Source organism: Oceaniglobus roseus, from assembly GCF_002869745.1.
Taxonomy (GTDB): Bacteria; Pseudomonadota; Alphaproteobacteria; order Rhodobacterales; family Rhodobacteraceae; genus Oceaniglobus; species Oceaniglobus roseus.
Window position 1 is genome coordinate 1 of record NZ_PNOS01000024.1, and the last position, 57,671, is coordinate 57,671.

General features: G+C 68.9%; 53 protein-coding genes (1 of these 53 running past the window's edge). 39 read left to right on the top strand and 14 right to left on the bottom strand.

What is annotated here, in order from left to right:
• From A7B20_RS12640 to A7B20_RS12650, 3 genes are all read right to left on the bottom strand, one after another.
• On the bottom strand, positions 1–898 hold an 898-nt coding region (locus A7B20_RS12640; protein WP_172961012.1), incomplete at its 3' end, for a FecR family protein.
• Position 899: 1 nt separating this feature from the next.
• Entirely contained in the window at positions 900–1,331 is a 432-nt protein-coding gene (locus A7B20_RS12645; protein ID WP_102108948.1) for a Pycsar system effector family protein, read from the bottom strand.
• A gap of 70 nt (positions 1,332–1,401) precedes the next feature.
• Positions 1,402–1,890: a c-type cytochrome gene (locus A7B20_RS12650; protein ID WP_102108949.1), complete on the bottom strand. Its 489-nt coding sequence runs from the start codon at positions 1,888–1,890 to the stop codon at positions 1,402–1,404.
• Positions 1,891–2,459: 569 nt separating this feature from the next.
• Here A7B20_RS12650 and A7B20_RS12660 point away from each other — a divergent pair.
• The 11 genes from A7B20_RS12660 (at position 2,460) to A7B20_RS12710 (ending at position 15,036) form a co-directional block, all read left to right on the top strand.
• Positions 2,460–3,416: a TAXI family TRAP transporter solute-binding subunit gene (locus A7B20_RS12660; RefSeq protein ID WP_102108951.1), complete on the top strand. Its 957-nt coding sequence runs from the start codon at positions 2,460–2,462 to the stop codon at positions 3,414–3,416.
• Positions 3,417–3,488: 72 nt separating this feature from the next.
• Positions 3,489–5,564 (top strand): TRAP transporter permease, encoded by a 2,076-nt coding sequence (locus A7B20_RS12665; RefSeq protein WP_102108952.1) that lies wholly within the window; start codon positions 3,489–3,491, stop codon positions 5,562–5,564.
• A gap of 35 nt (positions 5,565–5,599) precedes the next feature.
• Positions 5,600–5,956: a DUF1850 domain-containing protein gene (locus tag A7B20_RS12670; RefSeq protein ID WP_102109008.1), complete on the top strand. Its 357-nt coding sequence runs from the start codon at positions 5,600–5,602 to the stop codon at positions 5,954–5,956.
• Positions 5,957–6,142: 186 nt separating this feature from the next.
• On the top strand, positions 6,143–7,588 hold the full coding sequence (locus A7B20_RS12675; protein WP_102108953.1) for a glycosyltransferase family 2 protein: 1,446 nt from the start codon (positions 6,143–6,145) through the stop codon (positions 7,586–7,588).
• 9 nt (positions 7,589–7,597) lie between these two features.
• Positions 7,598–8,512 carry a glycosyltransferase family 2 protein gene (locus A7B20_RS12680; protein ID WP_102108954.1) on the top strand — a complete coding sequence of 305 codons (915 nt, stop codon included), beginning with the start codon at positions 7,598–7,600 and terminating at the stop codon, positions 8,510–8,512.
• Entirely contained in the window at positions 8,509–9,549 is a 1,041-nt protein-coding gene (locus A7B20_RS12685) for a glycosyltransferase family 4 protein (RefSeq protein ID WP_157937677.1), read from the top strand. The genes A7B20_RS12680 and A7B20_RS12685 overlap by 4 nt, the downstream gene beginning before the upstream one ends.
• A 19-nt stretch (positions 9,550–9,568) precedes the next feature.
• A complete protein-coding gene (locus A7B20_RS12690; protein ID WP_102108956.1) occupies positions 9,569–11,620 on the top strand; it encodes a catalase in 2,052 nt (683 codons plus the stop codon).
• Entirely contained in the window at positions 11,617–12,654 is a 1,038-nt protein-coding gene (locus tag A7B20_RS12695; RefSeq protein WP_102108957.1) for a glycosyltransferase family 2 protein, read from the top strand. Before A7B20_RS12690 ends, A7B20_RS12695 begins: the two co-directional genes overlap by 4 nt.
• Positions 12,651–13,730, top strand: coding sequence for an acyl-CoA dehydrogenase family protein (locus tag A7B20_RS12700; RefSeq protein WP_102108958.1), 1,080 nt, complete (start codon positions 12,651–12,653; stop codon positions 13,728–13,730). The genes A7B20_RS12695 and A7B20_RS12700 overlap by 4 nt, the downstream gene beginning before the upstream one ends.
• Entirely contained in the window at positions 13,727–14,449 is a 723-nt protein-coding gene (locus tag A7B20_RS12705) for a PIG-L deacetylase family protein (protein ID WP_102108959.1), read from the top strand. The genes A7B20_RS12700 and A7B20_RS12705 overlap by 4 nt, the downstream gene beginning before the upstream one ends.
• Positions 14,446–15,036, top strand: coding sequence for a class I SAM-dependent DNA methyltransferase (locus A7B20_RS12710; protein WP_102108960.1), 591 nt, complete (start codon positions 14,446–14,448; stop codon positions 15,034–15,036). The genes A7B20_RS12705 and A7B20_RS12710 overlap by 4 nt, the downstream gene beginning before the upstream one ends.
• On the opposite strand, the gene A7B20_RS12715 is transcribed toward A7B20_RS12710, so the two are convergent.
• Positions 15,009–15,812, bottom strand: coding sequence for a Crp/Fnr family transcriptional regulator (locus tag A7B20_RS12715; RefSeq protein ID WP_102108961.1), 804 nt, complete (start codon positions 15,810–15,812; stop codon positions 15,009–15,011). The two genes, A7B20_RS12710 and A7B20_RS12715, sit on opposite strands and share 28 nt — an antisense overlap.
• Positions 15,813–16,151: 339 nt before the next feature.
• On the opposite strand from A7B20_RS12715, the gene A7B20_RS12720 reads away from it, so the two are divergent.
• From A7B20_RS12720 to A7B20_RS12760, 9 genes are all read left to right on the top strand, one after another.
• Entirely contained in the window at positions 16,152–16,799 is a 648-nt protein-coding gene (locus tag A7B20_RS12720; RefSeq protein ID WP_102109009.1) for a GntR family transcriptional regulator, read from the top strand.
• A 102-nt stretch (positions 16,800–16,901) separates the two neighbouring features.
• Entirely contained in the window at positions 16,902–17,303 is a 402-nt protein-coding gene (locus A7B20_RS12725; protein WP_102108962.1) for a VOC family protein, read from the top strand.
• A 98-nt stretch (positions 17,304–17,401) separates the two neighbouring features.
• A complete protein-coding gene (locus A7B20_RS12730) occupies positions 17,402–18,955 on the top strand; it encodes an ABC transporter substrate-binding protein (RefSeq protein WP_102108963.1) in 1,554 nt (517 codons plus the stop codon).
• A 76-nt stretch (positions 18,956–19,031) separates the two neighbouring features.
• Positions 19,032–19,997, top strand: coding sequence for an ABC transporter permease (locus A7B20_RS12735; protein ID WP_102108964.1), 966 nt, complete (start codon positions 19,032–19,034; stop codon positions 19,995–19,997).
• Positions 19,998–20,004: 7 nt separating this feature from the next.
• Positions 20,005–20,883: an ABC transporter permease gene (locus A7B20_RS12740; protein WP_172961013.1), complete on the top strand. Its 879-nt coding sequence runs from the start codon at positions 20,005–20,007 to the stop codon at positions 20,881–20,883.
• A complete protein-coding gene (locus A7B20_RS12745; RefSeq protein WP_102108965.1) occupies positions 20,883–21,878 on the top strand; it encodes an ABC transporter ATP-binding protein in 996 nt (331 codons plus the stop codon). The genes A7B20_RS12740 and A7B20_RS12745 overlap by 1 nt, the downstream gene beginning before the upstream one ends.
• Entirely contained in the window at positions 21,875–22,906 is a 1,032-nt protein-coding gene (locus A7B20_RS12750; protein ID WP_102108966.1) for an ABC transporter ATP-binding protein, read from the top strand. Before A7B20_RS12745 ends, A7B20_RS12750 begins: the two co-directional genes overlap by 4 nt.
• Positions 22,903–24,339: an ABC transporter substrate-binding protein gene (locus tag A7B20_RS12755; protein ID WP_102108967.1), complete on the top strand. Its 1,437-nt coding sequence runs from the start codon at positions 22,903–22,905 to the stop codon at positions 24,337–24,339. The genes A7B20_RS12750 and A7B20_RS12755 overlap by 4 nt, the downstream gene beginning before the upstream one ends.
• Positions 24,336–25,778 (top strand): amidohydrolase family protein, encoded by a 1,443-nt coding sequence (locus A7B20_RS12760; protein ID WP_102108968.1) that lies wholly within the window; start codon positions 24,336–24,338, stop codon positions 25,776–25,778. Before A7B20_RS12755 ends, A7B20_RS12760 begins: the two co-directional genes overlap by 4 nt.
• Before the next feature lie 131 nt (positions 25,779–25,909).
• Here A7B20_RS12760 and A7B20_RS12765 read toward each other — a convergent pair whose 3' ends face one another.
• Complete coding sequence (locus tag A7B20_RS12765; protein WP_102108969.1) at positions 25,910–27,148, bottom strand: aminotransferase class V-fold PLP-dependent enzyme; 1,239 nt, start codon at positions 27,146–27,148, stop codon at positions 25,910–25,912.
• A 33-nt stretch (positions 27,149–27,181) separates the two neighbouring features.
• Between A7B20_RS12765 and A7B20_RS12770 the strand changes: the two genes are divergently transcribed.
• Complete coding sequence (locus tag A7B20_RS12770; protein WP_245866877.1) at positions 27,182–27,955, top strand: IclR family transcriptional regulator; 774 nt, start codon at positions 27,182–27,184, stop codon at positions 27,953–27,955.
• On the opposite strand, the gene A7B20_RS12775 is transcribed toward A7B20_RS12770, so the two are convergent.
• From A7B20_RS12775 to A7B20_RS12810, 8 genes are all read right to left on the bottom strand, one after another.
• Entirely contained in the window at positions 27,946–28,452 is a 507-nt protein-coding gene (locus A7B20_RS12775; protein ID WP_102108971.1) for a RidA family protein, read from the bottom strand. The genes A7B20_RS12770 and A7B20_RS12775 overlap by 10 nt on opposite strands.
• Positions 28,442–29,404, bottom strand: coding sequence for an ABC transporter ATP-binding protein (locus A7B20_RS12780; protein ID WP_102108972.1), 963 nt, complete (start codon positions 29,402–29,404; stop codon positions 28,442–28,444). The genes A7B20_RS12775 and A7B20_RS12780 overlap by 11 nt, the downstream gene beginning before the upstream one ends.
• Complete coding sequence (locus tag A7B20_RS12785) at positions 29,401–30,390, bottom strand: ABC transporter ATP-binding protein (RefSeq protein WP_102108973.1); 990 nt, start codon at positions 30,388–30,390, stop codon at positions 29,401–29,403. Before A7B20_RS12785 ends, A7B20_RS12780 begins: the two co-directional genes overlap by 4 nt.
• Entirely contained in the window at positions 30,387–31,499 is a 1,113-nt protein-coding gene (locus tag A7B20_RS12790; protein WP_216641206.1) for an amidohydrolase/deacetylase family metallohydrolase, read from the bottom strand. The genes A7B20_RS12785 and A7B20_RS12790 overlap by 4 nt, the downstream gene beginning before the upstream one ends.
• A 4-nt stretch (positions 31,500–31,503) precedes the next feature.
• Complete coding sequence (locus A7B20_RS12795) at positions 31,504–32,361, bottom strand: ABC transporter permease (protein ID WP_102108975.1); 858 nt, start codon at positions 32,359–32,361, stop codon at positions 31,504–31,506.
• Positions 32,361–33,302: an ABC transporter permease gene (locus tag A7B20_RS12800; RefSeq protein WP_102108976.1), complete on the bottom strand. Its 942-nt coding sequence runs from the start codon at positions 33,300–33,302 to the stop codon at positions 32,361–32,363. The genes A7B20_RS12795 and A7B20_RS12800 overlap by 1 nt, the downstream gene beginning before the upstream one ends.
• 51 nt (positions 33,303–33,353) lie before the next feature.
• Positions 33,354–34,853, bottom strand: a complete 1,500-nt coding sequence (locus A7B20_RS12805; RefSeq protein ID WP_102108977.1) for an ABC transporter substrate-binding protein — start codon at positions 34,851–34,853, stop codon at positions 33,354–33,356.
• A 222-nt stretch (positions 34,854–35,075) separates the two neighbouring features.
• Positions 35,076–36,059 (bottom strand): sugar-binding transcriptional regulator, encoded by a 984-nt coding sequence (locus tag A7B20_RS12810; protein ID WP_102108978.1) that lies wholly within the window; start codon positions 36,057–36,059, stop codon positions 35,076–35,078.
• Between the two features lie 144 nt (positions 36,060–36,203).
• Here A7B20_RS12810 and A7B20_RS12815 point away from each other — a divergent pair, with 144 nt between their 5' ends.
• The 10 genes from A7B20_RS12815 to A7B20_RS12860 all read left to right on the top strand — a co-directional run bounded on the left by A7B20_RS12815 (position 36,204) and on the right by A7B20_RS12860 (position 47,359).
• Complete coding sequence (locus tag A7B20_RS12815; protein ID WP_102108979.1) at positions 36,204–37,709, top strand: FGGY-family carbohydrate kinase; 1,506 nt, start codon at positions 36,204–36,206, stop codon at positions 37,707–37,709.
• A complete protein-coding gene (locus A7B20_RS12820) occupies positions 37,706–38,725 on the top strand; it encodes a thiamine pyrophosphate-dependent dehydrogenase E1 component subunit alpha (RefSeq protein ID WP_102108980.1) in 1,020 nt (339 codons plus the stop codon). The genes A7B20_RS12815 and A7B20_RS12820 overlap by 4 nt, the downstream gene beginning before the upstream one ends.
• Positions 38,722–39,723, top strand: coding sequence for an alpha-ketoacid dehydrogenase subunit beta (locus tag A7B20_RS12825; protein WP_102108981.1), 1,002 nt, complete (start codon positions 38,722–38,724; stop codon positions 39,721–39,723). Before A7B20_RS12820 ends, A7B20_RS12825 begins: the two co-directional genes overlap by 4 nt.
• Complete coding sequence (locus A7B20_RS12830; RefSeq protein ID WP_102108982.1) at positions 39,714–41,024, top strand: alpha/beta fold hydrolase; 1,311 nt, start codon at positions 39,714–39,716, stop codon at positions 41,022–41,024. Before A7B20_RS12825 ends, A7B20_RS12830 begins: the two co-directional genes overlap by 10 nt.
• A 135-nt stretch (positions 41,025–41,159) precedes the next feature.
• Positions 41,160–42,143, top strand: coding sequence for an autoinducer 2 ABC transporter substrate-binding protein (locus tag A7B20_RS12835; RefSeq protein ID WP_102108983.1), 984 nt, complete (start codon positions 41,160–41,162; stop codon positions 42,141–42,143).
• Positions 42,144–42,212: 69 nt separating this feature from the next.
• Positions 42,213–43,706 (top strand): sugar ABC transporter ATP-binding protein, encoded by a 1,494-nt coding sequence (locus A7B20_RS12840; RefSeq protein ID WP_245866890.1) that lies wholly within the window; start codon positions 42,213–42,215, stop codon positions 43,704–43,706.
• On the top strand, positions 43,703–44,689 hold the full coding sequence (locus A7B20_RS12845; RefSeq protein WP_102108985.1) for an ABC transporter permease: 987 nt from the start codon (positions 43,703–43,705) through the stop codon (positions 44,687–44,689). The genes A7B20_RS12840 and A7B20_RS12845 overlap by 4 nt, the downstream gene beginning before the upstream one ends.
• A gap of 37 nt (positions 44,690–44,726) precedes the next feature.
• Positions 44,727–45,725, top strand: coding sequence for an ABC transporter permease (locus A7B20_RS12850; protein WP_102108986.1), 999 nt, complete (start codon positions 44,727–44,729; stop codon positions 45,723–45,725).
• Positions 45,726–45,752: 27 nt separating this feature from the next.
• Positions 45,753–46,754, top strand: coding sequence for a dihydroxyacetone kinase subunit DhaK (locus A7B20_RS12855; RefSeq protein ID WP_102108987.1), 1,002 nt, complete (start codon positions 45,753–45,755; stop codon positions 46,752–46,754).
• The gene (locus A7B20_RS12860; RefSeq protein ID WP_102108988.1) at positions 46,751–47,359 is read left to right on the top strand and encodes a dihydroxyacetone kinase subunit L; all 609 of its coding nucleotides are present in this window, start codon (positions 46,751–46,753) and stop codon (positions 47,357–47,359) included. The genes A7B20_RS12855 and A7B20_RS12860 overlap by 4 nt, the downstream gene beginning before the upstream one ends.
• A gap of 283 nt (positions 47,360–47,642) precedes the next feature.
• Here A7B20_RS12860 and rraA read toward each other — a convergent pair whose 3' ends face one another.
• Positions 47,643–48,137, bottom strand: a complete 495-nt coding sequence (gene rraA / locus A7B20_RS12865; RefSeq protein WP_216641207.1) for a ribonuclease E activity regulator RraA — start codon at positions 48,135–48,137, stop codon at positions 47,643–47,645.
• A gap of 86 nt (positions 48,138–48,223) precedes the next feature.
• Between rraA and A7B20_RS12870 the strand changes: the two genes are divergently transcribed.
• From A7B20_RS12870 to A7B20_RS12905, 8 genes are all read left to right on the top strand, one after another.
• On the top strand, positions 48,224–48,988 hold the full coding sequence (locus tag A7B20_RS12870; RefSeq protein WP_245866892.1) for a TSUP family transporter: 765 nt from the start codon (positions 48,224–48,226) through the stop codon (positions 48,986–48,988).
• 299 nt (positions 48,989–49,287) lie between these two features.
• Positions 49,288–50,490: a plasmid partitioning protein RepA gene (repA, locus tag A7B20_RS12875; RefSeq protein ID WP_102108990.1), complete on the top strand. Its 1,203-nt coding sequence runs from the start codon at positions 49,288–49,290 to the stop codon at positions 50,488–50,490.
• Positions 50,490–51,455 (top strand): plasmid partitioning protein RepB, encoded by a 966-nt coding sequence (gene repB, locus A7B20_RS12880; RefSeq protein WP_102108991.1) that lies wholly within the window; start codon positions 50,490–50,492, stop codon positions 51,453–51,455. Before repA ends, repB begins: the two co-directional genes overlap by 1 nt.
• Before the next feature lie 206 nt (positions 51,456–51,661).
• Positions 51,662–52,765: a plasmid replication protein RepC gene (gene repC, locus A7B20_RS12885; protein WP_102108992.1), complete on the top strand. Its 1,104-nt coding sequence runs from the start codon at positions 51,662–51,664 to the stop codon at positions 52,763–52,765.
• An 88-nt stretch (positions 52,766–52,853) separates the two neighbouring features.
• On the top strand, positions 52,854–53,765 hold the full coding sequence (locus tag A7B20_RS12890; protein ID WP_102108993.1) for a Gfo/Idh/MocA family protein: 912 nt from the start codon (positions 52,854–52,856) through the stop codon (positions 53,763–53,765).
• A gap of 55 nt (positions 53,766–53,820) precedes the next feature.
• Positions 53,821–55,908 (top strand): hydantoinase/oxoprolinase family protein, encoded by a 2,088-nt coding sequence (locus A7B20_RS12895; protein WP_102108994.1) that lies wholly within the window; start codon positions 53,821–53,823, stop codon positions 55,906–55,908.
• On the top strand, positions 55,905–57,602 hold the full coding sequence (locus A7B20_RS12900) for a hydantoinase B/oxoprolinase family protein (RefSeq protein ID WP_102108995.1): 1,698 nt from the start codon (positions 55,905–55,907) through the stop codon (positions 57,600–57,602). Before A7B20_RS12895 ends, A7B20_RS12900 begins: the two co-directional genes overlap by 4 nt.
• On the top strand, positions 57,599–57,671 hold the beginning of the coding sequence (locus tag A7B20_RS12905; RefSeq protein WP_102108996.1) for an NAD(P)/FAD-dependent oxidoreductase. Its footprint extends 1,139 nt past the window's final position; the window shows 73 of its 1,212 coding nt (coding positions 1–73); its start codon is at positions 57,599–57,601; its stop codon lies beyond the right edge, outside the window. The genes A7B20_RS12900 and A7B20_RS12905 overlap by 4 nt, the downstream gene beginning before the upstream one ends.

A 57,671-nucleotide genomic window follows, 5' to 3' on the forward strand; every position in this document is an offset into this window, starting at 1 on the left:
GCATCGCCGCGGCCACGGCCGCCCCGAGTGCATCGGCGTCGGCGTTGGACGGCGGCGGCGGCCTCAGCGCGCCGCCCTGGTCCATCCGCGCGAAGGCCGCCAGCCAGCGCGCGGTGGCGGCACGTTCCCGGTCCAGCCCGGCGGCGGCACGGTCGAGCGCCCGCGCGGCACCGGGATCGCCCCGGCGCAGCAGGTCCAGCGCCGCCCGGTAGCGCGCCAGCGCGTCGGGGTTCCCGGCCGTGCTTGCGGTCAGATCCTCGGCCGCCCCGGTCAGCAGGTCCGCCGCCTCGGACGTGCCGACGGTATAGAGCATCTGCTCGGCCTCCCGGCGGTTCGCCACGCCCACCTTCACCGGCGCGCGGCCCGGGCTGGCGACGGCGGCCTCCCCGGCGGCTGCCAGGACCGAACCCTGCGGGTTCGACAGCTCGACCGCGCCGTCGTAGACGGTCAGCCGCGTCAGCCCGCCGCCCTCCACCGCGAGCACCCAGTCGGTGCCGCGGATGCCCGCCGCCGCCGCGGGGGTGGTGACGGTGACATCCGAACGCCCCCGTGCCGCGCGGGCCCAGATCGTGCCGCGCCGCAGTTCCAGCTGTGCCGCCGTCCCGACCGACTTAACCAGCAGTTCCGTCCGGGGGTGAAGCCGCATAACCGTGCCGTCCACGAACAGGATGCCGACCACGCCGTTCTCGCCGGTCACGACAAGGTCGCCCCCCAGGAGATCCTGCGCCAGGACCAGCGGGCGAAACTGCGGTTCGGCCACGAAGCGCACGCTTTCGCCGGAGACGCGCGAGACAACGGCGCCGCTTTCGGGGCCGTTCCGCGGCACCGGCGCGTCCTCGGCGCGAAGGGCGGGCGCCAGGACCAGCGTCAGCGCCAGGGTGAGGGGGAACAGTCGCATCTCAGACCAGCGCGAAGCCGGCCGCGACCGACAGGATGTAGGCGGCAACCAGCCAGATCCCCAGCCTCACGGATCGGGCCTTCAGCCGGTAGATGTCGTGCAACGCCGCGATCGGTTCGATGGCGTCGAAGGTATAGTCCTCCTGCTGCAACCGCGTGGCGACCTCGCGGCCGGACAGGCCGGTGTCGAAGAGCCCGCGCGTGGTGCGCCGCCCTCGCCGCGGCATCAGGCAATAGACGAAGGCGAGAGTCGCCCCGGCCACGCAGATCCCGTCGACGATCCGGAACCACTGCGCCATGCCGCCGGCATCGAACCGGCTGAGGACGGGCGGCATGGTGATGGCGAGGAAGGCGAGGAAGATCTGGGATTTCGTGTCCAGCGCCCGCAGCGCGCCTTCGTAGAGTTTCAGGACGGAGTCGTGTTGCGATGACATGGGAGAACCGATCGGGCGTCTTCGAGAGGAGGAGCGGCCGCGGGGCCGATGCGCCCCGCGGCCAGGGCCATCAGGCCGGCGGGAAGGCAAGGGTCAGGTACGGGGCCGGGGCCTTCTCGCCCGGGGCGACCGGGGCCGGCACGGCGTTCTCGATGGCGGGCAGGGTCTTGATGTACTGCGCGATGGCGTCCGCGTCCTCGTCGGTCAGCGCGGCATAGAACCGCCAGGGCATCATCGGCGCCAGTTCCCGTCCGTCTGGCCGGGTGCCGGTCCTGAGCGCGGTCACGATGTCCGACACGCTCCAGTCGCGCAGCCCGGTTTCGGCGCCGGTCAGGTTGGGCGCCCAGAAGATGCCGAGGCCCGGGATCTCGAACCCCATGCCGCCGGACATGGCCTTGCTCATGTCGAGGGCCCCGTCGGCAGTGCGCGGCGAATGGCAGTCGGCGCAGCCGATGACACCGACAAGATATTCCCCCCGCGCGACCGAATCCTCGGCCAGCACCGACGATGCGGAAAGCGCGATGGCGGCGGCGAGCGCCGCACGGATCAACGAAGTCATGAAATTCTCCCTCAATGCAATCGGTCGCGGCATGATGCCGCGAGGCAGAGGAAGTAGCCTCGATACGGCCACGGTCGCGCAGAAAATCGACAGCGGCTTGTCGCTATCCGGACAGCGCAAGCGTCGCTCCGTCGGAAATTTCCGGTTCCCGGCGGTTCGGGGCCGGGGCGCCGTGCAGCGGTCCGCGGACTTTCCGGACATCCGGAGAAAACTGGTGTCCCGGGTCGCACGGATCCAGATGCAGATGTCGATCACATAACTCTCACTATGCGAGTGTTCGGCGCCGCGATGTCGGGTCGATGAGGTCAACCTGTTCTCCGACCCGATGCGCGCGCCGGCGCGCCCTTGCCGTCGCAAGCAGCGCAGATGAACCGGTGGCCGCTTGGGCGGGCCTTGCGGAATCGGCAAGAGGCTGACCCGATTGACTATAATCCCGTTCCGGCAATACAGTGCGACGGCTGTGGCAACACATTGCCCGCCACTTCCGGGCCTCCGGCCGAGATCGCTTGAAGTTTCGGCAGCGTGCGGGCGGAATATCCATGGCGTCATCGCCATCAAGGGAGGAATTCATGAGCTATTTCACCGCCGCACTGCGCGGCGCACTCGTCGTGTCCGTCATCGGCCTCGCCGCTCCGGCTGCCCACGCGCAGAACTTCATCAACGTCCTGACCGGGGGCACCTCCGGCGTCTACTATCCGCTGGGTGTCGGCCTTTCGAACATCTACGGCGAGAACATCGAGGGCGTCCGCACCCAGGTGCAGTCGACCAAGGCGTCGGTCGAGAACCTGAACCTGCTCCAGCAGGGGCGCGGCGAGATCGCCTTCGCGCTCGGCGACAGCGTCGCGGCTGCCTGGAAGGGCGACAAGGAAGCCGGCTTCCCCGAGAAGCTGGACAAGCTGCGCGGCATCGCCGGGATCTATCCGAACTTCATCCAGCTCGTCGCGCTCAAGGACAGCGGCGCGACCACGCTGGCAGACCTGCCCGGCATGGCCGTGTCGGTGGGCGCCCCGGCATCGGGTACCGAGCTGAACGCGCGCGCCATCCTCGGCGCGGCGGGCATGTCCTATGACGACCTCGGCAAGACCGAATACCTTCCCTTCGCGGAGTCGGTCGAGCTGATGAAGAACCGCCAGCTGGACGCGACGCTGCAGTCGGCCGGCCTTGGCGTGGCCTCGATCCGCGACCTGTCGACCTCGGTGCCGATCACGGTGCTCTCGATCCCGGCGGAGATCGCGGAGAAGCTCGGCGCGCCCTACCAGGCCGCGACCATCCCCGGCGGCACCTACGACGGCCAGGATGCGGACGTTCCGACCATCGCGATCTCGAACTACCTGATCACCCATGCCGACGTGTCGGACGAGGTGGCCTACCAGATGACCAAGCTGCTGTTCGAGAACATCGAGACGCTGACCTCGTCGCACCAGGCGGCGGCGCAGATCTCGCTGGAGAAGGCGCTGGACGGTATGCCCGTGCCGCTGCACCCGGGAGCGGAACGCTTCTATCGGGAAAAGGGCATGATCAAGTGATCTGACCCGTACCGAAGCCGCGCGCCACGTCCGGCGCGCGGCAAGGCGTTCACGACCATCCCGGAGATCGACATGACCCACGAAGCCGAGCCGCCGGTCCCGGCGGAAAGCCATGGCGTGAGCTTCCCCGCCGGTCCCGCCGGACAGGCCCTGTTCTGGCTCGCCGTCGCGTTTTCCCTGTTCCAGATCGCCACCGCCGCGCATCTGATCGACATGCCGAGCCAGATCGTCCGCGCGATCCATGTCGGCTTCCTGCTGGCGCTGACCTTCCCGCTCATCGCCTATGCCAAGGGGGGCGGCACCGTCCTTCGCTCGATCGGCTGGGGCCTGGCCGCGCTCGGCGTCCTCGTCGCCGCCTATCAGTGGGTCGAGTACCGCGACCTGATCCTGCGGGCCGGGCGGCCGACGTCGCTCGACATCGCCGTGGGCGTGGTGGCGCTGGCCACGGTCTTCGCGGCGGGCTACGCGATGATGGGCATCGCGCTGCCGATCATCTCCGGCTTCTTCCTGCTCTACTGCCTGTTCGGCGAACACCTGCCTTTCCCGCTGAACCATCGCGGCTATGCCTTCGAGCAGGTGATCGACCACATGGCCTACGGGACCGAGGGCATCTACGGCATCCCGATCTATGTCTCCTCGACCTACATCTTCCTGTTCATCCTCTTCGGCTCGTTCCTCGAACGCGCCGGCATGATCCAGCTTTTCACCGATGTCTCCATGGGGCTGTTCGGCCATCGCCAGGGTGGCGCCGCCAAGGTGGCGGTGGTGTCTTCGGGACTGATGGGCACGATCTCGGGCTCGGGGGTGGCGAATGTCGTCACCACCGGCCAGTTCACCATTCCCCTGATGAAACGCTTCGGCTATCGCGCCGCCTTCGCGGGCGGGGTCGAATCGACCGCCTCGATGGGCGGCCAGATCATGCCGCCGGTGATGGGCGCAGTTGCCTTCATCATGGCCGAGACGCTCGACGTGCCCTACCTCGAGATCGTCAAGGCCGCGCTGATCCCCGCCATCCTCTACTTCGCCTCGGCCTTCTGGATCGTGCACCTGGAGGCGGGCAAGTATTCGCTCCGCGGCCTCCCGAAGGAAGATCTTCCCTCCCCGCTGCAGGCCGTGAAGAAGGGCTGGATGCTGCTGGTGCCGCTCGGGGTGCTGGTCTATCTCCTGTTCGGCGGCTACACGCCGCTTTTCGCGGGGACGGTGGGGCTGGGGCTGACGGTGCTGCTGATCCTCGGCGGTTCGATCGTGCTGGGCCTGCCCTCCGCGGCGCTGCGCACGATCTTCTGGATCGCGCTCGGCCTCGTCACCGCGGCCTTCCTGCAGTTCGGCACCAACGTCCTGTTCGCCGCCGTCGGCGCGCTGATCCTGTGGTGCGCCCTCTCGCGCGGCGGCCGCGCCACGCTGGGCCTCATCCGCGACAGCCTGGCCGAAGGCGCGCGCACCGCGCTTCCGGTGGGGGTGGCCTGCGCGCTTGTCGGCGTCATCATCGGCACCATGACCCTGACCGGGGCGGCCAACACCTTCGGGCAGTTCATCGTCTCCATCGGACAGCAAAGCCTGTTCCTCTCGCTGATCCTGACGATGATCACCTGCATCTTCCTGGGAATGGGGATCCCGACGATCCCCAACTACATCATCACCTCCTCCATCGCGGGGCCGGCCCTGCTGGATCTCGGGGTGCCGCTGATCGTCAGCCACATGTTCGTCTTCTACTTCGGCATCCTCGCCGACCTGACCCCGCCCGTTGCGCTGGCCTGCTTCGCCGCGGCACCGATCGCGAAGGCCAACGGTCTCAGGATCTCGATGGAGGCGATCAAGGTCGCCGCGGCGGGCTTCGTGATCCCGTTCATGGCTGTCTACACGCCGGTCCTGATGCTTCAGCCGGGCGGCCCGCTGGCGGATGCCATCGGCTTCTGGCCCGCGGTCGTCTATGTCGTCCTCAAGACCGCGCTGTCCATCGTGCTCTGGGGCATCGCCGTGATCGGCTGGCTGGGGCGGCCGCTCGGCTGGCCGCTCCGGGCCATCGCGATGGTCGCGGCCTTCACCCTCATCGCGTCGCTGTCGTTGACGGACGAGATTGGCTTCGCCCTGGCGGCGCTGACCTTCGGCCTGGTCTGGTTCAAGGGACGCAAGGCGGCCAGCGCTTGAGCGCCGCCTGCCTTGCCGTGGGTGCCGTCACGCTGATGCTGGCGGCGCCCGACTTCACCCTGTCCTGGACGCATTCGGTCGAGCGGATCGAGTGGCGCGAGACGTGGCATGTCGTCCCCGACGCGCTGCGCCTGTCGCGGGCCGAGGTGCGTGGCTCGGGCGCAGGGATGGAGCCCGGGCCGGACGCGCGGCTGGAGGACGGATGGTGGGTATCCGAGCCCGACCTGACGGTGCCCGCGCTGACCCTGGCGGCCTCCGGGGCGACCGGCGGGGGCTGGCGGCTCTGCGCCGACGGCAGGTGCCGGGAACTTGGCGCGCAGCCGGGCGCGCCGGTCGTCATCACGCCTTGTGCCGGGGATCCTCCGGCTGCTGCGCCGGACATCGCAGGCTAGGGCGATCGGGCCGCCGCGTCCCGTGTTCCCTGCCCCTGTTCGCAAGGCCCGTGGCGGCGGCGTGGGGCGAAGGGCGGTTCCATCATCGCCTCCGCTTAACAAATGTTACCTGAACCTCAACGGCCAGCCGCTGTTGATAGGGCATGACGGCATGCCGAACGGCAGCCACCACCCTGGAGACGACGGATGTCCGGACTGGACGGGCGAGGTGTGTTCCTCGCGACCATTTCGCTTGCGCTGCTGGCGCCCGCCTGGATGGTGGTGCCCCTCGTCCTGATCGCGGCGGCCCAGATCGGCCTCGGCGCGCTGAACCTGACGGCCTGCCTGTCGCGTCGTCCGACCCGTCCGGCATCCGAGGCGAAAGGTGGGCAGGACATCTTCTTTTCGGTCCATCTCGCCATCCATGACGAACCGCCCGCCCTGGTGGCCCGGACGCTTCGCGCCCTCGCCGGGCAGGTCGGCGCCCCCGGGTTCGAGGTGATCGTCCTCGACAACAACACGGCCGATGTCGCCCGCTGGCAGCCTGTGGAGGCGCTGTGCCGCGCGCATGGATCCGCCTTCCGGTTCTATCACGAGGACGATGTGAAGGGGGCGAAGGCCGGCGCCCTCAACATCGCGCTGGCCCGGAGCCATCCGCGGGCGACCCACGTTGTCGTCATCGACGCCGATTACGAGGTCGAGCGCGATTTCCTGGCCGTCGCGGCAAGCGAACTGCACCGGCGGGACGACGACTTCCTGCAATTCCCGCAGGCCTATCGCGAGGATACCGGCAGAGCCGCGGGCATTTCCCTGGAGCTGGCCGACTATTTCCTCCGCCATGCCCGCCACGCGGATGTCGCCGGTGCGATGCTGCTGACCGGTACGCTCAGCGTCATCCGGCGCGGCGCCCTCGAAAGGGTCGGCGGCTGGAACGGCGACAGCGTCACCGAGGATGCCGATCTCGGCGTCCGGCTGCGCCGTTCCGGTTTCACGGGACGGTTCGTCGATCGCGTGGCCGGACGGGGGATCCTGCCGCTCGACCTGGCGGGGCTGTGCCTGCAGCGCTATCGCTGGGCCTCGGGCAACCTCCAGACGGCCCTTGGCGGGCTCGGCGGCCTCGCGCCGCGCACCGCCTTCAGGGTCTTCTCGCAACTCACCGCCTGGGCCAACCTTGCCCTCCCGCTCGCGGCGGGCCTGATCGGAGGCGGCGCCGCGCTGGCCTTCGGCATCGACCCCGGTTCGGCCGCGACGCTGACCGCAGTCTGCGGGCTGGGCCTGGTCGGCGTGGGCCTGTCCGCCTGCCTGCCCATGATCCTCGCGGCGCTCCTGCAGGGCCGTCCGCCGACGCGGGTCCTGACGGACGCCCTTGCCGCCCGTGTGGCACTGATCCTGCCCTCGGCCCTTGGCACCGTCGATGCGCTTCTCGGCCGGGCCGACAGCTTCCGGCGCACGGCCAAGGATGCCGCCGACGCGTCCGACCGGATCGACCCGGCCATTCCGGCACTTGCCGCAGCCGGGCTTGCCCTCGTCGTCGCGGCGCCCCTCGACTGGGCCGGGATCACGGGCGCGACGCTCCTGATCCTTCCCCTGCCGCTCTCCCTCGCCACGCGCTCCGGTCTCTCCGCGTACCGCGCCGCTCTTCGCCCTGACTAGGAGGCCATCATGGATCCCAGCGTCACGATCGTCATCCCCACCTACAACCGCGCCGAAGTTCTGCCCCAGGCCATCGAAGCCGCCCTCGGCCAGTCGCACGCGCGGACCACCGTGATGGTGGTCGACGACGGCTCCACCGACCGCACCGCCGAGGTCGTCGGTCGCTACGAAGACCATCCCCGGTTCGTCGGCGTGCGGCTTGCCCGGAATGCCGGCACGGCGCAGGCCAAGAACGTGGGCATCGCCCTGTCGTGCGCGGACGCGATCACGTTTCACGATTCCGACGACGTGCCGCATCGCGACAAGGTCCTGCGGCAGGCCCGTGTCATGGGCCAGCCGGGCATCAGCGCCCACCCCTGCCTGAACTGGGCGCTTTCGGGCCGCACGCCGGGATCGGAGGTGCAGCTTGGCGGTGTGCTGAGCCACCACGAGTTGATCCTGCCCGATGGCGAGCGGGTCGAGATCCGCCGCACGCTGAGCCTGGTCGACGACTTCTTCCCGAACCTGCAGATGGCGGCGGGCGTGCCGGGGGACTGGACCCATGTCAATTCGGGGCTGTTCCACCGTTCGGTCTTCGACCGGCTCGGCGGATTCTCGGACTGCATCGAGGAGGACCGCGAGTTCCGCAACCGGCTGATCATGGGCGGAGAGGTGCTCTGGGTGATCCCCGAGATCCTGCTGACCAAGATCGAAAGCGCCGACGGTCTGACCCGGCAGGCCGAGACAGACTATGACAGCGCGCGCCGCAAGCGGGATCGCGCGCGGGTCTGGGACGCGGTCGGCCGCTGGTTCGCCACACGCGAGGTCGAGCCGGTGCCGATCGACCTGACCGGCATCCGGATCCGCGACTGCAGCAATCCCGCGCTCTGCGATGCGGAGGCATTGGCCAGGCTCACGTCGGCCGACGTGGAGCAGGTCGCGTGAGCGGCGGCGTCACCTTCATAGACCCCATGGCGCCCCGGCCCTACACCGGCCTTCCGGGCGACCTTGCCGGACTGGGCGGGACAGAGATGACGCTGGTGCGCATCTGCGAGGCGCTGTCGCGGCGGCTGCCGATCACGGTCCGCCAGAGCGCGCGGCCCGGCTCCGTCATATCGTCTGCGGGCGTCAGGTACGAGGGGTTCGATCCGAAGCGGCCCCTGCCCGAAAGGCCCGCCGCGATCATCGTCGTCAACTCCTGGAAGGTCGCCGCGAAGGTCGCCCGCCTTCATCCCGGGACGCGGATCATCCTGTGGCTGCACGGCTTCCCCGGACGCCACAACCGCGGCCTTGCCACGGCGATGGCCGGCGCAGGCATCGAGATCGTCTGCGTGTCGGCGTCCCACGCGCGGTGGCTGCGCGACTTCTGCGGCGCGGAGGAACAGCGGATCCGTCACCTCCACAATCCCATCGCCGAAGCGCTCGCCCCCGACGGGACGCCCCGCGACCCGAATCTCCTGTTGTTCGCAAGCTCGCCGCACAAGGGGCTCGACCAGGTGTTCCGCCGGTTCGAGACGCTGCGCACGCGTCTCCCCGACCTGCGCCTCGCGGTGGCCGACCCCGGCTACCTCGCCTGGCCGACCGGACCCGTACCCGAGGGCGTGATTCCCATCGGACGCCTCGGTCAGGCGGCCCTGATCCGCTGGATGCGCCGCGCGCTCTGCCTGTTCTACCCGCAGGACCGTTTTGCCGAGACCTTCGGCCTCGTCATCGCGGAAGCCAACGCGGTCGGCTGCCCCGCGCTCCTGCACCGAGGGCTCGGCGCCAACGACGAGGTCGCGTCCTGCCCCTCCCAGTGCATCGACACCACCGATCCGGCAGCCATCGCCGCCCGGATCGCTGAGTGGCGCGCCGCCCCCGATCACCGCCCCCTCGCCCAGGCGCGGCCGGAGTTCCGGCTCTCCCGCGTGGTGGAGGACTGGGCCGCCCTGCTGGGCGCGGCGCCTGCCGATGCCCCCGAACTCGAACGCCTGTCAGACTGAACCAGAGAAAGGCCAGGACATGAAAGACGACAAGACGACTGCCCGGACCGGTGGCGAGACCCACCAGACCGCGGGCGGCAAGCACGACACGATGACGACGCAGGTCGGCATGCCGATCGCCGACGACCAGAACAGCCTGAAGGCGGGGCCGCGCGGCCCGCACCTTCTGGAAGACCAGATCTTCCGCGAGAAGCTGTTCCACTTCGATCACGAGCGCATCCCCGAGCGGGTGGTCCACGCCCGCGGTTACGGCGCCCACGGCACCTTCGAGTTGAAGGAGTCGCTGGAAGACGTGACCCGTGCGAGGATCCTGACCGAGGTCGGCGAGAAGACCGAGGTCTTCGTCCGCTTCTCGACCGTGGCCGGCAACAAGGGCTCGGCAGACCTTGCCCGCGACGTGCGCGGTTTCGCCACGAAGTTCTACACCAGGGAGGGCAACTGGGATCTGGTCGGCAACAACATCCCCGTGTTCTTCATCCAGGACGCGATCAAGTTTCCCGACCTGATCCATGCCGCCAAGCAGGAGCCCGACCGCGGCTTCCCCCAGGCCCAGACGGCGCACGACAACTTCTGGGACTTCATCTCGCTGATGCCCGAGTCGATGCACATGGTCATGTGGATCATGTCCGACCGCACGATCCCGCGCTCGTTCCGGTTCATGGAAGGGTTCGGGGTCCACACGTTCCGCCTGGTCAATGCCGAGGGCAAGTCGCACTTCGTCAAGTTCCACTGGAAGCCGAAGCAGGGCCTGCAATCGGTGCTCTGGGACGAGGCTGTAAAGATCAACGGCGCGGATCCCGACTTCCACCGCCGCGACCTCTGGGACGCGATCGAGAAGGCGGACCCGCCGCAATGGGATCTCGGCGTGCAGATCTTCGACGACACCTTCGCCGACAGCTTCGACTTCGACGTGCTCGACGCCACCAAGCTGATCCCCGAGGAGGACGTGCCGGTGCGCATCGTCGGGACGATGACGCTGGACCGGATGGTCGACAACTTCTTCGCCGAGACCGAGCAGGTGGCCTTCCAGACCGGCAACATCGTGCCCGGCATCGACCACTCGAACGACCCGCTGCTGCAGGGGCGGAACTTCAGCTATCTCGACACGCAGCTGAAAAGGCTGGGCAGCCCGAACTTCAACCACATCCCGATCAACGCCCCGAAATGTCCCTTCGCGCATCTCCAGCAGGACGGGCACATGGCGATGCACAATCCGAAGGGGCGCGCCAACTACGAGCCGAACAGCCATGGCCTGGGCCCGCGGGAGGATGCCGAGCGCGGCTTCCGGTCCTACGACGAAGAGGTGTCGGGAACGAAGCAGCGCGTGCGCTCGGACACCTTCGCCGACCACTACAGCCAGGCGCGCCAGTTCTACCTCAGCCAGACGGATGTCGAGGCCGGGCATATCGCCGATGCGCTGATCTTCGAGCTGTCGAAGGTCGAGCGGCTGGAGATCCGCAGCCGGATGGTGTCGCACCTGCTGAACATCGACGCCGGGCTGGCCGAGATGGTCGCCGACGGGCTGGGGCTGGAGGAGATGCCGGATCCGGCCGAAGCCGCCCGCCCGGTCATCGAGACCCGGCCCTCCCCGAAGCTCAGCATCCTGAAGAACGCCCCCGACAGCTTCGCCGGTCGCAAGCTGGGCCTGCTGCTGACCGACGGGATTTCCCGGGAGACGTTCGACGACGTGCGCAAGGCGGCCGAGAAGGCAGGCGCCGTGGTCGAGATCGTGGCCGAGAAGGTCGGCGGCGTCACGACATCAGAGGGCAAGCGGATCGCGGCGGACCAGAAGCTCGACGGCGCGCCCTCGGTTCTCTACGACGCCGTCGCGGTGATCGCCTCCGACGAGGGCGCGGCAAGGCTCGGACGGATGCACGGCGCCAGGACCTTCCTTGCCGATGCCCACGCGCACATGAAGTTCATCGCGCTGTCGCCCGAGGCCCGGGACGGGTTCTGGACCGCCGCAGTGGACGAAGACCCGGACGCGGGCGTGTTCGTGCTGGAGAAGGACGGGGCCCGCGATTTCATCGAGGCCTGCGGCGCTCTCCGCTTCTGGGAGCGCGGCGAATGACCACGCCCCGCCCGGCGCGCCGACGCTGCGCCTTCGGCAGCGGCGCGGGCTGGCCGGTGGTCGTCACCATTCCGGCCCGAAACGAGGCAGACCGCATCGTCGCCTGCCTCGACGCCGCCGCTCTTGCCCTGCGCGGTCGCGGCGGCCTCGTCGTGGCGGTCAACGGCTCGCAGGACGACACCTTCGAACGGGCCCGGCGCTGGTTTGAGGCGACGGGGGCCGCGGGCGTGCTGCTTGACGACCACGGCGGAGTGGCGGGAGGGGTCGGAGCGGCCCGGCGCAGGGCCGTGGAGGCCGGCCTGGCCCGTCTGGCGCCCGCGGCCGTCGTGATGACCACCGACGCCGACAGCACGGTCTTCCCCGACTGGGTCGATGCCAACCTCGACGCGCTGCGGCAGGCCGACCTTGTCTGCGGCACCGTCCTGCCCGATCCGGCGGAGTTCGCCCGCCTGCCGACGATCATCGCCGGGCGCGGCGCGATCGAGGGCGAATACACCGCACTGACCATCGCGCTGCGCACCCTTGTCGATCCCGTTCCGCACGACCCGGCCCCCACCCACAACTCCGAACCGGGGGCGAGCCTCGCCTTCCGCATGGCGCTCTACGACGATGTCGGCGGCATGCCGGCCATTCCCGAGGGAGAGGATCGCACCTTCGCTGCCCGCGCCGACCTTCGCGGCTGGCGGCTGCGCCATTCGGCCGAGGCGCGGGTCAGCACCTCCTGCCGTCTGCGGGGGCGCACCCCCGGCGGCATGGCCCGCGCGCTCTCGGCCCGGATCACCGAGGCCGACCCGGCGGTCGACGCAGGGCTCGAAACCGCGGCGGCGACCCTCCATCGCGCGCGACTGCGTCGCCACCTCCGGGAGCTTCAGGTCGATCCGGACGCATCGGCCGCGGCACTGGCGCAAGCCCGAAACGCGCTGACCGCCCTGCCCCGGAGACGGCTGCGCCTGTCGGACCTCCACCGCGAACTGCCGGAGCTTGCCGCGGCGGTTCAGGCCTTGCGCCCTGCCGAAGGACGGCTCACCGCATGACCTCCCTCGCCCGGAAAGTGACTGTGCCGACCGAGGACGAGGCCTTGGCCTTCGTCGCGTCCGGCGCCGCCGAGGCGGACGCGGGCCGCCGGACCCTCGCCGAGGACATGGCGATGCTGGCGGCTTCGGGCATCCTGAACCGGCTGTGCCGGGGCGACCCGTCCGCCCATGCCACCCTGCTGCGCCGGATCGGGCGGGTCAGCCTGCCGGTGGGTCGGCTGGCCGAAGGCCACATGAACGCGCTGAAGCTCGTCGCGCTCCATGGCACCGCCCGCCAGCGGCAGTCCTGCCAGGCCGAAGCCGACAGCGGCACGATCTTCGGCGTCTGGGGCGCCGACGACGATCCTCCGTTGCGGATCGCGGAGGGTGGCGACGGGGCCCTGCGGCTCAGCGGCGGCAAGCGCTTCGCCTCCGGTCTCGGCACCGTCGGGCGCGCCGTTCTGACCGCGGAGTCGGCGGACGGGCCGCAACTCCTGCTGGCAACGGTCACAGACCGGGCCCGCGCCGATGCCGCGGTGTGGAAGACCTCGGGCATGAGGGCGACGGTGTCCGGCCGCTACGACTTCAACGGTGCGACGGCCGAACCCCTCGGCGCCCCCGGCGACTACCTGAAGGAGCCGCATTTCCAGGGGGGCGTCTGGCGCTATGCCGCCCTCCAGACCGGCGGGATCGAAGCCCTGGCCGAAGAGGTCCGCCGGGCCGTCGCCACGCGGGGCGATGCCGCCACCGAGGCGCAGCTGCACCGCGTCGCGCGCATCGTCGCCCTGGCCCACGGCGCGCGGCTTTGCGTGGAGGATGCGGCGCGGCAGGTGGAAGGCCCCGGCGCCGGTCCCGGGGCGGTGGCGCTGAGCCTCGCGGCGCGAGAGGCGGTGGAGCAGGCCAGCCTCGACGCCATCGCGATCGCGGACCGCGCCCTCGGCACCCGCTCCTTCGCCACCGGCCACCGAGCCGACCTCGTGCGGCGCGACCTCGCCTTCTTCCTGCGGCAGGCGGATCTTGACGGCAAGCTCACGCAGGTGGGGCGGACGCTCTGCCGGGCAGATCTCCCTGTCGGCGAATTCTGGGGCGTGGCATGACCGCCTTCACGGCCCTCGTGGCCGCAGCCGCCGCCGCGCCCGCCATCGCGATGGAGCAGCTGACGGGAACCGGCAGCGTCATCGTCCTCTCGCCGCACCCGGACGACGAGTCGCTCGCCATGGGCGGGGCCATCGCCGCGGCTTGCGCGGCCGGGCACCGGGTTCACGTCGTCCTCGTCACCGACGGCAGCCGGTCGCACCCGAACTCGGCCAGCCATCCCCCTCCGGTGCTCGCCGCGTTGCGGCGGCGCGAGGCGGAGCGTGCGGTCGGGATCCTCACGGGCGGCCGGTATCCGCCGGTATGGCTCGGCTATCGCGACATGGATGCGCCCGACAGCCCCGAGGTGTTCGCCGATGTGGAGGCCCGGCTCCTGCCGCTCCTGCGGGAGGCGACCGCGCTCTGGACCACCTGGAACGGCGATCCGCACCCCGATCACCAGCGCACCTGGCGGCTTGGACGCTGGATCGCCGGCCGCCACGCCCTTCGCATGTTCGCCTTCCCGGTCTGGGGGCGCGTGCAGCCTCCCGCCGTATCCGCAGACCCCCGCGCCCTCGGCCGGTTCGAGACGGTGCGCTACCGCGCCGCCAAGGCCCGCGCCGTCGCCGCGCACGTGTCGCAGATGACCCGCCTCATCACCGACGACCCCGAGGGCTTCGTCATGCCTGCGGCACTCGCCGCGCATTTCGTGGACACCGACGAGATCGTCGTCGCGACATGACCCGTGACGCCGCCTCCTTCGACCGTCTCTATCGCGACGCGGGCGATCCATGGCGGTACGAAACCAGCGCCTATGAAGCGGACAAGTACCGCCGCTGTCTCGCCTTGCTGCCGAGGGCCCGCTACCGCCGGGCACTCGAGATCGGCTGCTCCATCGGCGTGATGAGCGGCATGATCGCCCGCCGCTGCGACAGCCTGCTGGCACTCGATTTCGCGCCGACCGCCGTGGCCCGCGCACGGGCCCGCGGCATCCCCGGTGCGCGGTTCGAGGTCGGCGCGATCCCCAGGGACTGGCCGGGCGGCCCCTGGGATCTGATCGTTCTCTCCGAGGTGCTGTATTACCTGAGCCGCGACGACCTGGACGAAACCGTCGTGCGAGTCGCGCGGTCCCTGGCGCCCGGCGGCGCGTGCCTCGTCGCGGGATATACCGGCGAAACAGAGACGCATCTGACCGCTGCCGGGGTCGAGGAAATCCTCCTTTCGGCACTGGCGGAGGCGTACCCGAGCCATGACGTCCGCCGCGACGCGGGTCCGTCATGGATCGCGGCCGCGTTCCTGCCCTACCCCGTGGAGGGAACCGGCGGATAGAGATAGGCCGGATCGAACCTTGCCAGCTGCTGCAGGCGCCCCCGGTCGTGGATCTCGGCCAGGCCATCGCGCAGGGTGCAGAGGCCGGCCTCGCGCAGTTCCTTGGCGACGCGGCTCACATGGACAGGCGAAAGCCCCGTCACGTCCGCGATGTCGGTGTGCAGCAGGGGCAGCGGTATCCGGTCGTCGACCACCTCGCCGCAGGCCTGAAGGCGCGTGTCCATCTCGCAGATGAAGTCGGCGATCGAGGCCAGCGCCCGCAGGCGGGCGCTGCGGTAGATCCAGTGGCGATGGATCGAGGCGTCGATCATCGTCAAGAGCCACAGGGTGCGGGCATCCTCGGCAGATCGTTCCATGATGGCCTTCAGGTCGTCATGGGGGAACAGCGCGATCTTCGCGCTGCCGAGGGTGCAGACGTCGTGGTCGAGGTGGCCCAGCGGCAGCCCGTGAAGGTCGACGAAATCGCCCGGCACCTGTATCGACACCAGCGAACGGCCGCCCCGCGTGCCGCCCTCGGCCGGGATGTAGCGCACCATCATGCCCTCAAGCAGCAGCGCACTGTGCCCGAGGGGCTCGCCTGCCCTCGACAGCGTCTCGCGGGCCCCGAGGTCGCGGATTTCGGTGCAGGCGAGAGACAGGCTTTCCCACAGGTCGGGGCCTATGCGCCCGATCATCCCGCGGCGGTATTGCGACGCGAGGCGGGGCGAGGGGTGGGGTTCCGGAGCGCCCGCCTCCGGACCTTCGTCGGATGCCATTACCGGGTTGCTGATGCTCATCGAACGGCTCCCTGCATTGCGCTGACGACCCTGCGGCTCTCGGGCCTGACAACTGGCGAACCGGGGGCCGGACTGTCGGCTGTTTGTAAGGTCCGGTCGACGACCGCAGCCACAGCAGCGCGGCTCGTGCGGTGCGATCTCGATCCTTCCCGGCGCCCTCGGGTTTTGCGCGATTAACGCGATGGGACGCGTCACGTTCCATGGTCGGAGCGGCGCGTGCCGGATCTCGCCATCCTCGAAACTCGGATGGCAGGATCGGCGTACACTGTGTATACAGAAAGTGGTGACAGGATCCTGTTCGCAAGGTTGCGCGGCTTCAGGGAGCGGAAGATGGTGGCGATGAACGAGTCGACGAAGACGCTGGGGGACACGGCGTTCCAGCGGCTGAAAGCCATGATCCTCGACGGAACGCTCGAACCGGGCACGCTGCTGCGGGAGAAGAAGTTCGCCGATCTGCTGGGGGTGTCGCGCACGCCGGTGCGCGAGGCCATCGGCCTTCTGATCAGCGAGGGGCTGGCGCGCCGGGTGGACGGCAGCACCCCGGTCGTCAGCCGCGTCTCCCTGAGCGAGATCATGGAGATCCTGCACGCGCGCAGTCTGCTGGAATGCGAAACGGCAAGGAAGGCGGCACAGTCCATGCAGGCCGTCGAGACCCTGCTGCCCTTCCGTGCCCGAATCCTGGGGTTTCTGGAGGGGCCGCGGCCGGAATCGCGCGTGCATTCCGATCTCGACGCGCAGCTGCACCTCGAGATTGCCCGCCTCGCCGGTTCGAAACTGCTCTGCGAACTGATCGAGGGGCTGAAGACCAGGACCCGGATGTTCGACCAGGGCTCGATCCCGGAACGGCTGCTGCCGGGCTGTTACGAGCATCTGGCGATCATCGACGCGATCACGGCGCAGCAGCCGGAGACGGCCGCGGCGGCGATGAAGCTGCACCTGACCAACGTGCGCGAGGCGATCATCGCGCGGATCAACCACCCCTTCTGAGACCCCGCCGACCGTTCGGCCAAAGGTGCCGCAAGCTCTGTTGACAGGGAATGCGATGTGTATACCATCCGGATACCGACGCTGCCCAGAGGGGATGCAGGGATGAGTTCGGACAGTCCATCGCGCCCCGACGGCGCCGTCATCAAGGTGATCACCTTCCAGTATTACCGCGACCTGCCACGCGCGATGGCCTTCTACGAGGACGTGCTGGGGCTCGAGCTTGCCATCGACCAGGGCTGGTCGAAGATCTACGCCATCGGGGGCACCGCCCATGTCGGCCTCGTGGACGAGACGCGGGGCATGCAGAAATGGGCCGAGCAGAAGACGGTGCAGCTGTGCCTTCGCGTCCCCGACGTGGACGCCTGGTATGCATGGGCCGTCTCGCAGGGCGTCGGCGGGCTGACCGAGCTGCGAGACAGCGAGGAGCTTGGCATCCGCGCCTTCGCCATGAGCGATCCCGAGGGCTACCAGATCGAGGTGCAGACCGCGAAGCAGGGCCACTGAGGCGGCGCGCGGGACCCCGCGCGCCCGAGAAGGAACGACAGACAACGACAAGGGCGGACCACCGCGCCGAGACCGACGATCCAACAAGAGGAGCCACCATGAAATTCCTGTCCCGAACCGCCCTCCGGGCCGGTGCCGTGGGGCTGGCCGTCCTGGCCGCCACCGGCGCCGTCGCCCAGGAGAAATCCGTGACGATCGGCATCACCGCCGACCCCAGCCACCTCTACCCCCTCGCGGGCGAGGAGCTGTCGTCGAACATCATGTACTATCACCTCTACGATCCGCTGGTGAAGCGGACCGCCGAGCTGGAGTTCGTTCCCGGCCTCGCCGAAAGCTGGGAGAACGTCGACGACACCACCTGGCGTTTCAAGCTGCGCGAGGGCGTGACCTTCCACAACGGCAACGCCTTCACCGCGGATGACGTGGTCTTCACCGTGAACAAGGCGAAGGAGTCGATCCGCCCCGACCTCGTCGCGAACATCGCGGAGATCCGGAAGATCGACGATCTGACCGTCGAGATCACGACCCCCGCTCCCTACGCCGTGCTGCCGAACGACCTGGCCGAGGTCCTGATCCTCGACGAGGAGTACACGACCGAGACCGGCGACGAGCAGATGGACCTGAAGCCCATGGGCACCGGGCCCTACAAGCTCGACGAGTGGATCAAGGAGGAAAAGCTGGTCCTCAGCGCCTTCGACGACTACTGGGCGGGCGCGCCGAAGATCAAGCAGGTCACCTTCCGCCCGATCACCAACCCCGCCACCCGCACGGCGGCGCTGCTGACCGGCGAGGTGGACGTGATCCAGGACCTCGCCGTGCGCGATGTCGAGCGGGTGCGTAACGAGGACGGCTTCGAGGTCATCACCCGGCCCAGCCTTCTGAACGTCGTGCTGGCGATGGACACGCGGGCCAAGTCCCCGACCATCGAGGGCGACAACCCGATGACCGACCAGCGGGTGCGCGAGGCGATTGCCCGGGCGATCGACGTGGACGCGATCAACAAGATCGTCATGAACGGCCTCGCCACGCCAAGCGAGCAGTTCGTGCCCGCCTCGCACACCGGCTACGTCGAGGGGATGAACTTCCGCGAGATGTACCCGATGGACATCGAGAAGGCGAAGGCGCTGCTGGCCGAGGCCGGATATCCCGACGGCTTCACGATGACGCTGGACGCGACCAACAACCGCTATGTCAACGACGCCCAGATCGCGCAGGCGCTGGCGTCGATGCTGGCCAAGATCGGCGTGACGCTGAACCTCAACATCATGCCGAAGTCGAACTTCTGGGGCTATATCCGCGTCCCGACCGAGAACTCGAGCTTCATCATGAGCGGCTGGGACGTGCCGGCGGGCGATGCCGGGTCGATGTACGGCGCCCTGTTCTACACCCGCGACAAGCGCGAGGGGTACGGACAGGTCAACCGCGGCTCCTACTCGAACCCCGAACTCGACAAGCTGATCGACGCCGCGGATTCGACCCCGAGCCTCGAGAAGCGCGACGCGATCCTGCAGGACGCGACGAAGCTGCTGATGGCCGACATCCCGATGATCCCGCTCCACTACGAGCAGGACATCTACGGCGTGCGCGACGGCGTCACGCTGGTGCCGCGGACCGACAAGTTCATCTGGGCCTACGACATGGACGTCGAATAATCCCCGAAAACGTCACGACCCCTGCCCGTCCCCGCGGGCGGGGGTTTCCTTTTCCCGACAGAACCCGGCGCGCTGAATGCTTGGCTATTTGCTGAAACGGCTGATCCAGATGATCCTCGTGCTCTGGGTCGTCTCCGTGATCGTCTTCCTGATGATGAGCTTCACCGGCGACCCGGTGTTCATGGTGGTCCCGATCGACGCCACCGACAGCGAGATCGCACAGGCGCGCCGCCTGCTCGGGCTCGACCAGTCGCTGCCGGTGCAGTACTGGAAGTTCCTCTCCTCCATCGTCCAGGGGGACTTCGGCCGTTCCTACGTGTTCCGCCAGCCTGCGATGACGCTGATACTCGAACGGCTGCCCGCGACGGTCGAGATGGTGCTGGTCGCCATGGGGCTGGCCGTGCTGGTGGCGATCCCGCTCGGCGTCTATGCCGGGGCCAATCCGAACGGCAGGCTCAGCCGCACGATCATGGCGGGCTCGCTCCTCGGCATCTCGCTGCCCGGCTTCTGGGTCGGGATGGTGCTGATCTATCTCTTCGCGGTGCACTGGGGCATCTTCCCGTCCTCCGGGCGGGGCGACACGGGCGAGATCTTCGGGCTGCGCATCTCGCTCCTCACGCTGGACGGCTGGCACCACATCGCCCTGCCCGCGATCACCCTCTCGCTCGGCACCATGGCGATCCTGCTGCGGATGACGCGGGCGGGGATGATGGAGGTCTCGCGGCAGGACTTCATGAAGTTCGCCCGCGCCAAGGGCGTGCCGCGGAAGGACGTGCTGTACGGTCACGGGCTGAAGAACGCGCTGATCCCGGTGGTCACGATCTTCGGGCTGCAACTGGGCGACCTGATCGCCTTCGCGACGATCACCGAGACGATCTTCTCCTGGCCCGGCATGGGCAAGCTGCTGATCGACTCGATCTACCGCGCCGACCGGCCGGTGATCGTGGTCTACCTGATGCTGGTGGCGCTGATCTTCGTCGTGATCAATTTCATCGTCGATCTGGTCTACACCCTGATCGACCCGCGCATCAGCCTGAAATGAGTCCGTCATGGCCGTGACAAGCGTTCTTCGCAGCGAGTTCTTCCACAACTACCGCCACAGCGCCTCGGCGATCATCGGCAGCGGGCTGATGGCGCTCTTCGCCTTCGCGGTGATCGCCGGGCCGTTCCTCGTCGCGCAGAACCCCTACGACATCGCCGCGCTCGACCTGATGGACAGCTACAAGCCGCCGGTCTGGCTGGAGGGCGGCGACCCCCGCTACTGGCTCGGCACCGACGGACAGGGGCGCGACGTCTGGGCCTCGATCCTCTACGGCGCGCGGATCTCGGTCTTCATCGGCGTGGTGGCGATGCTGGCCTCCTGCGCGCTCGGCACGCTCCTGGGCCTGGTCGCGGGGTTCTATGGCGGGATCGTGGATTCGGTCATCATGCGGATCGCCGACATCCAGCTCTCTTTCCCCTCCATCCTGATCGCGCTGTTCCTGATGTCGGCCGTGGGCACCGGCGTCGACAAGGTGCTGATCGCGCTGACCGCCGTCGGCTGGGTCGTCTATGCGCGCACCGTGCGCGGCTCGACCCTGTCTGAGATCGAGAAGGAATACGTGCAGGCCGCCCGTGTGGCCGGGCTGCCGAACAGGAAGATCATCCGCAAGCATGTCCTGCCGAACGTGCTGACCCCGCTGATCGTGATCGCGACGATCCAGGTGGGCACCTTCGTGCTGATCGAGGCGTCGCTCAGCTTCCTCGGCGTCGGCGTGCCGATCACCCAGCCCTCGCTGGGCCTTCTCATCAAGAACGGCTTCGACGTGCTGTTCAGCGGACTCTGGTGGACTTCGGTCTTCCCGGGCGTCGCGATCATGATGCTGGTCTTCGGGATCAACCTCTTCGGCGACTTCCTGCGCGACGAACTGAACCCGAGGCTGAAGTGATGGCGCAGGAGAGCGAAACGCCGCTGCTGGCGGTCCGTGACCTCAGGACCTGGTTCCACACCTTTTCGGGCGTGGTGAAGGCCGTGAACGGCGTCAGCTTCGAGATCGGCGAGGGCGAGGTCATGGGCCTTGTCGGCGAAAGCGGCGGCGGCAAGTCGGTGATCGGCTTCTCGGTCCTCGGCCTCATCGACAGCCCCGGCCGGATCGAGGGCGGCGAGATCCTGTTCGACGGCGAGGATCTGGCGCAGGCCGGGGAGGAGCGGCTGCGCCATATCCGCGGGCGGCACATCTCGATGGTGTTCCAGGATCCGATGACCTCGCTCAACCCGCTGCACACCGTGGGCCGACAGATGGACGAGGTGCTGCGCCTGCACACCGATCTTGGCGCGGCCGAGCGGCGGAAGGCCTGCATCGACATGCTGGAAAGCGTCGGGATCAGCCGCGCGGCCGAGCGGCTGAAGGCCTATCCGCACCAGTTCTCGGGCGGCATGCGGCAGCGGGTGGTCATCGCCATCGCGCTGCTGGCGGGGCCGCGCCTGATCATCGCGGACGAACCGACGACCGCGCTCGACGTCACGATCCAGAGCCAGATCCTGAAGCTGATGCGCCGCCAGATCGCCGAGAAGGGCGCGTCGATGATCCTGATCACCCACGACCTTGCCGTGGTGTCGGAGATGGCGGACCACATCACCGTCCTCTACTGCGGCAAGGTGGTCGAGCGCGGGCGCACCCGCGACCTGATCGAGTCCCCTGCCCATCCCTATACCCGCGGCCTGATCGACAGCATCCCCGACCCCGCCGCCCGCCACGACCGACTGCGCCAGATCCCGGGCTCGGTGCCCGACATCCGTGCGCTCCCGAAGGGCTGCAACTTCCGCGAACGCTGCCCACGGGCGCAGGCGCTTTGTGCCGAGACCGAGCCGGACCTGACGAAGCAGCACAGAAGTCTCTGGGCCGCCTGCCACTTCCCCCTCGTGCCGGGAGATGTGCAATGACCGCCGCCGAGACCCCGGTGCTCGAGGTCAGGGACCTCCAGATGCACTTCCCGGTCGGCGGCGGCATCCTCGACCGGCTGCGGCTCGGGCGGGGCGGCGTGCGGTTCGAGAACCCGGTGGTCCACGCGGTCAATGGCGTCAGCTTCCGGATCGCGCCGGGCGAGATCATGGCGCTGGTGGGCGAAAGCGGCTGCGGCAAGTCCACCGTCGCCAAGAGCATCGCGCGCATCTACCGCCCCACCGGCGGGCAGGTTCTGCTTGAGGGTGAGGACATCGCGCAGCACGGCTTCGCCCGAATGCTGCCGGTGCGCGCGAAGATGCAGATGATCTTCCAGGATCCCTACGCCTCGCTGAACCCCCGCCAGCGGGTGCGCGACATCGTTGCGGAACCGCTGCTGGAACAGAGGAAGGGCGCGGACCGGGCCACGGTGCGGGACGAGATCGCGGCGCTGCTGGCCCGCGTCGGTCTGAACGCCGAACATGCGGGCCGCTATCCCCATCAGTTCTCCGGCGGGCAGCGGCAGCGGATCGGGATCGCGCGGGCGCTGTCGGTGCGCCCGAACCTGATCGTCGCGGACGAGCCTGTCTCGGCGCTCGACGTGTCGATCCAGGCGCAGATCCTGAACCTGATGAAGGACCTGCGCGACGAGTTCGGCCTCGCCTACCTGTTCATCAGCCACGACCTGTCGGTGGTGCATCACATCGCCGACAGCGTGGGCGTCATGTACCTCGGCTTCATGGTCGAGAAGGCACCGCGCGACGTCCTGTTCGCGCGCCCCCGCCACCCCTACACCCGCGCCCTGCTCTCGGCCGCGCCCAGCATCAAGCCGCGCCGCGACGTCGAGGAGATCGCGCTGAGCGGCGAGGTGCCCTCGGCCCTCGCCCTGCCCTCGGGCTGCTGCTTCCGCACCCGCTGCCCCTTCGCCTGGGAGCGTTGCGCGGCCGAGCGGCCGAAGCTGCAGGCGCTCGGCGACGGACAGCAGGTCGCCTGCCACCTGATCGACGAACCGGAAAGGGACAAAGCTTGACCGTCATCGCCCAGCCCCGCCTAGGGATCCACGATCCCCACGACTGCACCGATGCCAACGACGAGCTGACGATCCTGCACGCCGTCTACGACACGCTGGTGCGGCGGGTCGGGCAGGACTTTGCGCCGCTTCTGGCGCGGGACTGGCAGGTGTCGGAGGACGCGCGCACCTGGACGTTCCGGCTGGTCGAGGGAGCGACGTTCCACGATGGCACCCCCTGCGACGCCGAGGCGGTGCGGCAGAACCTCTGCCGGATGGCGCGGGAGGACAAGGGATATACCCTCGGCGCCCCGGCGGTCTGGCGCCAGTACCTCGGCGGCGCGGAGTACGAGCTGCCCGACGCGCTGACGCTGAAGGTCACGCTTGCAGCCCCGATGGCCGACCTGCTCGATGTGCTGGAACAGGGCTTCATCGCCTCGCCCCGCGCCTTCGCCGCGCTCGACGCGGGCGACCTGACCGCGCAGGTCGGCACCGGCCCCTACCGGATCGAGCGCATCGCGGCGGACCGGATCACCGCCGTCCGGGTCGAACGCCATTTTGACGGGCTTCCCGCCAACCCGCGCCTCACATGGCTGCTGGAAACCGACGCTGCCACGCGCCAGGCGATGCTGGCCGACGGCAGGGTGCAGGTGGCCAACGCCCTCGGCTTTGCGGCCTCCGATGCGCTCGGCCCGATGCGCCACGTCTTCCTCTCCCCCGTCGCCATCATATACCTGCTGAACGCCGCGAAGGGGCCGCTCTCCGATGCCCGCACCCGCCGCGCCCTCAGCCTCGCCGTGGACCGCGAGGCGCTGATCGACACGGTGCTGGCCGGGGCGGCGCGGCCTCTGCGCGGCTTCGTCAGCCCCAACCACTTCGGCGCGGGAACCGGCGAGGGCGCGCGCTGCGACCGCGACACCGCCCGGGCACTGCTGGCCGAGGCGGGGCACGCCGGCGGCCTGACGCTCGAGGTCGACTGCCCCACCCGCCTGCCCGACGAGGCCGAGCGGCTGACCGCGGCGCTGGCCGATCAGTTGGCCGAGGTCGGCATCTCGCTGAACGTCCATATCCACCCCGACCGCGAGGCCTATGCCCACATGGTCCGCCGCAAGGAAATCCGCGATCTCTGCGTCTTCGATTCAAGCCCGATGAGCACATACCGCGTGCTTCACGAGAAGATCGACAGCCGCATCGCCGGATCGTGGTGGCAGGGCTACCGCAACGAGGGCGTCGAGGCGCTGATCGACCGTGGTCGCGTGACCGCCGACCGTGCCGAACGCGCGGAAATCTGGCGCGAGGCCTTCGCGATGCTTCAGGACGATCCCGCCTGGCTGACGCTCTACAACCCGCTGAAGGTGATCGGCATCGCCGGGGACCACCCCGATTTCGCGATGCCCGCCGACGGCGTGATCGACGTGCGGGCCCTGCCCCGCCTGAAGGAGGACGACGCATGAAGGCCGACACCCTGCTGACCGGCGGCACGGTCGTGACGATGGATCCGGCCCGGCGGGTGATCGACAACGGCGCCGTGGCGGTGAAGGACGGCCGGATCGTCGCCGTCGGCGCGGCCGAAGAGGTCGCGCGACAGGTCGAGGCGGCGGAGGTGGTGGACTGCCGGGGGCAGATCATCATCCCGGGCCTCGTCGATGTCCACGCCCACGCCGGCCACGGGCTGATCCGCACCATGGGGATGCACGCCGGGGACCGCTGGGAAGAGATCTGCGGCGAGGTCTACACCCAAGCCTCCCCACCCGAGTTCTGGCATGCCGAGGCCCGGCTCGCCGCGCTCGAACGGCTGCGCTTCGGCGTCACCACCGGCGTCTCCCTGCTGGGCGGGGGCGACACGGTGATGCGGACCGACGACCCGGCTTACGCCGCCGCCCATTGCGAGGGCGTGGCCGAGGTGGGCACGCGCAGCGTCGTCGCCGTCGGCCCCACCCGCGCGCCGCATCCCTGGACCTATGCGACCTGGGACGGCGACAGGCGGAACACCTACCCCGTGTCCTTCGAGCAGCAGATGGAAACCTGCCTCCAAGTCGCCGACCGCTGGCACGACACACACGGGGGCCGCATCCGCATCGCCCTGCTCTATCCCGTGCTGCGCGACGAACACGAGCGCGACATGGCCCCGGCAGACTACGCCCTGGCCTGCACGCAGCTGCAGACCGTGCGGAAGCACTCCCGCGACCGCGGTCTGCTGTTCACCCAGGACGGTCACTGGCGCGGCTCGATCCGGAGGGCGGAGAAGCTGGGGCTTCTCGGCCCCGACGCGCTGCTCTCGCACTGCATCGACCTGCACGAGGACGAAGTCGATACCGTCGCGCGGACTGGCACGAAGATCGCGCACAACCCCTCGGCCAACGCTTCGATCCTCGGGCGCTGCCCTGCGCCCGAGATGATGGCGAAAGGCGCCTGCGTCGCGCTCGGCTCGGACGCGACGGCGCCGGACCGCTCGGGCGACATGTTCCGCCACATGCAGCAGCTGATGCACTACCACCGCCGCCACTTCCGTGACGCCTCGGTCTTGCCCATCGGCCAGGCGCTGGCGATGTGCACCATCGAGGGCGCGCGGGCGCTCGGGATGGAGGACCGGATCGGCTCGATCGAGATTGGCAAGCAGGCGGACATCGTGACGGTCGACCTGCGCCGGGCGCATCTCTTTCCGCCCAACATGCCGGTGCACCGGCTGGTCTGCTTCGCCAACGGCAACGACGTCACGAACGTCATGGTCGGCGGCGAGATGGTGCTGCGCGACGGCCGCGCGACGCGCGTGACCGAGGCGGAGATCCTGGACGACGCCGCGGCCCAGACGGCGCTGATGCTGGATCGCATCGGCGGTCACGGCAATCTTGTGCTGCCCGCCGATTTCTGGGGACCGGCGGCCTCGGCCTGATCCGGCGCGCCGATGAAAGGGCCCGGGCGGGCGGGCGCCGACCGCCTCGACGACGGTCTGCGCCCGTCAGCCGGCAGGATCAACGACACCGACGATGGGGCGCAATTCTTCGCCCCACCGTCGTCTCCGGCTCACTCCAGCCAGGACAGATAGCTGTTCGTGCCCCCGTTGCGCGCGTCCGCCAGCGCCGCCCGCCCGTCGATCCTGCCCGCCGCCGGATCGGAAAGCACGCGCGGCAGGGCATCGCGCACCAGCTCGGCCTGCCCCTCCGTCAGGTTGCAAGGATCCAGGTCGAAATAGCCCTTCTCGACCTCGTGACTGCGCACCACGATCGGCGGATCGAGACGGCCGAAGGCCACAGCGAATTGCGCGGCACTGGCGGGGGCGCGGGCCGGGTCCACGAAAACCCGCAACCGCTCCAAGGGATTGCCGGTCGGATCGGGAAGGGCGCGCGCGTCGATCCCCGGCAGCCCGCGCGCGGCCTCCGCCCACATCGTGAGCGCGCGGGTCTCGCCGGCACGCACCGCGTCGTGATCCCGCTCCATCCACTGCTCCATGGCGGCGATGGCACCGGCAAGGCTCTCCTTGCCGATCTTCATGCCCCGCCCGATCCCCATGTTCTGGAGATAGGCCGCCCGCACCAGGTTCCTGCGCCCGGCGACGATCCCGGAGGTCGGACCGCCCATGAACTTGTGGCCCGAATAAATGGCGATGTCGGCGCCCTTGGCGATCATTCCGGTCAGATCGTATTCCGAGGCCGCGTCGACGATCACCGGAACGCCCTTGGCGTGGGCGATCTCCACGAAGGTCTCGAGCGGGATCATCCCGTAATCGACGACATGGTGCGACACGACGAACAGCGCCGCCGCGGCCCCGTCAAGCGCGGCCTCCAGCTGGTAATCCCGCACCGCGGTGGACTGGCCCACGACATGCGTCCTCGCCCCGGCAAGCGCGATCGCCTGGGCGACGGGCGCGCCGTATTCGCAGAGATGGCCCATCATCACCGCCACGCCGTTGTCGGGGCCGGGGTCCTGCGGCAGCGCCTCGACCCGCGCGGGATCGAGCCCGGTCATGCAGCCCGCGATGGCAAGGGTGATCCCGGCGCTGGCCGAGGCCGTCAGGAACCCCGCCTCGGCCCCGGTCAGCCGCGCGATGGTCTCGGACGCCCGCGCCTGAAGCTCGTGGATCTTGGCAAACCGCGTCATCGCGGCGGCGGTGGCCTCGGCTACGCGGGGCGTCGTCACCGACCCGCCGAGCGAGGTCATGGTGCCCGACACGTTCACGACCCGGGACAACCCGTTGGCGTCGTGCCAGGACCAGTCGATGCGGTGGGGGGTGTTGTGACGAAGGTCTTCTGTTTTCGTTTCCATTCGGAGGCCTTATGGTTCGTATTTATGGAAGACATGCCCATCCAGAAGCGAAGCCGGACAAGCGGGATCGACCGCGCGCTCCAGATCCTCGACATCCTGACCGAGCGGCACAAGCCGATGACGGCCTACGAGCTGGCCAAGGTGTCGGGCGCGCCGCCCTCGACCGTCTACAAGGTCGTGGACGAGCTGGTGGAGCGGGCGATGCTGTCGCGCACCGGGGACGAGCGGATCTGGCTCGGGCCGCGCGTCATGCGCTACGGCCTCGCCTACCGGGCGCGGATGAGCGCCTTCGGCGAGGCCGAGCGCGCGATGTTCGCCCTGAACGAGCGGGTGCGCGAGATGGTCCAGATCTGCGCCCGCGACGAGGGCATGATGCAGGTGGTCGCCATGGCCGAAGGCTCGGCCGGGCCGTTCCGCGTGACCTCGGACGTCGGCACGCGGGTGCCGCTGAACTGGACCGCCTCGGGCCGCCTTCTGGTCGGCCACCTGCCCGACCGCGAGCGGCTGGAGATCTTTCGCACCCACGCCCGCCCCTCGGTCACGGGACTGGCGGAGACCGATCCCGTCCGGCTGGCCGAGATCAGCCAGAGCGATTTCCTGGCCGGCCTCTCGGTGCAGATCGACACGTCCGAGGACCAGGTGGCCTGCATCGCCGCCCCGATCCGCGATTTCGACGGGATGTGCCGCCTGACGCTGTCGGTCGTGATGCCGAAGACGCGTGTGGAAGAGAAGTTCGAGCTGGTCGCCCGCGAGGTCCGCGCGGCGGCACGCGATGTCGAACGGGCGCTCGGGCTGCATCAGGGCTGACCGTCCGGGGCGGGCGCCTCTTCGAAGATCGCCTCGATCTCGACGGTGATGCGGTTCGGCAGCGAACCGACGCCGAAGGCCGAACGGGCGTGGATCCCGCTGTGCCCGAACACCTCGCGCAGGAGGTCCGAGGCGCCGTCGATGACGAAGGGATGCCGCTCGAAATCCGGATCCGCGTTGACGAGGCCGAGCAGCTTCACGACGCCGCCCACCCGGTCGAGCGAGCCCAGGGCCTCGCGCAGGGCCGACAGGATGTTGAGGGCGACGAGACGGGCGTGGTCGCGCGCGGCCTCGGCCGACACGTCGTCGCCCACCCTGCCCCGCATCAGCGTGCCGTCGGCCTGCACGGGGCCCTGCCCCGAGACATAGATCATCCCGCCCGCGCGGCGCACGTTGCAGAACGACCCGATGGGGCTTGGCGCCCGCCCGGGAAGCGCGATCCCCAGCGACCGGAGCCGGCTCTCGGGTGTCGGGGCGGGGCGGGTGTCAAGCGTCATGCAGGTCCTCGTATCTGATGCAGAAGGTCTGGTGGTCCGGAGCCGCGGCGCGCGGCGTCGGCCGCTCCGTGGCGCAGACGGGCGCGGCATGGGCGCAGCGGGTGCGGAAGACGCAGCCCGAAGGCGGCGAGAGCGGACTGGGGATGTCGCCCGTCAGGGTCTCGCGGTTTCGGGCGGCGCGCGGATCGGGCCGCGGGATCGCCGAGTTCAGCGCGCGGGTATAGGGATGGGCGGGCGTCCGGTGGACCGGGCCGACGGGGCCTAGCTCCATCAGGCGGCCGAGGTACATCACGGCGACGCGGTCGCACAGGTAGTTCACCACCGAAAGGTCGTGGGCGATGAACAGCATCGTGAGGTTGCGCCGCTGGCGCAGGTCCAGCAGCAGGTTCAGCACCTGCGCCTGGATCGACACGTCCAGCGCCGACACGCTCTCGTCGGCCACGATGAACTCCGGCTCCAGCGCCAGCGCGCGGGCGATGCCGATGCGCTGGCGCTGCCCGCCAGAGAAGGCATGGGGATAGCGCTCCATGTGATCGGCGCTCAGGCCCACCTCTTCCAGCAGGGCGGCCACGCGGTCGCGCCGTTCGCCGCGCGACCCGACCCCATGGGCCTTCAGCCCCTCGGCGACGAGGTCGCCCACCTTCAGGCGCGGATTGAGCGAGGAGACCGGATCCTGGAAGATGATCTGCATCCGCCGCCGCATCTCCCGCATCCGGGCGGCGGAGAGCCCCGTGATGTCGGTGCCGTCGAAGATCACCTGTCCCACCGTCGGCTCGATCAGGCGGAGCAGGGCGCGGCCCAGCGTCGTCTTGCCGGATCCGCTTTCACCCACCAGCCCGACGATGGCACCGCGGGGGATGTCGAAGCTCACGTCCTCGACCGCGTGAACGGTGCCCGACGGCGTCTCGAACCGCTTGGTCAGGCCGCGGATGCTTACCAGCGGATCGCTCATGCCACCTCCTCGGAATGGATGCAGGCGGCGAAGTGGCCGGGTGCCTTCTCGGTCAGGGATACGCCCCTTTCGCAGGCCGGTTCGGCCAGCGGGCAGCGGGGCGCGAAGGCGCAGCCCTTCGGCAGCATCGTCAGCGGCGGCACCGAGCCCGGGATCGGCACCAGCCGTTCGTCCGGCTTCGGGTCGGGATCGGGAATCGAGGCCAAGAGGCCGCGGGTGTAGGGGTGGCGCGGACGGTCGAACAGGTCCAGCACCCCCGCCCGCTCGACCACGGCGCCGGCGTACATGACGGCGACTTCGTCGGCCATCTCCGCCACCACGCCCATGTCGTGGGTGATGAACAGGATCGACATGCCCAGGTCCTTCTGAAGGCGGCGCATCAGGTCGAGGATCTGCGCCTGGATCGTCACATCGAGCGCGGTGGTGGGCTCGTCCGCGATCAGCAGCGCCGGGTTGCAGATCATCGCCATGGCGATCATCACCCGCTGGCGCATGCCCCCCGACATCTCGTGCGGATAGGTGTCGACCCGGTTGGCGGCGCCGGGGATCTCCACCAGCTCCAGCATCTCGATCGTGCGGCGGCGGCGGGCCTTCGCGTCCAGCGTCTCGTGCAGAAGCAGCATCTCGCCGATCTGGTCGCCCACGGTGAACAGCGGATTGAGCGAGCTCATCGGCTCCTGGAAGATCATCGACAGCCCCGGCCCCCGCAGCGCCCGGCGCCGCGTCGGGGTCAGGGCGGTCAGGTCGTGCCGGGTGCCCGCCCGGTCGGTGAAGTCCATCCGCCCCGCCATCACCTGCCCGCCGGGGGGCAGGAGGCCCATGAGCGCAAGCGAGGTCACGGATTTCCCCGACCCGCTCTCGCCGACGAGCGCGAGGGTCTCGCCGCGCTTCAGCGCGAAGCTGACGTCGCGCAGGGCGACCACGGGCGACGCCTTCCGCCCGAAGCCGACCCTCAGACCCTCGACGGTGAGGATAGTTTCGCTCATGCGCGCCGCGCCGCCGTCTGCCAGTCGTCGCCCAGGACGGTGCCCCGCGGCTCGAACACGCGGTCCATCACCATCGCGTTGCCCTGGCTGTCGAGCACCTCCAGATCGCTCTCCGCAAGGTCGAACACGGTGAAATCGGCCCTTGTGCCTGGCGTCAGCCCCTCCCGCGCGCCCAGTCCGATGACGGAGCGGGGGGCGTGGGTCGAGGCGCGGATCACGTCGTCGAAGGGCAGGCCCACGGCCAGCAGCTTGGACATGGTGGTGGCCATGTCGCGCACCGGGCTTTCCATCGAGTTCCGGTGCAGGTCGGTCGATATCGAGAACGGGCGCAGCCCCTCGGCGATCGACTCGCGCGCGGTGCGGAAGTTGAACGAGGCCGCACCGTGGCCGATGTCCATCAGGATCCCGCGTTCGGCCATGTCCTGCGCCATCCGGAACAGCGCCCTGGTGTCGCGGATCGACCCCGCCGGCTTGCCGTTGAAGCAGTGGGTCACGATGTCGCCCGGCGTCAGGATCTCGAACACCTCGTCGATCAGCGGCGGCGGCTCGCCGACATGGACCATCAGCGGCAGCTCCGTCATCTCGGCCACCCGCTTGGCGATCTTCGCGGGGGTGATGCCCCAGCTGCCGACGATGACGCCCGAGGCGCGCACCTTGATGCCGCAGATCACGTCGCGGTTCGCCTCGACCACGGCAAGCGTGCGGTCGATGTCGATCGAGCGCCAGTCCTGCAACTCGGGCACCCGGTTGCAGGCAACAAGGCCGATCGAACCGATGTTGAGGAAGGCCTTGATGGTCTCCGACTGCGGCTCGATGACGTATTCGCGCAGGCCATGGAAGCTGGCCTCGCCCGCGCTGCCCGCGTCGGCCATGGCGGTGACGCCGGTCGGCCGGCCCGCCTCGGAGGCGCGAATCGAGATGTCGGTGCCGCCGTGCCAGACGTGGACGTGCAGATCGCACCAGCCGGGGCTCAGGTAGGCGCCGTTCAGGTCGACCTCCCGCGCGCCGGACTGCGGCCCGTCCGCGACAAGGCCGTCGTCCGCCACGTGGATGACCTCGGCGCCGCTTTCGAAGCCGGTGGCGCGGAAGTTGACGAGTTTCAGGGACAAGGGGTCAGGTCTCCTTTGCAAGACGGGGGTCGAGCGCATCGCGCAGCCCGTCGCCCACGATCTGCAGCGACAGGACCGAGAACACGATGGCGAGGCCCGGGAAGAGGATGAGGAAGAAGGCGTTGTCGATGTATTGGCGCCCTTCGTTGACCATGATCCCCCAGGTCGGGGTGGCCGGATCGACGCCGACGCCGAGGAAGGACAGCCCCGCCTCGGCGAGCATGGCATAGGCGAAGATGAAGGTCGCCTGCACCAGGATCGGCGAGACGATGTTGCGCAGGACATGGGTGAGCATGATCGCGGGCGTGCGGGTGCCAAGGGCGCGGGCCGCCTCGACATAGGGCATCTCGCGGATGACGAGGGTGGAGGCGCGCACGATCCGCGCGATCCGGGGCGTGTAGACGATGGAGAGCGCCAGCACGACGTTGCCCACCGACCCGCCGAAGATCGCCACCAGAGACAGCGCCAGCAGGATGTCGGGAAAGGCCATCATCGCGTCGATCAGCCGCGACAGCGGCGTGTCGAGCCGCCGGAAGAACCCCGCGACCAGCCCGATCACGATGCCGAGCGCCGAACTCAGCACCGCGACGCCCAGCCCGATCCCGAGCGAGGCGCGCCCGGCGACCAGCAGCCGCGCCAGCAGGTCGCGCCCGAAGGCATCCGCACCGAAGGGATAGCCCTCGCTGCCCGGCGGCGACAGGCGGCTGCGCACGGACATGCCGCCGATCTCCGTCACCCCGAGCGCGGGCAGAAGGAAACAGGCCGCCACGATCGCGACGAAGACGGCCAGCCCGACCGTCACCAGCGGGCGCGCGGTCAGTTGCCGGGCGAAGCCGGGGGCGGGAGAGGCGAGACCGCTCATCAGTATTTCACCCGCTTGTCGACGACGAGGTACAGAAGGTCGGTCGCGAGGTTCACCAGCACGTAGATCGCCGCGACCACGATCAGCGTCCCCTGCACGACCGGGTAATCCCGCCGCAGCACCGCGCCGACCGCGAGGTTGCCCATGCCGGGCAGGTTGAACACCCGCTCGGTCACGACCGCTCCGGACACAAGCAGCGCGAAGGTCAGCCCGACGACGGTGATGATCGGGATGCCTGCGTTCTTCAGCGCGTGGCGCAGGACGACCCGGCGCTCGGACATGCCCTTGGCGCGGGCGGTGCGCACGTAGTCCTCGCCGAGGATGTCCAGCATCGAGGCGCGGGTGAAGCGCAGGATCAGAGCCGAATTGGTGATCCCGAGCGTGATCGAGGGAAGCACCAGATGTTCGAGCCGCGTGGCGAAGCTCGCGTCGGGCCCGCCATAGCCCGAGACCGGGAACCAGCCCAGATCGGTGGCGAGATAGCGCTGGAAGATCAGCCCGGTCAGGAAGCTCGGAACGCTGGCGGCCAGCATCGCCGTGGTGACCGACATCTGGTCCCCCGGCGTGCCCCGCCGGTAGGCGGCCCAGATGCCGATGGGGGTGGCGATCACCAGCGCGACGACCAGCGAGAACAGCGCCAGCAGGATCGACGGCTCGGCCCGGCCGGCCAGCACCTGCGTCACCGGCTGGTTGAAGAACAGCGAGGTGCCCAGATCGCCCTGCACCGCATTGGCGAGGAAGGTGAGGTACTGGACGAGGATCGGCCGGTCGAGGCCAAGCCGGGCGCGCAGGTCGTCCACCTCCTGCGGCGTGGCATCGGGGCCCAGCATCAGGCTTGCGGGGTCGCCGGGCGCCAGCCGGACGAGAACGAAGGCGATGCTCAGCACGAGGAAGATCACCACGAACATGCCGAGGATGCGTTTTGTCAGATATCGGCTCATCGCGCGCGCTCCGTGGGGGGATCCGGCCCTCCGGAGAGGGCCGGGATGTCGTCACTCGGGCAGCTTGGCGTTCCAGAACGCCGGCCAGGGCGAGGGCGTGACCCCCTCGAGACCCGCGGCCTTGCCCTGAAGGGCGTTGAAGTTGCCGACCTTGATCAGGCCCACGTCCGCATAGATGATCTTCTGCAGCTCCGCGAAGACCGCCTTGCGCTTCTCGGGATCGCTCTCCGAGGTGAAGCGGTCCAGGATCTCGTTCTTCTCGGGATTGTTCCACCCCTCGCGGGCGGTCGGGAAGAAGGACGAGGTCAGCGCCGGTTCCGGCAGGAAGGGCGAGTGGGTGATGTAGATGTCCCAGAGGTCGGGGTTGTCGCGATTCTGCGCCAGCGTGGCCCAGTCCACCACGTCCATCTCGACCGTGAAGCCCGCCATCTCCAGCGCCATCTTCGCGACCTCGGCCATCTGGTAATGGAACTCGTACTGGCGCGAGGTGAGGATGCGCAGCGGGCTGCCGTCGTATCCCGCCTCCTGCAGCAGCGCCTTCGCCTTCTCCTGGTCGTTCTGGTTGTAGAGGTCGGTGCCGTCCTCGGTGTGCCAGGCCCAGCCCTCGGGATACATCGCGCCGTCGGTCTGGAAGAACTTGTCGTCGCCGAAGGCCGCGAACATCATGTCGTCGAACGGCAGCGCCGCCTGCACGGCCTGGCGCACCTTCAGGTCGGTCATCAGCCCCTTCTTGTGATTGATCGCGAAGATCGGCCATCCGAAGGGTTCCAGCAGCACCGGCTCGGCCGCATCGGACTGGGCAATGCGGTCATAGGCTTCGGTCGACAGCCCGTCGGCATAGGCGAACTGACCCGAAAGCAGCCCCTCGACCCGGGTGTTGGGATCGGGAACGGGGACGAAGCGGATCTCGTCGGGGATCTGCGCGCGCTCGGCGGCGCCGGTGGGCTGGGTGTAGCCGTCGAACCGAACCAGCTGGGTATAGCGGTCGGGCTCGTGCGCCTCCAGCTTGTAGGGGCCGGTGCCGACGACCTTGTCGATCTGCGGCGCGATGATCTCCTCGGGATAGACGGCGGCGGCCGAGTTCGAGAAGGCCAGCAGCGACAGCAGCGGCGCATAGGGCTCCTTCAGCGTGATCGTGATCTCGGAGGGGCCCGTCGCCTCGACCGTCTCCACCTTGTCCGCGATCCCCTTGCCGCGGCTCGCCACCTCCAGCCAGCGGTCGAGCGAGGCCTTCACGTCGGCGCTGTCCATGGACGAGCCGTCGTGGAACGTGACGCCCTCGCGCAGCGGGATGACATAGGTCAGCCCGTCCTCGGAAATCTCGGGCATGTCCGAGGCGAGAAGCGGGACGACCGACCAGCTGTCGTCGAAGGTGTAGAGCGTCTCGACGAAGTGCTGGGTGACGATCGACACCACGTCCTTGGTCGACACCATCGGATCGAAGGTGTCGGGTTCGCCGATGATGGCGACGTCGATCGTGGCGGCCGAAAGCGGGCCTGCGAGAAGGGCGCAGGCCGCGACCGTCAGGCGGAAACTCGAGCGATGGATCATTGGGGTCTCCCTGGGAAAGTGAAACGTCTTACGCGCTGTCACCCCATTAAAGCCCGCCGACCCCCATAACCGTCAACCATACTCCATAATCAGGGATTATTTCGTTCAAGCTGATGATCCGACTATCATAACTATCGCCGATCCGGGGCGCCGCTTGGTCCAGTCTCGCCCGATTGTCCTTCGACCGCGGGGCGCCCCGATGAAAAGGACTCGGCTGCGGGCTCAGTCCTGGACCGGCTTCCCGGCGCCCTCCGCCATGGCCGCCAGCCGCTCGCCCAGCACCGCGTCCACGATCAGCCGGTTGACGAATCCGGCCCTCAGCACCGCCAGTACCGCCCGCGCCTTCACCGCGCCTGCCGCCACCAGTGTCACGTCCGTGCGCCGCAGGTCGTCCAGATCCACCGAGGGCGCGCGGTCGTTCAGCGGCGTGTCGGCCAGACTGCCGTCGGCGCGGAAGAACTTGCCGGTGCTGTCCGCGACCGTTCCCGCCGCCGCCAGCGCCGCCGCCTCCTCCGCCGTCAGCAGCGATCCTTCGTAAAGAAGCGCCCCCGGCGCGCATTCCCCGACGCTGATGATCGCATGATCCGCCCGCCGCGCCACCTCCAGCGTCTCGCGCACCATGCGCTGGCGCAGGATCACCCGGCAGTCCTCGACGCTGTCGGCCAGGAAGGGCGCGGGCATGAACATGGCCCCGCCCCCCGTAAGCCCCGCGAACCGCGCGCAGACGTCGAACGGGCTGGTGTCCGAGGTGCGCGCCATCGACCCCATCAGCGACACGAAGGTCAGCTTCGGATTGCGCAGCCCGGTCAGCGCCTCGGCCGCGGCGGCCAGCGTCCGGCCCCAGCCGACACCGATGGTCAGCGCCGCGTCCCCCCGTCCGATTCGCGCCAGGAACCCGGCGGACAGGATCCCCACCGCCCGCCGCGCGATCGCGTCGCCCTCGGGCATTCCCGCCATCGGCGCCACCTGCACCTCGGTCAGGCCGAACCGCGCCGCCAGCCGGTCGGCCAGGGCCAGCGTGCCCGTCGTCTCGTGGTTGATCGAGACGCGCACAAGCCCCGTCTCCCGCGCCTCCGCCAAGAGCCGCAGCACCTTGAAGCGCGAGATCCCGAGCCGCCGGCTGACCTCCTCCTGGCTCAGCCCGCCCACGTGATAGAGCCACGCCGTCTGCACCAGATCGTCCGTCTCGCCGCGCTGCGGGGCCATGGCCCTCTCCCGTGAAACCTGCGCCCCGATAAGGCCCTTGACCGCCGCTGTCGTCAACGAATATCACATTTGTGCATTAACTGCACAGATGTTGCACCGCAGCAGAGCAGGCGCAGCAAGACGGCAGGGTCCGGGGAGGGGACATTGGCGCAGACGTCGCACCACGTGATCGGCATCGACGGCGGCACCGAGGGCCTGCGCGCCCACGTGTTCGACCTGACGGGCCGCTCCCTCGGCACCGCCCGCACCGCCTATGACACTGTGTTCCCCGCGCCGGGCCTAGCCGAACAGGCGCCCGAGGACTGGTGGCGCGCCTGCGGCGAGGCCGTGCGCGGCGCCGTCGCCGACGCGGGCGTCGATCCCGCAAGCATCACCGCGCTGTGCGCCGACACGACGTCCTGCACCGTCATTGCGCTGGACGCCGACGACCGCCCGCTGCGCCCCGCGATCATGTGGATGGACATGCGCGCCCATGCCGAGGCCGCCGACATCGCCGCCACCGGCGACCCGGCGCTGCGCATCAACGGCGGCGGCGCGGGCCCCGTCTCGCCCGAGTGGATGATCCCGAAGTCCCTCTGGATGTCCCGCAACCAGCCGGACCTGTGGGAGAAGGCCGCGAAGGTCGGCGAATACCAGGACTACCTGAACCTCCGCCTGACCGGACGCTGGTGCGCATCGCTCAACAACCTGACCATGCGCTGGCACTACCAGACCGACAACGGCGGCTGGCCCGACAACCTGCTGCGCCGCATCGGCCTTGCCGCCGTTCGCGACAAGTGGCCCTCCGACATCCTCGCCCCCGGCGCCGTCGTCGGCCCCCTGTCGCCCGAAGCTGCCGCCCACCTCGGCCTCCCCGAGACCGTCAAGGTCGTGCAAGGCGGCGCCGACGCCTTCATCGGCATGATCGGCCTCGGCGTCCGCCACCCCGGCGACCTCGCCCTGATCACCGGATCCTCGCACCTGCACCTCGGCATCGCGTCCGAAACCGTCCACGCCAGGGGCACCTGGGGCACCTACATTGACTGCGTCTATCCCGGCCGCCCGGTCATCGAGGGCGGCCAGACCTCCACTGGCTCGGTCATCGCCTGGTTCAAGCGCCACTTCGCCGAACACACCTCGTTCGACGACCTGAACGCCGCCGCCACGCAGATCCCACCTGGCGCGGAGGGGCTGCTGGTGTCGGACCACTTCCAGGGCAACCGCACGCCCCACACCGATCCGCTGGCCCGGGGTGCGATCACCGGCCTCACGCTGAAACACACCCCCGCCCACGTCTACCGCGCGCTGATTGAAGGCGTCTGCCTCGGCACCCGGCTGATCGTCGACAGCTTCGGCGCGGCGTTCGAGGCGAGGCGCATCGTCGTCGCCGGCGGCGCCGCCCGCGCGCCCTTCTGGCTGCAGGTCCACGCCGACACCCTCGGCGTCCCCCTGGAACTCACCGAGGAGTCCGAGGCCTGCCCCCTCGGCGCCGCGATCCTCGCCGCCACCGGCGCGGGCCATTTCGAGAGCATCGACGCGGGCTGCGAAGCCATGGTGAGAACCGCCAAGGTCATCACCCCCGACCCCGAAACCCACGCCGCCTATGCGCCGATCTACGAGCGCTACAAACGGGCCTATGCTGCCCTGAAACCGCTCAGAGCCGAGACATGACGACAAACACAGCTCCCCTCTCCCGATACCGCACCATGCGCCGCATCCGCAGCTTCGAGGAGCGCGTGGGCGAGCTGTTCCTGCGCGGCGAAAGCGCCGGCTCCATGCTGCACCTGTCCATCGGCGAGGAAGCCGTCGTCGGCGTCACCGACGCGATGCAGAAGGGTGACACCTTCACCACCCACCACCGCGGCCACGGCGTGTTCCTCGGCCGCGGCGCCGACCCGGCCCGGATGATGGCCGAGATCGGCGGCAAGGCCTCGGGCTATTGCCGCGGCAAGGGCGGCTCGATGCACATCGCCTCCCACGCGCTCGGCCATCTCGGGGCCAACGCCATCGTCGGCGGCGGCATTCCCCATGTCGTCGGCGCGGGCCTCACCTACCGCAACCGCGGAACGCGCCAGGTCTCGGTCGCCTTCTTCGGCGACGGGGCGATGCAGCAGGGCATCCTCTACGAGGCGATGAACATGGCCGCCCTCTGGAAGCTGCCGGTGCTGTTTGTCTGCCTCAACAACCAGTACGGCATGGGCACCCGCGTCGACCGCTCGGCCGGCCGCCTCGCCTTCGGCGAACGGGCCGAATCCTTCGGCCTCGCCGCGGCTCACGGCGATGGCACCGATGTCGAACAGGTCCACGATGTTGCGAGCCAGCTGGTGGTGGGCGCCCGCGACGGCCGGCCCGGCTTTCTCGAAATCGACAGCTTCCGCTTCTACGGCCACGCCCGCATGGACAAGAGCCCCTACCGCACCCCCGAGGAGGAGGAGGAAGGCAGGAAGCGCGACCCCGTCCTGAAAGCCCGCGAAAGGATCATCGCCGAAGGCCTCGCCACCGAGGACGAGGCCACCGAAATCGACACCGACGCGGCCGAAGAGATGGACGCCGCCCTCGAATCCGCCGTCACCGCCGCACCCCCGGCCCTCGACACGATGTTCGAGGACGTGTTCGCCCCCGGAACCCCTGCCCCACGCCCGCAACGCGACCGCCTCCGCGCCATCCTGTCCGAGGACGCAGCATGAGCGCCATCGAAACCACCTACCGCGACGCCATCCGCCAGGCCCTGCTCGACGCCATGGAAGAGGACGAAAACGTCATCCTCATTGGCGAGGAGGTCGGCCTCTACGGCGGTGCCTACGGTGTCACCAAGGGCCTGATCGATCTCTACAGCGCGAACCGGGTGATCGACGCGCCGATCTCCGAAGCGGGCATCGTCGGCACCGCCGTCGGCGCCGCCATGACCGGCCTGCGCCCCGTGGCCGAGCTGATGTACGTCGATTTCATCGGCCTCGTCATGGACCAGCTTGCCAATCAGGCCGCGAAAAGCCGTTACATGTTCGGCGGCCAGATCGCCGTGCCCATGGTTCTCAGGACGCAAGGCGGCACCGGCCGCTCCGCCGCCGCCCAGCACTCGCAAAGCCTCGAAGCCTGGATGCTGCACACCCCGGGCCTGCGCCTTGCCATGCCCGCAACGGTGAACGACGCCTACCACCTGCTGCGCGACGCCCTGCGCCAGCCCGACCCGGTCGTGTTCATCGAGCACAAGGGCCTCTACACCATGAAGGGCACGCTCGACCCGGAAACCCCCGACGCCGGTTGGGGCACCCCCGTGATCCGCCGCGACGGCAAGGACCTCACCATCGTCACCTATTCCCGGATGCTGCACGAGGCGATGCGCGCCGCCGACACCATGGCCGAGGCGGGGATCGATGCCGAGGTCATCGACCTGCGCTGCCTGAACCCGCTGGACGAGGCGGCAATCTTCGCCTCCGTCCAGCGAACCGGCCGCGCCATGATCGTCACCGAGGCCGCCACCGCCGGCTCGGCCGCCTCGGAAATCGCCGCGCGGATCGGCGAATCCTGCTTCGACTGGCTCGAGGAACCCGTGGTGCGCATCGGCGGCGAGGACATCCCGATCCCGGTCTCCCCGTCCCTCGAGAAAGGCTCCATCCCCTCGGCGCAACTGATCGCCGAAGCGGGCCTCTGGCTCATGCGGAAGGAGACCCCGGCGTGGGCCTGACCACCCTCACCCTGCCCCGCCTCGGCGAGACGATGGAGGAAGCCAAGGTCACCGGCTGGCTGGTCCCCGAAGGCCAGCCCTTCAACCGCGGCGACGTCCTTCTCGAAGTCGAGACCGACAAGACCGTGGTCGAGGTTCCGGCCCTAAAATCCGGCACGATGGTCGCGCATCTGGTCCGGGAAGGCGACACCGTTGCCCTCGACGCCCCGATCGCCGAGGTCGAGGCCGAAGTGGCCACTCCGAACCCCGGAGTCGTCCGCGACAGCGAAGACGAAACGCCCGCGAAGCAGCCGGAGGCCCGTAGCGGCGAACGCCCCCCTGCTTCTTCTTTGCACAAATACTCAACTCCCACGCCCGACACGAGCGACACGCCGCGGAACAGTGTGCCGGCCAGTCCCCGCGCCCGCCGCCTCGCCGCCCGCTCCGGCGTCACGCTGGAGTCGGTAGAAGGCACCGGACGCCGCGGCCGCATCACCGGAGAGGACGTCGCGCGCGCCGTGCGGCCGACGGCCAAGTCCAGCCGCAGGGCCTCTGATCACGTCGCCACGCCCGAGGGCCGCATCGCCCTGCGCCGCGTCGCATCCGAGGCGACGGGAACGCCCGTCCTGCTGCTTCACGGCCTCTACGACCACGGCCGGGGCTGGCGTGACCTGCCCGACCGGATCGCGCGCGCAGGTCATCCCGTTCTCGTCCCCGACCTGCCCGGCCACGGGCAAAGCGACCCGTCAGGCAGTCTCGAGTCCGCCACGAACGCCCTCCTCGCCCTTCTGCCCGAAGGCAGGGTGATCCTCGCGGGCCACTCGCTCGGCGCGGTGCTGGCGACACGGATCGCCCGCCGCATCGGTCCCCGCGCCGCGCGTCTGGTCCTCTTCGCGCCCGCGGGCCTCGGACCGAGGATCAACGCCGACTTTCTCGACGGCATGGCCCATGCCGAAACGCCCGAGGCGCTTGCCCGCGCCTTCGCCCTGCTCGACGCGGGGCCGATGTCCGCCACGATCCTCGACGCCGAACTCGCCCGCCTCCGCGCCACACGCCAGGGCAGTGCCGCCCTTGCCCGGGCCGGGGCGCAGAACGGGCTCCAGCAGAGCGACATCGCGTCCGATCTGGCCCAACTCGCCTGCCCCACCGCCGCCGTCTTCGGCCTCGGGGACCGCATCATCAACTGGCAGGACTGCGCCGCCCTGCCCGCCCGCACCGCCATCCACCTCGTTGCCGATGCAGGCCATCTGCCCCATTTCGCCGACCCCGGCCTCGCCCTAGCGTTGCTGACCGGCAGCACCGCCGAGGACCGCGCGGCATGACCCATAACCGACTGAAACCGATGGAAAACCGGGGGGCCCCGTCAAGAAGGGCTGGAAATGCCCCGGCCTTTCGATCAAGGTGACGAAAAACCAGACCGGCGCCATCAAAACCGCGCCACAAACGGGAGGAAGACCATGAAAGCCAGAACGAAACTGCTTGCCTGCCTGCTGGGCGCCAGCGCCATGACGGCCGCGCCGCTTGCCGCCAGCGCAGAGACCTCGATCGCCACCGTGGTGAAGATCGCCGGGATCCAGTGGTTCAACCGCATGGAGGAAGGCATCAAGAAATACGCCGAGGATACCGGCACCAACGCCTTTCAGGTCGGCCCGGCCCAGGCGGACCCGCAGCAGCAGGCCGCGCTGATCGAGGACATGATCGCCCAGGGCGTCAACGCGCTTGCCGTGGTGCCGATGTCGCCCGAGGCGCTGGAGCCGGTGCTGAAGCGCGCGCAGGATGCGGGCATCGTGGTCGTGACCCACGAGGCCGCCAGCCAACAGAACACCACCTATGACATCGAGGCCTTCAAGAACGAGGACTTCGGCGCCAACCTGATGGAGCAGCTCGCGACCTGCATGGGCGGCGAGGGCGAATATGCCGTCTTCGTGGGCTCGCTGACCTCGCAGACGCACAACCAGTGGGTCGACGGCGCCATCGCCTACCAGAAGGAAAAGTATCCGAACATGACGCTGGTCGGCGACAAGAACGAGACGTTCGACGACCAGCAGCAGGCCTATGCCAAGGCCCAGGAAGTGCTGCGCGCCTACCCGGACATCAAGGGGATGCAGGGCTCGGCCTCGACCGACGTCGCGGGCATCGGCCTTGCCATCGAAGAGCGCGGGCTGGAGGATCAGACCTGCGTCTTCGGCACCTCGCTGCCGTCGATCGCAGGCCAGTACCTTGAAACCGGCGCCGTGGACGGCATCGGCTTCTGGGATCCCTCCATCGCCGGTTACGCGATGAACAAGGTGGCCCAGATGGTGATGGACGGCAAGACGGTCGAGGACGGCGCCGGCCTGGGGCTTGAAGGGTACGAGAACGTCAAGCTGGACGGCAAGGTGATCTACGGCCAGGCCTGGGTGAACGTGAACAAGGACAACATGGCCGACTACCCGTTCTGAGCCATGCTTCTTCCGGGGGCCGCTGCCGTGCGGCCCCCGATTTCCGTCTCTGACAAGGCCGAAATCCCCGTGTCCGACACCTCCCCGCCGCTGGTCGAGATGACCGGCGTGACCAAGAATTATTCCGGCATCACCGCGCTCGACAGGGTCGATTTCACGATCCGCGCGGGCGAGGCTGTCTGCCTCGCGGGCGAGAACGGCAGCGGGAAGTCGACCCTCATCAAGATCCTTGCCGGGGTCGAGCCGCGCAATGCGGGCACCGTCGCCTTCAACGGCACAAGGCACGAAACGCTGTCGCCGCGCATCTCGGCCGACGCGGGAGTCATGGTGATCTTCCAGGACTTCTCGCTGTTTCCGAACCTGACGGTGGCCGAGAACATCGCCTTTTCCTCCCAGCTCGCCCATTCCGGCGCCTTCTACAGGGGCGGCCTTTCGCGCGACCTGGCGAAGAAGACGCTGGAGCGGGTGGGCGTCGACATCCCGCTGAACGCCCGGGTCGAGCAGCTCCCCGTCGCGCACAAGCAGCTGGTCGCGATCTGCCGGGCTCTCGCCATGGACGCGCGGCTGATCATCATGGACGAGCCTACCACCGCCCTGACCGAGCGCGAGGTGAAGTCGCTGCTGACCATCATCCGGCGGCTGAAATCCGACGGGGTCGCGGTGCTGTTCGTGTCGCACAAGCTGGCCGAGGTGCTGGAGGTCTGCGAGAAGGTCGTGGTCCTTAGGAACGGCGCCAAGGTCGCCGAGGGGCCCGCCACGGACTTCGACAGCGCCTCCCTCACCCGCGCGATGACCGGCCGCGACGTGGCCGAAACGCCGCCCGACCCGCTGGATCCGTCCGCCCCTGCCCTTCTCGAAGTCACGAACCTGGCGAAACAGGGCGTCTTCGACGACGTCTCCTTCACGCTCCGCCAGGGCGAGGTGCTGGGCATCGCGGGCCTCCTCGGCTCGGGCCGCACCGAGCTTGCCAAGGCCCTGTTCGGGCTGATCCACCCGGACAAGGGAGAGATCCGGCTGAAAGATCGTCCCGTTCCCCTGGGCGATCCGCTGCGCGCCGCGGATGCCGGGATCGGCTACGTGCCCGAGGACCGGCTGACCGAGGGGCTGTTCCTGGACCAGTCCATCGCGCGCAACGTCGCCGTCGGCCGCCTCGACACCCATGACAAGGGCGCGATGCTGGACCTGAAGGGTCTCTGGGCCGAGGCGAACGACTGGCTGAAGCGCCTGACCGTCAAGCATTCCGACCCCGAGGCGCCGGTGCGCTCGCTCTCGGGCGGCAACCAGCAGCGCGTCGTGCTGGCCCGCTGGCTGGCCACGGGGCCGAAGGTGCTGATTTTGAACGGTCCTTCGGTCGGGGTCGATGTCGGCTCGAAGTCGGATATCCACGGCATCATCCGCGATCTCGCGCGGGAGGGTCTTGGCGTCATCGTCATCTCCGACGACCTGCCCGAGCTTCTGGCGACCTGTCATCGCCTGCTGGTGATGAAGGGCGGCCGCATCACCGACGAGATCGCGGGCCGCGATACCGATGAAACCGACCTTGGACACAGGCTCGCCTCGTGAAACTGAACCTCGCCCGCAACGAAGTCCTCGTCGCCCTGGTGATCCTGGCGTTCTGCGCGCTGGCCGCCGCCTCCGATCCCCGCTTCCTGTCGATCCCGACCCTGACCGACCTGCTGAGGAACGGCATCATCCTCGGCATCTTCTCGGTCGGCGCGATGCTGGTTCTCGTCTCGGGCGGCATCGACGTGTCCTTCACGGCCATCGCGGCCTTCGCGATGTACACGACGACGACGTTCCTCCTCGAGCACGCGCCGGGCCTGCCCTGGCCGGTGATCTTCGCCATCTCCATGGTGCTCGGCGCGCTGCTCGGCTGCATCAACGGGGTGCTGATCGCCGTCTTCCGGCTGCCGACGCTGATCGTCACCCTCGGCACGCTCTCGGTCTTCCGCGGCTTCCTGCTGACCTTCGTCGGCTCGAACATGATCTCGGCCCTGCCGCCGGAAATGCGCAACTTCTCGCGCCTGATGATGTTCCGCGGAACCAACGCCGACGGTTCCTTCTTCTCGCTGCCCTGGGCCTTCGCCGCGCTCGTGATCGTCGTGGTGCTGACCTGGTTCATCCTGCACCGCACGATGCTTGGGCGGTCGATCTTCGCCGTGGGCGGCTCGGTCGAAAGCGCGCGGCGCATCGGGATCAAGGTCACGCGGACGCAGTTCTTCGTCTACGTCTATGTCGGCGCGCTCGCCGGTCTTGCCGGGATCATCCACGCCTCGCTCTCGCGCCTCGCCAACCCGTTCGACCTGGTCGGGCTGGAGCTGTCGGTGATCGCCGCCGTCGTCCTTGGCGGCGCGCGGCTGACGGGCGGCTACGGCACGTTGACCGGCACGCTTCTCGGCGTCGCGCTGATCGTGCTGGTGCAGAACTCGCTGATCGTCATCGGCGTGCCCTCGACCTTCCAGTCGATTACCATCGGCATCCTGATCCTCGTCGGCACCGGCCTGCCCGCCTGGCAGGCCAAGCGGCAGGCGGCGCGGTCGGCATGATGTTCGTCCCTCGCAAACCACAGGCGGATCACCGGCCATGAACACGCTCCTTTCCCGCCTCAAGACGCCCGAGGGCCGGCTTGCCGTGATCGCCGTGCTGGTCTTCGTCCTCATGGCCTCGCTGTCGCCCGAGCGGTTCCTGTCGGCCGCGAACCTCACCTCCATGGCCTTCCAGTTCCCGGAGTTCGCCATCCTCGCCCTGGCCGTGACCGTCACCATGCTGACCGGCGGCATCGACCTGTCGGTCGTGGGCGTCTCCAACATGTCCGCCGTGGTCGCCGCCCTGATCCTCGCCAACGTCGCGGGCCCAGAACTTGCCGGAAGCGGCGCGGTGATGTGGCTGCTGCTCTCCATGGTCGTCGCGATAGCCATCGGTGCCGCGGCCGGCCTCTTCAACGGCGCCCTCGTGGCCTTCATCGGGATGCCGCCGATCCTTGCGACCCTCGGCTCGGGGCTGATCTTCACCGGCATCGCCGTCGCCATCACCGGCGGCAGCGCCGTCATGGGCTTTCCGACCGCCGCCGCTTGGCTTGGCAACGGCAAGGTCTTCTCGGTTCCCGTGCCGCTGATCCTGTTCGCGGTCCTCGCCCTCGCCGTCGCCTTCATCGTGCGCCGCACGGCCTTCGGGCTGAAGCTAGTGATGTTCGGGGCCAACCCGCTCGCCGCCCGCTTCGCCGCCGTCGACGTCAACCGCCTGCTGCTGAAGGTCTACATGCTGTCGGGCGCGCTCGCCGCGATCTCGGGCCTCTTGGTGATGAGCCGCGCGAACTCGGCCAAGGCCGATTACGGCTCGTCCTACCTGCTGCTCTCGATCCTGATCGCCGTGCTTGGCGGGGTGAATCCCTACGGCGGTTACGGCAAGGTCGTGGGCGTGGTCCTTGCGGTGCTGTCGATGCAGTTCCTGTCCAGCGGTCTCAACATGCTCCAGGTGTCGAACTTCGCCCGCGAGCTGATCTGGGGTGTCCTGCTGATCTTCGTTATGCTGGTCAACAGCCAGCAGGTGGCCGCCCTCTTCGCGCGGCGCCGCATGTCCTGACGACGCCCCGACCTTAAGGAGTCTCCGATGAAAAAGATCCTGAACGACCCGTCGAACTACGTCGACGAAACCCTGGCCGGCCTCGTGGCCGCGCACCCCGAGTACTATCGCCTCCATGGCGAGGACGGCCGCGTCGTCGCCCGCGCCAAGGAAACGCGCGAAGGCAAGGTCGGCATCGTCACCGGCGGCGGCTCCGGCCACCTGCCCGTCTTCACCGGCTACGTCGGCACCGGCCTGCTCGACGCCTGCGCCATCGGCGACGTCTTCGCCTCCCCCTCGGCCGAGCAGATGGCGGATGCGATCCGCGTCGCCGACCGCGGCGCGGGGGTGCTGAGGCTCTACGGCAACTACGGCGGCGACGTGATGAACTTCGACATGGCGGGCGACCTCGTCGAGTTCGAGGACATCAAGTGCACCACCGTCCTTCTGGCCGACGACGTCGCCTCGGCGAAGCCCGAGGAGAAGGAGAAGCGGCGCGGCGTGGCCGGCATGGTCTATGCCTTCAAGATCGCGGGCGCCGCGGCGGAAGCGGGCCAGGACCTCGAGAACGTGACGCGGATTGCCCAGAAGACCGCCGACAACTGCCGCTCCATCGGTGCCGCCCTGTCCTCCTGCACCGTGCCCCAGGCTGGCAAGGCGACCTTCCACATCGAGGAGGACGAGATGGAGATGGGCATGGGCATCCACGGCGAGCCCGGCGTCTGGCGCGACAAGCTGCGCCCGGCCGACGACATCGCCTCCGAGATGATGGACCGCCTGCTTGACGACATGCCGCTCTCGTCCGGCGACCGGGTCTCGGTGATGGTGAACTCCCTCGGCGCGACCCCGCCGGAGGAGCTCTATATCCTCTACCGCGTCGTGAAGAAGCGGCTCGAAGATGCGGGGGCGACCATCGTGATGCCGCTGGTCGGACGCTATGCGACGTCGATGGAGATGGCCGGCGTGTCCTTCACCCTCTGCAAGCTCGACGGCGAGCTGGAAGGGCTGCTGAAGGCCCCCTGCGACTGTGCGTTCTGGAGGGTCGGATGATCGGCAAGGCCGAACTGCTGGCCGGGATCGACCGGCTTGCCGCCGCCATGGAGCGGGACTTCGAGGAGTTGAACCAGGCCGACGGCGCCCTTGGTGACGGCGACCTCGGCGTGACGATGACGCGGGGGATGCGGGCGATCAAGGAGAAGGCGGCGGACCTGCCCGACGACCTCGGCATGGCCCTGCTGGCCTGCGCGCAGGCCTTCACCAAGTCCTCGGGATCCTCCTACGGCACGCTCATGGCGACCGGGCTGATGGCCATCGCGAAGGACGTGAAGGGCAAGGACAGTGTCGATCCGGGTGAAACCTCGCGCCTCGCCGCGCTGGCCCGCGACGCCATGATGGCCCGCGGCAAGGCCGAGCTTGGCGGGAAGACGGTGCTCGACAGCCTCGACGCCGTGGCGAAGGCGACGGAAGGCCAGAGCGATCCGGACAGGCTGGCCGATGCTGCGGTGCAGGGCGCCGAGCGGGCGATGGACGATTTCCGCGACAAGCCCGCCACGGTTGGCCGGGCCCGGATCTTCGCCGAGAAGAGCAAGGGCATGGACGACCCCGGCATGCTGGCGATGACGCGGATCGTTAAGGCGCTGGCCGGACGGAACTGATCCGGCCTCGCGGTCATCGGTCGGGGCACGGCCTTGCGTATCCGGTTCCGGTGGCCACAATCCGGCGGCTGCGGATCTGATCCAGTTCGTTGAGCCGTCCCCTATCCCCGGAACGGTGACCGTCGCGGCGGGGCTGGAACTTGACCCGGTTCTGGTATACGACAGTATGCAGAAATTTGGTGCAGGTTGCGCGGCGCCGCGACTGGACGGGACAGCTTCGATGCGTGTGCAGATCCTTGACGAACGGACCAAGCCACGCATCGGCGCCGCCGCTCCGGTGGGCTCAGCCCCCCGTCACCTCCCCCGTCACGCCCGCCGGAAGGACCAGGACGCCGTCGATATCGGCGAACACCATGTCGCCGGGTGCGACCGGGACGCCGTCGATCTCCACGCTCACACCGGTGTGGCCTCCCGTCTCGCGCCGCGGCCTGCTCGGGATCGAACCGAGCGCCATCACTCCGAAATCGAGCGCCGCGAGGGCCGCGCGATCGCGGATGCAGCCCCAGACGATCATGCCGGACCATCCGTTGTCTTGCGCGAGACCCGCGATGCGGTCGCCGGTCACGGCGCAGCGCATGGATCCGCCGGCATCGACCACCATCACCCGTCCCTGTCCGGGCGACCCGGCCAGCGCGCGGATCGCCGCGATGTCCTCGAAGCAGGCCACGGTCTCGGCGGGTCCCCGGAACGCGGTGCGGCCGCCGAAATGGACCAGCCGGGCCGACAGCACGCGGGCCACGTCGGAGTGGGCGTCGAACAGATCGCAGGTGGAATTCACGGCTATGGACCTCCGGCATTGGACAGGTGGCGACTGTCGCAGGCCCCGCGCCGCAAGTCACCCGCAATCGTGACAGGGGGGCGCCGGTGACGGATCTCGTCGCTCTGCTGATGCCGCCCGACCTCGGCGGAATGGCGGTGGCCGCCATGGTCGGCGTGTCCTTCATCGCCTCGCTCGTCACCGTCGCCTTCGGCATCGGCGGCGGCGGGTTGCTGCTGGCGGTCCTGGCCGTCCTGATGCCGCCCGCCGCGCTGATCCCGGTGCATGGAGTCGTGCAGGTGGGCTCCAACCTCGGGCGGGCCGTCGTCTTCGTGCGCCACACCGCCTGGAGCGCGATGCCCTGGTTCGTCGTCGGCTCAATCGTCGGGGTGACGGCGGGCGGCAGCGTCGTGATCAACCTGCCGCCCTGGGCGGTGCAGGTCGGTGTGGGCGGCTTCATCGTCTGGACGGTGCTGGCCTGCCCGCCGCGCTGGCTGTCGCACTGGCCGCTGCTGACCGGCGTGATCTCCAGCTTCCTGACCATGTTCTTCGGGGCCACCGGCCTTTTCGTCGCCAGCTATTCGAAATCCCTGAAGCTGGCGCGCCACGCCTTCGTCGCCACCCATGCCACGCTGATGTGCACCCAGCACCTGCTGAAGACGCTGGTCTTCGGCCTGCTCGGCTTCGCCTTCGCCCCCTGGGCCGGGCTGATCGCGGCGATGATCGCAGCCGGGCTTCTGGGTACGCTGACCGGAAGACTGGTGCTGAACCGGATGACCGACGCCCGCTTCAACCGCGCGCTCGACCTGGTGCTGTTGCTGATCTCGGCCCGCCTGATCTGGTCGGGCTTGGCCGAGCGATTCTGGCCTTGAGACTGCGGAAGCCCTTCCTCTGCGTGCAGTCACACAGATATTGCGGTCTCTGCGAAACCGGGACACAACATGAAGCAAGGCTTGAGGTGCACCCGATTATCGTCCGTTTTCAAAAGCTTGCACGATCTCCCTGCAAGAGCGAATGAAAGGGGCACGACAGGGCTGGCGCGCCTTCCGGCAGAAAATTGTTGTCCGACGCCAAGTTGCGTGTCATTTCTTCTGTCGTCGCAGGATCGCGCAAATCACGCGTTTCAGCGACGACACAAGGCAGGTCCACCAAGAGACCGCAGAGGGCAGACATGGCAACCGCTCGGACGAACCCGGCCCCCGGGTCCATCGCAGGCACCATCGCGGCCAATGCCGCGCGGCTGTCGGATGCGCTGGATTCGCACATGCGCAACAGCTTCCAGCCGGAAAGCCGCAAGCGGCTGCGCAAGTTTCACCCGTCGGAAGTGTCCGAGCTGACCGGGATCAGCCTGTCGAACCTGCGCACCCGACACCAGGACGGCGCCTTTCCGGAGGTCGAGACGGACGCCCGCGGCCGACGCCTGTACTCCGCCGAGGAGATCGACGCGATCCGGCACGTGATGGCCCGAACCGGCCGGAACGGTGATGCGTACCTGCCCGGGCGACGGGAAGGCGATGCGCTCCAGGTGATCTCCATCGTCAACTTCAAGGGCGGCTCCAGCAAGACCACCAGCGCGATCCACCTCGCACAGCGCTATGCCCTGCGCGGCTATCGCGTGCTGGCCGTTGACATGGATCCGCAGGCGAGCCTCACCACCATGTTCGGCTATCGCCCCGAGATCGAGTTCGCCGCCGGCGGCACCGTCTACGACGCGCTGCGCTACGACGATCCGGTGCCGCTGTCGCAGGTGATCCGCAAGACCTATTTCCACAAGCTCGACCTGGCCCCGGCCGGCCTGATGCTCTCGGAGTACGAGACCGAGACGGCCTATGCCCTCCAGCACAAGATCGATCCGCCCTTCACCGGCCGACTCGCGATCGCGCTGGAAGAGGTCGAACAGGATTATGACCTCGTCATCATCGACTGTCCGCCGCAGCTGGGCTTCACCACGATGACCGCGCTCCTGGCGTCCACCGGGCTCCTGATCACCGTGGTGCCCAGCATGCTCGACGTCGCCTCGATGGCGCAGTTCCTCGAGATGGCGGGCGAGACGGTGCGGACGCTGGAGGAAGCGACGGGTCCGACCGACTGGGCGTTCCTCAAGTACCTGGTGACTCGGTACGAGCCGACCGACGTGCCGCAATCGCAGATGGCCGGTTTCCTGCGCTCGATCCTCCTCGACCAGGTGCTGACGACGCCGATGCTGAAGTCCACCGCCATCTCGGATGCGGGCATGACCCAGCAGACGATCTATGAACTCGATCCGGCGCAGGTCGTGAAGAAGACGCTCGACCGGATCATGGAAAGCGTGAACGGGGTCGCCGACGAGTTCGAGCAGGTGATCCAGCGCGCCTGGGGCCGGGAGGTCAGCTGATGGTCCGTCGCAACATCTTCCAGCCCCCTCCCCCGCCGACCGGCGAGAGCGGGTCGTCCGCACCCGAGAGCGCCCCCCGCTTCCCCAACACAGGTGCGATGAGCGGGGTGAAGTCCACCCTGCGCGACCTCTCCACCAATGCCGTGCGCGAGGTCGATCCCGAGCTGATCGAGGAGGACGGCCCGCGCGACCGTCTTGCCTTCGGCGACGCCGATGTGGCGGAACTGGCCGAGAGCATCCGGCGACACGGACAGCAGGTTCCTCTCATGGTGCGCCCCCTGCCCGGCCAGTCCGGACGCTACCGCATCGTCTATGGCCGTCGTCGCCTCAGGGCGCTTCGGCAGCTTGGCATTCCGGCAAAGGTGCTGATCCGTTCGCTGTCGGACGAACAGGCGATCCTTGCCCAGGGGCAGGAGAATGCGCAAAGGCTGGATCCGAGCTTCATCGAGAAGGCCCTGTTCGCCGCCGAACTGGCGGGCACGGGGTATGAGACCGCGGTGATCCTCGACGCCCTCGCCATCGACCGGCCAATGCTGTCGCGCATGACCAAGGTCGCCCGCGAGATTCCGGCCTCGGTCGTTCGCGCCATCGGGCCGGCCCACGGCATCGGCCGCCGCCGCTGGGAAGACCTGGCCGATCGTGTCCGGGATCCCGCTGGTTTCGAGGCGCGGGTGCAGGCGGCGGCGGAGGCCCTCGCGCCGCTGTCATCCGATGCCCGCTTCGCCAAGGTCGTCGAGCTTGCCGAGGGCGCGCAGAAGCCCGGCCGGCAGGCCGCGTCCCCTGCCCTTTCCGTGGCCGCGGCCGATGGCACACGCATCGCCGAGCTGCGGTCTTCGGCACAGGCGCTGACGATCAAGGTGCGGAAGTCCACGTCACCGGATTTCGCGGCGTGGCTGCATCGGAACGCCGAAACCGAACTTGCGCGCCTCTACGAGGCGTGGAAGGCGGATCAGCCCGACCGCTGATCCGGAAACCGAAACCCCAACACAGGAGCACCAGGCAGCCCGAAAAGAAAGAGCCCCCCAAAGTCACCTTCGGAGAGCCCCATCTGTCGATTTGCACTCTCAGATGTACCATCTCCGTCCCGTCCGTCAAGCCCAACCGATTCGGTTGAACGGTTTGCCGTGGCTTTTTGCCGGGCTCCGCCACATCCGGCCGCCGTGACATCGCCATGGCATTCATCCAGACTTCGGCCGCGTTGCGGCCGGGGGCACGGCCGATATTGTCCGCGGACAACGCCCTGCCCGACCGCAGCACGATCATCGGCTGGGTGCGCAAGGCCGCGCCTGCCCTCGGGCTGACACCGCCGCAGGTCGCGACGCTCGACGCGCTCCTGTCCTGCCTGCCGCCGCGGCGGGCGCACCACATGGTGTTCGCGTCGAATTCCACCCTTGCCGTCAGGCGCAACGGCATCTCCGAACGCACGCTGCGCCGCCACATCGCCGCCCTTGCCGAACGGGGGCTGCTCGTGCGGCAGGACAGTCCCAACGGCAAGCGCTTCTCGCGCAGGAACCCCGCGACGGGCGCCACGCTGTGCTTCGGCTTCGACCTCGGGCCGCTGTTCGCACGGTGCGCCGAGTTGTCGGCGCTGGCCGAGGATCAGGTCCGGCAGGACGAGGAAATCGCCTATCTCCGGTGCCAGCTGCGCGCCGCCGTCCATCGCGCCCTTCTGGACGATCCCGATTGCGCCGCGGCGCTTGCCGCCCAGGCCGTGTTGCGCCGCAAGCTGGATGCGGAAACCCTTCGCCGGATGCTGACAGAACTTCCTGTCTCCGTGGACGAACACGAGGCGATGGACAACGTCGAAGCACCGGCGAAAAGCGGGATGTCCGCCAGCGACGGCCAGAATGTCCGGCACCAACAGAACTCAAGAAAAGAACTAGTTGGAAAGAATGATGCAGGCGAAACCGCCGGCGCCGTCAAAAAACCGTCGCCCGGAAAACCAGTCGATCTGAACGCGCTGAAAGCCGCCTGCCCCGACGCTGTCGAACTGGCCATGACACGGATAGCGGCGCCGCAAGACGTGATCGAACACGCACGACAGCTTGCCCCGATGATCGGAATCGACCGATCCGCGTTGTTGGAGGCAGAACGGCGCCTGGGCTGCCTCGGCGCCGCCGTGACGGTCTGGGCGCTGCTCCAGATTCGCTCCCGGATCCGGCAGACCGGGGCCTATTTCAGGTCGCTCACCTCGGGGGCGCGAAGCGCCGGTTTTAACCCATGGACAATGATCCGGCGATTGACGCACCGGTCCTCGCCCTGCCCTTGCCCGTGATCTTGTCCGCGGACAACACTGGACAATCGCTGTGGCGCCCCCATGGTGTGCGCGACAGCCGAGGTGAGGGACGACGAAGAGGCCTGACATGACCAGAAAGATCGCCATCGTCGGCGTGGGCAAGATCGCCCGCGACCAGCATGTGCCCAGCATCGCGGCTTCCGACGACTGGACCCTGGCCGCAACGGTCAGCCGATCGGGCACCGTGGACAACATTGAGGCCTTCACCGATATCCACCAGATGCTGGCCGCCCGCCCCGACATCCCGGTGGTGTCGCTGTGCATGCCTCCGGCCCCCCGGTTCGCCAGCGCCGAAGCATGCCTGCTGGCCGGACGACACGTGATGCTGGAGAAGCCGCCGGGAATGACGATATCGGAGGTGCAGATCCTCGCGGCGCTGGCCGCCGACCGGGGCCTGACCCTGTTCGCCACCTGGCACAGCCGCATGGCGCCGGGCGTGGATGCCGCGAAGGCGTGGCTGGCGGACAAGGCGATCTTGTCCGTGCGCATCACCTGGCACGAGGATGTCCGCCGGTGGCATCCGAACCAGGACTGGGTCTTCGAACCCGGAGGCATGGGCGTGTTCGATCCCGGCATCAACGCCCTGTCGATCCTGACCGAGATCCTGCCGTTCGCGGTCCGGGCGATGTCGGCGCGTCTGGAAGTGCCGAGCAATCGCCAGGCACCGATCGCGGCGCGAGTGGTGTTCAGCCACGACGTGGTCCTCGACCTCGACTGGCAGCAGACCGGCGCGCAGGTCTGGAACATCGAGATCGAAACCGATGCGGGCAAGGCGCTGCTGTCGCGGGGCGGCGCATGCTTCGAAGTCGACGGTGTCGAAGTCGCCAACGGGGAAGAGCGGGAGTATCCGCGGCTGTACGACCGCATGTCCCGGCTGTTGTCCGCGGACAAGAGCGAGGTCGACCTGCGTCCGATGATCCATGTGGCCGACGCGATGACCTTGGGCGAACGGGTGGGCGTCGAGGCATTTCATTTCTGACCTTGCACGTCGCTTCGGGACGCCCATAGGCTGGCGCGAAATCGGAGGTATGCGAATGACCGGAAGCAGGGTGCGCCTTGGCGTCGATATCGGCGGAACCTTTACCGACGTCGTGCTGGACATGCCGTCCGGGATGGTCTCGACGAAGGTGCTGACGACCCACGGGGCGCCCGAGGATGGCATCCTGGTCGGCCTGAAACAGGTCTGCGCGAAGGCCGATATCGAACCCGGGGCGATCGACCAGATCATCCACGGCACGACCCTGGCGACCAACGCGTTGATCGAGCGGCGTGGCGCCAAGACGGCGCTCATCACGACCGAGGGCTTCCGCGACGTGATCGAGATGCGCACCGAGTCCCGGTTCGAGCAGTACGATCTGAACCTCGTCCTGCCCGAACCTCTGCTGCCGCGACAGAGCCGTTTCACCGTGGCAGGCCGGATCGACGCGCAGGGCAGGGAACTTGTCCCGATGGACCGCGGAGAGATCGCGGCGGTGGTCGACGCGATCGCGGCGGCCGGATACCGCTCGGTCGCGGTGGGGCTGATCCACTCCTACCTCAATCCCGAACACGAACGTCTTGTCCGCGAGGTCCTCGCAGAACGCTTGCCCGAGGCAAGCGTTTCGCTGTCCTCCGATGTCTCGCCGCAGATGCGGGAATACGAGCGGTTCAATACCACCGTCGCCAACGCCTACATCAAGCCGCTGATGCACAGCTACCTGATGCGGCTGAAGGGGCGGCTGGCCGAGGAGGGGACAGGCTGCCCGGTGTTCCTGATGCATTCCGGCGGCGGCATCATCTCGCTGGAAAGCGCGGCGGAGTTTCCGGTGCGGCTGGTCGAGAGCGGCCCGGCGGGCGGTGCCGTCTTTGCCGCAGACCTCGCGCGGCGGCACAGGCTCGACCGGGTGCTGTCCTTCGACATGGGGGGCACGACGGCGAAGATCTGCCTGATCCGCGGCGGCACGCCGAAGACGGCGCGGGTGTTCGAGGTGGCGCGGAGCTATCGCTTCAAGAAGGGATCGGGGATGCCGATCTCGATCCCCGTGATCGACATGGTCGAGATCGGGGCAGGGGGCGGATCGCTGGCACACACCGACGCCCTGCGCCAGATCCGCGTCGGACCGGAAAGCGCGGGGTCAGAGCCGGGTCCGGCCTGCTACGGACGTGGCGGAGAACGTCCCGCGGTGACGGACGCCGACCTGGTGCTGGGCAAGCTCGACCCGGCGGAATTCGCGGGCGGCTCCTTCACGCTGGACCGCGCCGCGTCGGAACAGGCCCTGACAGCGTACCTGGGCGATGCCATCGGCGGCGATGCCGAGACGCTGGCCTTCGGCGTGGCCGAGGTGGTGGACGAGACCATGGCGAACGCCGCCCGGGTCCACGCCGTCGAGAACGGCGAGGACCTTGCCGATTACACCATGATCGCCTTCGGCGGGGCGGCCCCTCTCCATGCCGCGCGGCTGTGCGAGAAGCTCGGAATCGCGCGAATGCTGGTGCCGCAGGGGGCCGGGGTGGGCTCGGCCATCGGGTTCCTGAAGGCGCCGTTCAGCTTCGAGGCGACGCGCAGCGTCTACATGCGGCTTTCGGCCTTCGACGGCGGTGCCGTGCGCGACCTGTTGACCGATCTTCAGGCCGAGGCAACCGCCTTCGTGCGGACCTGCGACGCGGAGGCGCCCATCGAGGCCGAGTTCAAGGCCCACATGCGCTATGCGGGGCAGGGGTGGGAGGTGCCGGTGATCCTGTCGCCCGAGGATGCCGCCGACCCCGACCCCGAGCGCCTGCGCGCGCTGTTCGAAGACGTCTATGCCCGCCTCTTCGATCGAACGGTAGAGGGGATGGACGTGGAGGTCACGGTCTGGGCCGTCGATGCCCGCACGCCGGTGGCCGCGATCGAGCCGGTCTGCCCCTGTCCCGAGGGTGGCATCGCGCGGGCCGACGGCACCCGCGCGCTGTTCGACCAGGCCCAAGGCCGCCGGAACAGTGCCGCAATCCTGCGGCGCGAGACGCTGGAGCCGGGGCAGGGGGCGGATGGCCCCGCCGTCATCACCGAGGCGGAGACGACGGTGATCGTTCCAGCCTCCCGCCGCGCCCGGGCCCTGCCCGACGGCACCATCGAGCTGACCCCGAAGGAGGACAGGGCATGAGCACCCCCGGAGACGTCGCCAGGCAGGTGATGTGGAACCGCCTGATCTCGGTGGTCGAGGAGCAGGCCCAGGCGTTGGTGCGCACCGCCTTCTCGACCTCGGTGCGCGAGGCGGGGGACCTTTCGGCCGGGGTCTACGACGACCGCGGCCTGATGATGGCCCAGGCCGTCACCGGCACCCCCGGCCACGTCAACGCCATGGCGGAATCCGTCGGCCATTTCATCCGCCGCATCGGACGCGAGAACATGTTCGAGGGCGACGTCTACATCACCAACAACCCGTGGGAGGGCACCGGCCACCTGCACGACATCACCGTGGTCACGCCCGCCTTCCGGCAGGGGCGGCTCGTGGGTTTCTTCGCCTGCACCGCCCATGTCGTCGACGTGGGCGGGCGCGGCTTCGGGGCGGACGGGGCCAGCGTGTACGAGGAGGGGATCCACATCCCGATCATGAAGCTGGCCGAGCGCGGGACGATGAACGCCACGCTGATCGCCATGGTCCGCGGCAACGTGCGCGAGGCGGATCAGGTGGTGGGCGACATCCATGCGCTGGCCACCTGCAACGGCATCGGCCTTCGCCGGCTGGCCGAGATGATGGACGAGTTCGCCATGGCGGACCTTTCGGACATCGCGGCCTACATCTTCGAGAACTCGCGCCGCGCCACGCTCGAACGGATCGCGGCGCTTCCCCGCGAAAGCGCCGCGTCGGAAATGGTTATCGACGGCTTCGCCACGCCGATCACGCTGAGGGTCGCGCTGGAGGTGCGACAGGATCGCATCCTCTGCGATTTCGCGGGCACCTCGGGCACCGATCCGAGGGGCATCAACGTGCCTCTCGTCTACACCAAGGCCTACGCCTGCTACGCCCTGAAATGCGCCGTCGCGCCCGAGATTCCGAACAACGCCGCCTCGCTCGCGCCGTTCGAGGTGACGGCGCCGGAACACTCGATCGTCAATGCCGTCCACCCCGCGCCCGTGGCCCTGCGCCACGTCATCGGCCACATGATCCCCGATGCGGTCTTCGGCGCGCTGGACCTGATCCTGCCGGGCGTGGTGCCCGCGGAAGGGGCAGGCAGCCTCTGCAATTTCCAGGTCTCGCTGCGGCCGGTCGTGGCGGGGCAGGGGGCGCGGGCCGAGGTGCTGACGTTCAACTCCGGCGGGGCCGGGGCGCGGCCCGCGTTTGACGGGCTGAACGCCACGGCCTTCCCCTCGGGCGTGATGACCATGCCCATCGAGGCGACCGAGCACACCGGCCCGGTCATCATCTGGCGGAAAGAGCTGCGGCCCGACTCCGCCGGGGCGGGGCAGTATCGCGGCGGGCTCGGGCAGGTGATGGAGGTCGGCGCGGCCGAAGGCTACCAGTTCGACTTTTCCGCGATGTTCGACCGCGTCGGCCATCCCGCACGCGGGCGGCGCGGCGGGGCAGGGGGGGCACCGACCACCATCGCCCGCTCGGACGGGACGGCGATGCAGGGCAAGGGGCGGCAGGCGGTGCCGCCGGGAAAGCGGGTGCTGCTGGCCTTCCCGGGCGGCGGCGGTTACGGCGATCCGGAAGCGCGCGACAAGGCACTGATCCGGCGCGACCTGGCCCGAGGCTACATCTCGGCAGAGGCCGCACAGGCGGATTACGGCATGGGCGCGGACGAGGTGGGCGAAGTGCTCGACGCCGTCGCGCGGGGGGAGTGGACGGAATGACCCTTCCGCGCCAGTCCCCGGCCCACGGCAGCTACGACGTCGTCATCGTCGGCGGCGCGATGCTGGGTT

Coding starts and splice junctions, on each gene's coding strand:
- A7B20_RS12645 (WP_102108948.1), bottom strand. CDS start 1,331: ATGTCATCGCAACACGACTCCGTCCTGAAACTCTACGAAGGCGCGCTG.
- A7B20_RS12650 (WP_102108949.1), bottom strand. CDS start 1,890: ATGACTTCGTTGATCCGTGCGGCGCTCGCCGCCGCCATCGCGCTTTCC.
- A7B20_RS12660 (WP_102108951.1), top strand. CDS start 2,460: ATGAGCTATTTCACCGCCGCACTGCGCGGCGCACTCGTCGTGTCCGTC.
- A7B20_RS12665 (WP_102108952.1), top strand. CDS start 3,489: ATGACCCACGAAGCCGAGCCGCCGGTCCCGGCGGAAAGCCATGGCGTG.
- A7B20_RS12670 (WP_102109008.1), top strand. CDS start 5,600: ATGCTGGCGGCGCCCGACTTCACCCTGTCCTGGACGCATTCGGTCGAG.
- A7B20_RS12675 (WP_102108953.1), top strand. CDS start 6,143: ATGTCCGGACTGGACGGGCGAGGTGTGTTCCTCGCGACCATTTCGCTT.
- A7B20_RS12680 (WP_102108954.1), top strand. CDS start 7,598: ATGGATCCCAGCGTCACGATCGTCATCCCCACCTACAACCGCGCCGAA.
- A7B20_RS12690 (WP_102108956.1), top strand. CDS start 9,569: ATGAAAGACGACAAGACGACTGCCCGGACCGGTGGCGAGACCCACCAG.
- A7B20_RS12695 (WP_102108957.1), top strand. CDS start 11,617: ATGACCACGCCCCGCCCGGCGCGCCGACGCTGCGCCTTCGGCAGCGGC.
- A7B20_RS12700 (WP_102108958.1), top strand. CDS start 12,651: ATGACCTCCCTCGCCCGGAAAGTGACTGTGCCGACCGAGGACGAGGCC.
- A7B20_RS12705 (WP_102108959.1), top strand. CDS start 13,727: ATGACCGCCTTCACGGCCCTCGTGGCCGCAGCCGCCGCCGCGCCCGCC.
- A7B20_RS12710 (WP_102108960.1), top strand. CDS start 14,446: ATGACCCGTGACGCCGCCTCCTTCGACCGTCTCTATCGCGACGCGGGC.
- A7B20_RS12715 (WP_102108961.1), bottom strand. CDS start 15,812: ATGAGCATCAGCAACCCGGTAATGGCATCCGACGAAGGTCCGGAGGCG.
- A7B20_RS12720 (WP_102109009.1), top strand. CDS start 16,152: ATGAACGAGTCGACGAAGACGCTGGGGGACACGGCGTTCCAGCGGCTG.
- A7B20_RS12725 (WP_102108962.1), top strand. CDS start 16,902: ATGAGTTCGGACAGTCCATCGCGCCCCGACGGCGCCGTCATCAAGGTG.
- A7B20_RS12730 (WP_102108963.1), top strand. CDS start 17,402: ATGAAATTCCTGTCCCGAACCGCCCTCCGGGCCGGTGCCGTGGGGCTG.
- A7B20_RS12735 (WP_102108964.1), top strand. CDS start 19,032: ATGCTTGGCTATTTGCTGAAACGGCTGATCCAGATGATCCTCGTGCTC.
- A7B20_RS12740 (WP_172961013.1), top strand. CDS start 20,005: ATGGCCGTGACAAGCGTTCTTCGCAGCGAGTTCTTCCACAACTACCGC.
- A7B20_RS12745 (WP_102108965.1), top strand. CDS start 20,883: ATGGCGCAGGAGAGCGAAACGCCGCTGCTGGCGGTCCGTGACCTCAGG.
- A7B20_RS12750 (WP_102108966.1), top strand. CDS start 21,875: ATGACCGCCGCCGAGACCCCGGTGCTCGAGGTCAGGGACCTCCAGATG.
- A7B20_RS12760 (WP_102108968.1), top strand. CDS start 24,336: ATGAAGGCCGACACCCTGCTGACCGGCGGCACGGTCGTGACGATGGAT.
- A7B20_RS12765 (WP_102108969.1), bottom strand. CDS start 27,148: ATGGAAACGAAAACAGAAGACCTTCGTCACAACACCCCCCACCGCATC.
- A7B20_RS12770 (WP_245866877.1), top strand. CDS start 27,182: ATGCCCATCCAGAAGCGAAGCCGGACAAGCGGGATCGACCGCGCGCTC.
- A7B20_RS12775 (WP_102108971.1), bottom strand. CDS start 28,452: ATGACGCTTGACACCCGCCCCGCCCCGACACCCGAGAGCCGGCTCCGG.
- A7B20_RS12780 (WP_102108972.1), bottom strand. CDS start 29,404: ATGAGCGATCCGCTGGTAAGCATCCGCGGCCTGACCAAGCGGTTCGAG.
- A7B20_RS12785 (WP_102108973.1), bottom strand. CDS start 30,390: ATGAGCGAAACTATCCTCACCGTCGAGGGTCTGAGGGTCGGCTTCGGG.
- A7B20_RS12795 (WP_102108975.1), bottom strand. CDS start 32,361: ATGAGCGGTCTCGCCTCTCCCGCCCCCGGCTTCGCCCGGCAACTGACC.
- A7B20_RS12800 (WP_102108976.1), bottom strand. CDS start 33,302: ATGAGCCGATATCTGACAAAACGCATCCTCGGCATGTTCGTGGTGATC.
- A7B20_RS12805 (WP_102108977.1), bottom strand. CDS start 34,853: ATGATCCATCGCTCGAGTTTCCGCCTGACGGTCGCGGCCTGCGCCCTT.
- A7B20_RS12810 (WP_102108978.1), bottom strand. CDS start 36,059: ATGGCCCCGCAGCGCGGCGAGACGGACGATCTGGTGCAGACGGCGTGG.
- A7B20_RS12820 (WP_102108980.1), top strand. CDS start 37,706: ATGACGACAAACACAGCTCCCCTCTCCCGATACCGCACCATGCGCCGC.
- A7B20_RS12825 (WP_102108981.1), top strand. CDS start 38,722: ATGAGCGCCATCGAAACCACCTACCGCGACGCCATCCGCCAGGCCCTG.
- A7B20_RS12835 (WP_102108983.1), top strand. CDS start 41,160: ATGAAAGCCAGAACGAAACTGCTTGCCTGCCTGCTGGGCGCCAGCGCC.
- A7B20_RS12850 (WP_102108986.1), top strand. CDS start 44,727: ATGAACACGCTCCTTTCCCGCCTCAAGACGCCCGAGGGCCGGCTTGCC.
- A7B20_RS12855 (WP_102108987.1), top strand. CDS start 45,753: ATGAAAAAGATCCTGAACGACCCGTCGAACTACGTCGACGAAACCCTG.
- A7B20_RS12860 (WP_102108988.1), top strand. CDS start 46,751: ATGATCGGCAAGGCCGAACTGCTGGCCGGGATCGACCGGCTTGCCGCC.
- repA (WP_102108990.1), top strand. CDS start 49,288: ATGGCAACCGCTCGGACGAACCCGGCCCCCGGGTCCATCGCAGGCACC.
- repB (WP_102108991.1), top strand. CDS start 50,490: ATGGTCCGTCGCAACATCTTCCAGCCCCCTCCCCCGCCGACCGGCGAG.
- repC (WP_102108992.1), top strand. CDS start 51,662: ATGGCATTCATCCAGACTTCGGCCGCGTTGCGGCCGGGGGCACGGCCG.
- A7B20_RS12890 (WP_102108993.1), top strand. CDS start 52,854: ATGACCAGAAAGATCGCCATCGTCGGCGTGGGCAAGATCGCCCGCGAC.
- A7B20_RS12895 (WP_102108994.1), top strand. CDS start 53,821: ATGACCGGAAGCAGGGTGCGCCTTGGCGTCGATATCGGCGGAACCTTT.
- A7B20_RS12900 (WP_102108995.1), top strand. CDS start 55,905: ATGAGCACCCCCGGAGACGTCGCCAGGCAGGTGATGTGGAACCGCCTG.